We start from the raw sequence: 57,333 nt of genomic DNA on the forward strand, positions 1-57,333 counted from the left end.
CTCCCCCCGCCCGTCCGGCGGGGGGGTGGGGGGGGGGGGTGGCGCCGGTTTCATTTCAATCAATGCACCTCCGCGGGGGGCGGGGCGCTTTGCCGTTCCGCCCCCCCCCCCCCCCCCCCCGCTACTTGTGTCAGCGCACCACTCAGTGCTGGTAGGACCTGCCGTCGGTACGACGCTGGCCGCCGTTGCCACTGCGGCGCGGGCCGTTGCCGCCCCGGCCCTCGTGGCCACGTCCCGGCCGGGTGCTGCCGAACCGGCCGCGACCGCCCTTGTTGCGCGGCTTCGGGGCCGGCAGCTTCACCGGGTACCCGGACGGCTTGTTGCCGCCGGTCAGCTCGGTGACCAGGCCGTCACCCGGACGCGCCCGGACCGGCTCCGTCGCGACACCGGCGGACTCGGCCAGCCGGATCATCCCGCGCCGCTGGTGCGGCAGGACGAGCGTCACGACCGCGCCCTTGCCACCCGCACGCGCCGTACGACCGGCGCGGTGCAGGTAGTCCTTGTGGTCCGCCGCCGGGTCCGCCTGGACAACCAGGCCGACGTCGTCGACGTGGATGCCGCGAGCCGCGACGTCCGTTGCCACCAGCACCGGAACCGAACCGTCCTTGAACTGCTCGAGCGTCCGGTTCCGCGCGCCCTGGGTCAGGCCGCCGTGCAGCGCCGCGGCCATCACGCCGCGGTCCCGCAACTGGGTGGCGACGCGGTCGGCGCCCAGCTTGGTCCGGACGAACACGATGGTCCGGCCGTCACGGCTGGCCAGCTCCGCGGTCAGCGACTGCTTGTGCGCCGGCTCGATCACCAGCAGGTGGTGCTCCATCGTGCTGACGGTCGCCTGGCCGGACTCGGTCGAGTGCGTGACCGGGTCCTTCAGGTACGTCTTCACGATCGTGTCGACGTCGTTGTCCAGCGTCGCCGAGAACAGCAGCCGCTGGCCCTCCGGCGGCGTCATGTCGAGCAGCGTGGTGACCGCCGGCATGAAGCCCATGTCGCACATGTGGTCGGCCTCGTCGAGGACCGCGACCTCCACCGCGCCGAGGTCGGCCGCGCCCTGCTCGCACAGGTCGATCAGCCGGCCCGGGGTGGCGATCAGCAGGTCGACACCGCGCCGCAGCGCGTCGATCTGCTTCGGGTACGGCAGACCGCCGGCGATCAGCTTCAGCGACACGTTCATCACGTGCGCGAGCGGCTCGAGCGCGTCGTGCACCTGCATCGCGAGCTCACGGGTCGGCACCAGGATCATGCCGCGCGGGCGGCGCGACTCGGTCCGGCCGCCGGCCAGCCGCATCAGCGTCGGGAGCCCGAAGCCCAGGGTCTTGCCGGAACCGGTCTGACCGCGGCCGAGCACGTCCTTGCCGGCCAGCGCGTCCGGGATGGTCGCGGCCTGGATCGGGAACGGCGCGGTGATCCCGTCCCGGGCCAGCCGCTGCACCAGCCGCGGCGCGATACCGAGCGCCGCGAACTGATTGTCCTCGGCAACAGTTCCGAGGTCCACCGGCTCCTGCTCCACTACGCGTTCGTCCTTCCGGAAACTCTTGTCGGTCCGCTCGTCGCGGTTGTACCGCGGGCGGTCGTCACGGTTGTACTGCGGGCGGTCGTCCCGCCGGTAGCTCTTCTCGCCGCGCTCGTACGCCGGCTTGTCGTCGCGGTTGAACCGCGGACGGTCACCCTGCGCACGATCACCCTGCGCACGGTCACCCCGGTACGACGAACGGTCGTCACGGTTGAATCGCGGCCGCTCGTCCCGGTCGTACTGCGGCCGGTCGTCACGGTTGAAGCGGGGGCGACTGTCCTGCGCACGGTCGTCGCGCCGGTACGACGGACGCCCGTCGCGATCGTTCCGGTCGAAACGCGGCCGCTCGTCGCGGTCGCCGCGCGAGTACGAGCGCTCGCCCCGGTCGCTCCGCTCGTACCGCGGGCGCTCGTCGCGGTTGTAGCTCGGCCGGTCGCTCGAGTTGTACCGCGGCCGCTCGTCGCGGTTGTACTTCGACCGCTCGTCACGGCTGTAGCTCGACCGCTCGTCGCGGTTGTAGTTCGGGCGGTCGTCACGGTTGTAGCTCGGACGGTCGTCGCGGTTGTAGCGGGGACGGTCGTCGCGGTTGCCGCGGTTGTACTGGCGGTCGTCCCGGCCGTACTGCTTGCGGTCGCCGTTCTCGTAGCGCGGGCGTTCGTCGCGGCCACGCTCGTCGTACCGCTGACCGCGGTCGGGGCGGGGCTGCTCGGAGCGGTAGCCCTTGACCGGCGTGCTGTCGGTGCGCGGCGCTTCGTACGTCGACTCGGCGGCCATCCGCTCGCCGTAGGACTGGTTCTGGTGCTTCTTGTGCCGGGGCTTCTTGACCCGCTCGTCGGCGGAGTCGGAGTCGTGCTGGTGGTGCTGGGTCACGCAAACTCTCTCTCGGATTCACGGACGATTTGCCGGATCGCAGCCGCACGCGAGCGCCGGTCACGAAAACATGACCGGACTGGGCGTACTCAGCAGGAGACGGGCATCGACCTGCGGGTGCTATCGCGTTGCACCCATGTCGCCGGAGTCCTCGGCAGGATGCCGAAACCGACGGGTCGGAGCGCCTGGGAACATCTCTGGTGACGCGACGCGCGCACCGACACCAGAAAAGTATAACCGATCGTCACGGCCCTCCTGACCACGCCGGAACCGCTGCGGCCATCGCGGCAACAGCGACCAGACCACCCACTCGACTGGTGCTCTCGGCGCCGATTCCGAACACTTCAAGCATGGTTGAGTTTTTGGAACGCCGTTCTAGGGTGGCGGTATGGGTGAGGAGAACGTCCCCAGCAAGGAGCACTGGCTCTCGATCGGGGAAATCGCGCATCGGTCCGGGGTGGCGGCGTCGGCATTGCGGTTCTACGAGGACCAGGGGCTGATCGCGTCCCGGCGTACGGCCGGTAACCAGCGCCAGTACCAGCGCAGCACCTTGCGCCGGATCGCGTTCGTCCAGGCCGCCCAGCGGGTCGGTCTCGCGCTCGCCGAGATCAAGCAGGCCCTCGACTCGCTCCCCGAGGACCGGACGCCGACCCGCGCCGACTGGAGCAAGCTCTCGAAGACGTGGCGCAGCCGCCTCGACGAGCGGATCGCCGAGCTCGAGCGCCTCCGCGACGACCTCGACACCTGCATCGGTTGCGGCTGCCTCAGCCTCCAGCGCTGCAACCTCTACAACAAGGAAGACCGCCTCGCCACCCGCGGCCCCGGCGCCCGCCTCCTCAACGTCGGCATCCCCGGCGAGGCATAGTCCCTAGGCCGTGTCTGGCAATTCCGCGCCGTAGCGAGCAGGTGCTCGGCACGGTGCCTCGGTGCGCGGGAGCGAAGGTCTCGATGCGGAGCATCGTGGCCTTTGCTCACGTGCAGCGAGGTGCCGTGCCGAGTGCCGCGCAGTAGGCGGGGAATTGCCAGACACGGCCTAAGCCAGCAACCCCCGCTCCACCACTCCGACGAGCAGCTCGGCGGCCGCGACGGCGTCGTACGCCGGGTCTCGCATCGACTCGGCCACGATCGCGTCGATGCCACCGCCGATCACCAGCGCCGCGGACCGCAGGTCGATCGGGTCGGTGAGCCCGCGGGCGGTCCGCGCCGCGGACACCAGCTCCGCGACAGCCGACCAACGCGCTTTCGAGTCGGACAGCGGCCCGACCGACGTCATCGCCTCGACGAGCATCCGGACATGCCGCGGCCGCTCCCGCAGGTGGCCGACCATCGACCGGATGTACGCCGCCGGTCGGTCCGCCGGCGCCGCGGCGTCCACGGCCTCGGCGACCGTCGCCACCAAGGCTGTCAGCACGTGCTCGTGCGCGGCCTCGACCAGCGCCCGCTTCGACGCGAAGTGATACAGCACACCCGCCTTGGTGATCCCCGCGCTCTCTGCGATCCGCCCGAGCGACGCCGCGGCGTACCCCCGCTCGGACACCAGCGCGATCGTGACGTCCACCAACTGCGCCCGGCGCGCCTCCTCGGTGAACGTCAGATTCCGGCCGCGCGCTGAAGGCATGACCTCAACCTACCGTATGGTCAGATCACTTACCGATCGGTTAGGAGAGCGCGATGGATCGGATCGGACGCTGGAACAGTTCGGGTGGGTACGACGACTACCGCTCCAAGTACGACGCCGCGATGCGCGACCTGCCCACGCCGGCCGCGGTTCTCGATCTGTGCACGGAGTACGGCGTCGTCCGCGCGTACAAGTTCTCCGGCAGCAGCAGCGGCGACCCTCTTGTCCTGCTTCCCGGTACGTCGTCGGGTACGCCGGTGTGGGCCGACAATCTCGAGTCGCTGCTCGCGATCACCGATGTCTACGCGATCGACCTGCTCGGCGAGCCCGGGATGAGCGTCCAGACCAAGCCGATCACGTCGGACGCCGACAAGGCGCACTGGCTGGATCAGGCGTTGGCCGGCCTTCCGGAGAAGCGGTTCAACCTGCTCGGGCTTTCGATCGGCGGCTGGACCGCGGTCAACCTCGCCGTACGCCGGCCGGACCGCATCGCCACCGTCACCACCCTCGACGCCGTCAACGTGTACGACGGGATTCCGCTCGGGACCGTGCTTCGGTCGCTACCGGCCGCGGTGAAGTGGTTGCCGCGATCGTGGCGCGACAGCTTCAACTCCTACACCGCGGGCGGTAAGCCGGTGGAGCACGTGCCGGTCGCCGACATGATCGAGTCCGGCATGAAGAACTACACGATCCGCCAGCCGCAGCCGGGGCGGATCACGCCGGACGAGTTGGCCGGCCTCTCGATGCCGGTGCTCGCGATCATTGCCGGTCGTTCGGTGATGCACGATCCCGCGAAGGCCCGCCGTACCGCTGAGCAGGCGTTGCGGACGAAGACGGTCGCCTTCTACCCGGAGGCGTCGCATGCGATCAACGGCGAGTACCCCGAGCAGATCGCCGAGGACCTGCGGATGTTCCTGACGAAGCCATAACCGGACAGCTATGACCGACATAGAACGGTCGGCTGGATACGCGGGTTAACCCCTGGGTTTGGCGCGATGTGCTGCGGAAATCCGGAGCGCTTGGGAGCATCCGATGGTGGCGATCGGTAATCCGCCCGTCGCTATCCGCCACCGATTCGGAGTGAGGCCCTCCATGTCGCATCGCCGTTTCTTCGCCAGTCTCGCGGGGCTTGCCGCCGCCGCACTGGCCGTTCCCGCGCTGGCAGCGTCCCCCTCGACTGCCGCGCCGGCCCCTGACTCGACCCGCTCGACCGCCGCCACCCGCGCGGCATACGTCGGGTCGCCGCAGGACGAAGCCGCCACCAAGGCGTTCTACGACGCCGTGATGAAGTCCGCGCGCGCCAAGATGGCGCAGCAGGCGAAGTCGGGCCGCAAGGTCACCGCGGTGACCGTCACGTACGCCGTCGACGCGCCGACGTTCGCGTCCCAGATCTCGTCCAGCACGCAGATCTGGAACTCCGCGGTGAGCAACGTGAAGCTCGTCGAGGGCAGCAACTACGACTTCTACTACACCGAGGGCAACGACTCGCGCGGCTCGTACGCCTCGACCGACGGGCACGGCAGCGGGTACGTCTTCATCGACTACACGCAGGCCGAGCAGTACGACAAGACCCGCATCGTCGCGCACGAGACCGGCCACGTACTCGGCCTGCCCGACCACTACTCCGGCCCCTGCTCGGAACTGATGTCCGGCGGCGGCCCCGGCCCGTCCTGCACCAACCCGAACCCTGACGCCACCGAGCGCTCCAAGGTCAACTCGCTCTGGGCCAACGGCAAGACCAGCCTCCCCCAGTCCGCCTTCCACCTCTCCAAGTAACCCCTGAACCTCCGGCCCGGAGCCGCCCGGCAGGGGACGGCTTCCGGGCCGGAGCCCACTTTGTGCACCCAGCGCGCACCCCACCGCCCCGGCAGCGCGGACTGGGTGCACAAAGTGCAGCCGCCTCAGTCGTCCCGGTTGCTCGGGCCGGTTGAAGCGCGGACCACCAGCTCCGGGCGGAAGAGGAACTCGGTGTGCGGGGTGGCGTGGCCGCGGACCTCTTCGAGGAGGGACTGGACCGCGGCTAGGCCCATCGCCTGGACCGGCTGCCGGATCGTGGTCATCGGCGGGTCGGTGAACTCCATCATCGGGGCGTCGTCGTAGCCGACGACGGAGATGTCCCCGGGTACGGCGAGCCCGCGCTGCCGGGCGGCCCGGATGACGCCGAGCGCCATCATGTCGGAGCCGCAGACGACCGCGGTGACCTCGGCGTCCAGCAACTGCCGGCCGGCCGCTTCGCCACCTTCCACCCCGAACATGCTCAGCGCGACCCACGGCTCGAGTTCGTGGTCCGAGAGGCCGAGCTGGGCCTTCATCGAGGTCCGGTAGCCGGCGAGTTTCCGTTGCACGACGATGAACCGCTCCGGCCCGGACGCGAACCCGATCCGCCGGTGGCCGAGGGCAACGAGATGCGAGACCGCCAGCTCCATCGCGGCGTACTCGTCCGAGGACACGAACGGCGCCTCGACCGACGGCAGCCAGCCGTTCACGAACACCACCGGCAGCCGGCGCTCGACCAGCGCTTGGTACCGGTCGTGGTCCGCGCCGGTGTCCGCGTGCAGGCCGGAGACAAAGATGATTCCGGAGACGCCGCGTTCGAGCAGCATCTCGACGTACTCCTCCTCCGTCGCGCCCGACGGGGACTGCGTGCACAGCACCGGGGTGAAGCCGCGTTGCGACAGCGCCGACTCGATCACCTGGGCGAACGCCGGGAAGATCGGGTTGATCAGCTCCGGCATCACCAGCCCGATCAGCCCCGCGGACCGGCGCCGCAACCTGGTCGGCCGTTCGAACCCGAGAACGTCGAGCGCGGTCAGCACGGACTGCCTGGTCTCGTCCGCGACCCCCGGTTTCCCGTTCAGCACCCGGGAGACCGTCGCCTCACTGACCCCCGCCTTGGCCGCGATGTCCGCCAGCCGTGCCCTACCACCAACGCCGCTGCTCACGCCCGGCACTGTACCCAGCCCCGCCTGACATTTCAGCAAGATCCTGCAAGAACTTGCAGCCTGCTCAGAGGTGTCCACAACGTGAACAGAATGGACACGTCACACGCGGTAAGGCTTGTCAGGACGAGCGGGCCGGGCGAGGATAGGCGGACTCCCCCGCCCGGGGGAACCTTTACTCGGATCGTCCGGCACGTTCCTGCCGGTGAAGGGAAACACAGTCATGGCTACTGTTTCGTTCAAGGCGGCGACCCGCATCTACCCGGGTGGCGACACTCCCGCCGTCGACAAGCTCAACCTCGAGATCGAGGACGGCGAGTTCATGGTGCTCGTCGGCCCGTCGGGTTGCGGCAAGTCCACCTCGCTCCGGATGCTCGCGGGCCTCGAAGAGGTCAACGAGGGCGCCATCTACATCGGCGACCGCGACGTCACGCACCGTCCGCCGAAGGAGCGGGACATCGCGATGGTGTTCCAGAACTACGCGCTCTACCCGCACATGTCGGTCGCGGACAACATGGGCTTCGCGCTGAAGATGCAGGGTGTCTCCAAGGAGGACCGGGCCAAGCGCGTCGGCGAGGCCGCCAAGCTGCTCGGCCTGGAGGAGTACCTCGACCGCAAGCCGAAGGCGCTGTCCGGTGGTCAGCGTCAGCGCGTCGCGATGGGCCGCGCGATCGTCCGTAACCCGCAGGTCTTCCTGATGGACGAGCCGCTGTCCAACCTGGACGCGAAGCTGCGGGTCCAGACCCGTACCCAGATCGCCGAGCTGCAGCAGCGCCTCGGGGTCACGACCGTCTACGTCACGCACGACCAGGTCGAGGCCATGACGATGGGCGACCGGGTGGCGGTCCTCAAGGACGGTCTGCTCCAGCAGGTCGACACCCCGCTGAACCTGTACGACAACCCGAAGAACAAGTTCGTCGCGGGCTTCATCGGCTCGCCGGCGATGAACCTGATCACCGCCGACATCGCCGACGGTGGCGCCAAGGTCGGCGACTACGTGATCCCGATCGGCCGCGACGTGCTGGCCAAGGCCGGTAGTGACAAGACCCTGACCGTCGGCGTTCGCCCGGAGGCCTTCAAGGTCGCCGACGAGGGCCTGCCGGTGAAGGTCGCCGTCGTCGAGGAGCTCGGCGCGGACGCGTACCTGTACGGCACCTCGGAGCACAACGGCGAGAGCCAGCAGATCGTGGCCCGCATCGACGCCCGCATGCAGGTCGAGAAGGGCTCGACGGTCCGCCTCGCGGCGGTCCCGGAGAAGCTGCACCTGTTCTCCACCTCCACCGAGGAGCGGCTGACCGCCTGATCCTCAGCAGTAGCTGTTACCGGCCCCGGGTGGTTCGTCCATCCGGGGCCGGTGGCTTTTCCAGCCGGTCGGCGGGGTCCATGTTGGTCTGCTTCAGCAGGTAGTGCGGGCGCTTCTTGGTCTCGTAGTAGATCCGCCCGATGTACTCGCCGATCAGGCCGAGCATCACCATCTGCAGCCCGCCGAGCCCGGTGATCGCGGCGATCAGCGTGACGTACCCCGGCATGTCGACCCCGTGCAGGATCGCGGCCACCAGGACCCAGACGGCGTACCCGGCGGCGACCGCGGTGAGCAGCAGGCCGACGTAGATCGCGGCCCGCAGCGGCTTGTTGTTGAACGACAGCAGCCCGTCGAACCCGTACTCGAGCAGACGCCGGAACGTCCAGCGGCTCTTCCGGTCCGGCGGTGGCTTCACGTTCTCGTACTCGAACAGGATCGACTCGAACCCGATCCAGGCGAACAGGCCCTTCGAGAACCGGTTGTACTCGTTCAGCTCGAGCAGCCCGTCGACCGCGCGCCGGGACAGCAGACGGAAGTCGCCGACTCCGTCCATCAGCTCGACGTCGGCCCACTTGTTGATCAACCAGTAGTACGCCCGCGCGAACAGCGTCCTGGTGGCCGGGTCGCCGGTCCGGTTCCGGCGCGCGATGACCTGGTCGAAACCACGCTCGTACTCGGCGATCATCCGGGCGATCAGCTCCGGCGGGTGCTGCAGGTCCGCGTCCATGATCACCACCGCGTCACCGGTCGCGTACCGCAGACCGGCCAGCATCGCGGCCTCCTTGCCGAAGTTCCGGCTGAAGGAGAGGTAGCGGACCGATTCGTCGGTGGCTGCCAACCCGACGAGCGCCTCGAGCGTCCCATCAGCACTACCGTCGTCGACGTACACGATCTCGTACGGCCGGCCGAGCGCGGTCAGGTCGCTGGTCACGGCCTGATGGAACCGCGTGATGACCTCGACCTCGTTGTAACACGGCACCACCAGACTCAACCGCATCGCTGTCCCCATCCGCCCCGCCTGCCGACCCTGATGCGATTCTTGTCCAGACCAGAACTACCCGCTAGCTTTGGCGACCGAACGAGCGGAACGAAGGGGCGGCCAATGGTTTCCGAGGACGGCGCCGAAGGCGGCGCTGTGGGCGGGCCCGAGAGCCCCGCCGTGCCGCGCGCCGGGGCTGCGGCCGTCCGGCGGCGTTCGGCCTGGCTGCCGGCGCTCGTCGCCGCCGTCGTGGTGGCGGCGGTCTTCGCCGCCTCCGGAATCATCCGCGGTACCTATCCCTTCGGTTCGCTGTCCCGCAGTACCAACGATCTTGGCACCCAGTACATCCCCTTCTTCGCCCACCTGTGGGACGTCCTGCACGGTCAGGCCCAGGGCGATCTGCTGTTCAACTGGCAGAGCGCCTTCGGCGTCGGCTTCCTGGCCGACCTCGGGGTCGATCTGGGCAGCCCATTGTCCCTGCTCGTGGGTCTGTTCCCGCGTGACCAGATCGATCTGGCCGTCTACGTCATCACCACTCTCAAGCTCAGTCTGGCCGCGGCCGCGATGGCCGCCACACTGATGAAGATGCGTCCCGGGCCCCGTTGGGTTGCCGCGATGCTGGGTGTTTCGTACGGCGTCTGCGGCTGGGCGCTCGACGACGGATCGTACGTGCCGATGTGGCTCGACGGCCTGATCGCCCTGCCGATGTTCTTCCTGGTCGCCGAATGGTCACTGCGCCGGACCAACCGGCTGCTCAGTGTGCTGGTCGTCGGCCTGTTCTGGCTGTCCAACTTCTACACCGCCTACATGGCAACGATCGCGGGTGGGATCTACCTGCTCGCCCGGCTGCTCACCAGTGACCTGAGCTGGTCGCTCCGCCTGCGCGCCGTCGTACGGCACGGCGTCTCGTTCGTGCTCGGCATGGCCTTGGTCGCGCCCATCCTGCTACCGATCATCACGGCGAACGACGCCGCAACGCCGTCGCCGTCCGGGATCTTCCACGCCTCCGCGGTGGACCTGTTCCTGTCCCGCCTGCTGCCGCTGTCCGAGGGCGTCGGCCGCACCGCGAGCCTGTACGTCGGTACGGCGGCCCTGCTGCTCGCGCTGACCCTGCCGTTCAACAAGTTCGTCCCGTGGCTGACCAGGACGGTCTGGGTGATCACGACCGTCCTCGTCGCGTTGTCCTTCCGGTGGGCGCCGACGCAGGAGTTCTGGCACGCGTTCGACACCCCGAACGGCAGTCAGTACCGCGAGGCGTTCGTGCTCTGCGGGCTGCTCGTGGCGGCCGCCTGGGTGTCGGTGTCGCACAAACTTCCGGGCCCGATCGCGCTGCTCGGCGGCGGGGCGCTGCTCGCGCTGATCGCCGTCCTGGCCGACGGCAGCCCGTTGCTGACCGACCAATGGCTGACCGTTCTGATCGTCGCCGCCGCGGTGACCTTGGTTGCGTTCGGCACCATTTGGACGCTGCGCCGGATCCCCGGCACCCGCCGGGCCAAGTGGCCGGTCGCCGCCGCGTTCGCCCTGGTTCTCGCGGTTGTCGCGGTCGAGACGACCTGGACCGCGGTCGTCACCGACGAGGCCCGCTCCAAGATCCTCGGCGCCTCGGCCGCGCCCTGGGACGACAAGCAGACCGCGCGGTACGACGCGATCCGGGACGCCGGCGACTGGCCGACGTACCGGACCGAGCCGGGGACGTCGATCACGCCGAACGACCCGATGCTGCTCGGTGGGCAGGGCGCGGGGTTGTACAGCAGCCTGTTGCCGTTCTCAACCAACCAACTGCTGACCGCTCTCGGCTTCGGCTGGTCCGGGTACGGGCGTGCCTCGCGCACCCTGGACAACCCGGTGACCGACGCGATCTTCTCGGTCGGCGCTCGGATGCGGCTGATCAACGACGGCGCACCGCAGATCACCAAGACCCAGGCACCACCGCTCGTCACGATCCACAGCCGGCTGCCCGCGGCCTCGGCCGACACCGACGTCAACGCACCGAACGCGTACACCACGCAGGAGCGGCTGCTCGGGTCCGCGGTGTACGAAGTCCCGGAGTACAAGGGGACGCGGTTCGCGACCGGCGACGTGAAACTGGTCGCGCGGTGTATGCCGGGCAGCTCGGCGTACCTGTTCATGCCGCGGGTCGGCGGACGGGCCCGGCTGGCCGGTGGACAGTGGCACGAGCTGAGCTCGACGCGGCGTCCGGGGATCAACACCAGCAGCGCGATGATCGGGCTCGGCGCGGTCCCGAAGAGCGGTGTTGTGCTGATCGAGGTCAACTTCGGCGACGCCCCGCAAGGCATCCCGCCGCGCAACGCCATCGGGTGCCTCGACGATCAGGCGCTGGCCAAGGCGGTCCGCCGGCTGCGGGCGGGCGGAGCGACCGACGTACAAGCGAGTGGGCATGCGATCCACGCAACGCTGCGGCCTGGGAGCACGGGGTGGGCGGTCGTCGCCGTACCCAAGATCAGCGGCTGGACCTGCTCGGTCGACGGCGGCAAGGCAGCGGTACCGCGCAACTTCGGCGGGCTGATCGCCGTCCCGGTGACGGGTACGGCGAAGCGGGTCGACTGCACGTTCGTCCCACCGGGCCTGCGGCGCGGCCTGGCGATCGGCGCGGCCGCCGCCGCGATCACGCTCGGCCTCGTCCTGATCGGAGCAGCACGACGCCGTCGGCAACGCCCCGCTAGCTGACGCCCCGGCGACAGCCGGTCCGCCCCACGCATCCCTCGCGGACGCCGCTCATCGCGTGGTACCCAGGACACCCCGCGGCGGCCCCGGCCCCCGGCTGCCCACGCGCCCCTTTCAGGGGCTGCCCCCTCAGCTGGTGGGTTGCCGCCCCGGAATCCGAGGCGGCAACCCGTCAGCTGAGGGGGCGACCCCTGAAAGGGGCGCTTGGCGCCCGCTCGCGGGCGCGAGCCGGCCGGGGGACGCTCGACCGCAGATACCCCCACCTGGTATGACCACGGGACTTGCATCCGATACCCCAAGGGGGTACTTTGTCGGTGTGGAGATACCCCGGAGGGGTAGTCGGACGCGAGAAGAGGACCGCCAGATGACCACCGATGACGCGCACGTGCACGGTTACACCGCCGAGAAGAGCAGCCACTTGAAGCGGCTGCGGCGGATCGAGGGGCAGATCCGTGGGCTGCAGCGGATGGTCGAGGAGGACAAGTACTGCATCGACATCCTGACCCAGGTCTCCGCGGCTACGAAGGCGTTGCAGTCGTTCTCGCTGGAGCTGCTCGACGAGCACCTCTCGCACTGCGTGGTCGAGGCCGCGCAGAAGGGTGGCGCCGAGGCCGAGGAGAAGGTCCGCGAGGCGTCCGACGCGATCGCCCGCCTCGTCCGCAGCTGACCTCCGGCCACCGGGCCTCCCGGCTCGCACACCAGCACGGCCTTCCGAACCACCACGGTTCTGCGAAAACACGAGTAAGGAGCACTCATATGACCACCCAGACCTACTCCGTTTCCGGTATGACCTGCGGGCACTGCACCTCCGCCGTCACCGAGGAGATCAGCAAGCTCGTCGGTGTCCAGGACGTGCAGATCGACCTCGTCGCGGGTGGCACCTCGGCGGTGCACGTGACGAGCGAGTCCGCGCTCGACGAGGCCGCCGTCCGCGCGGCCGTCGACGAGGCGGGTTACGAACTGGCGGCGTCGTGAACCGGGCCGCCGCGCTCCGGCTCGGCGCGTTCGCCGGTGCGCTGGCGCTCGCCTTCGGGGCGGCGTACGGCATCGGCTCCGCGGTCGACCCGATCGCGGCGGCCGACGACACCTCCGCGGCCCCTGCCCACGGAGAGGAGATGGGCGGCATGGAGCAGCCCGCGGCGCATGGTGGTCACGACTCCGGCGGGCAACTGCCGGGGCTGGCGGTGTCCGACGCCGGTTACACGTTCGCACCGGCGACGACGTTCTTCACGGCCGAACAGAAGACCGCGTTGCGCTTCACGATTCAGGGACCGGACGGCAAGCCGGTCACGAAGTACACCAAGACACACGAGAAGGACCTGCACCTGATCGCGGTCCGGCGGGATCTGTCCGGGTTCCACCACGTGCACCCGACGATGGCGGCCGACGGCACGTGGAGTATCCCGTTCACGTTCACCGCCGGCGGGACCTGGCGGCTGTACGCCGACTTCCAGCCCGCCGGCCTGGACAAGAACATCACCCTCGGCACGGACGTCAACGTGTCCGGCCTCTACATCCCGGTCCCGCTGAACGACCCGGCCGCTGTCAGCAGCATCGACGGGTACGACGTAACGCTGGCCGGCACGCCCGTCGCGGGCAAGGAGAGCGAGCTGACGTTCACGGTCAGCAAGGACGGCAAGCCGGTGAAGGACCTGCAGCCGTACCTCGGCGCCTTCGGGCACCTGGTCTCGTTGCGCAGCGGCGACCTGGCCTACCTGCACAACCACCCGGCCCAGCACGCCGAGCCGAACATGGTGGGTGGACCAACGATCAAGTTCATGACCACCTTCCCGACCGCGGCGACGTACAGCCTGTTCCTGGATTTCCAGCACGCGGGCGCCGTCCACACCGCCGAGTTCACCGTGAAGGTCGGTTCGACGGGGACCGCGATCGTCCCACCGACCACCCCGCCGAGCCACGAAGAGGAGGCACACGAACATGAGCAACCAGTCCGTTGAGCTGATCATCGGTGGGATGACGTGCGCCTCCTGCGCGGCCCGCGTGGAGAAGAAGCTGAACCGGATGGACGGCGTCGTCGCGACCGTCAACTACGCCACCGAGAAGGCGAAGGTGACGTATCCGGAGGATGTCTCGACCGACGACCTGGTCGCAACGGTCGAGAAGACCGGCTACACGGCCAGCCTGCCGACACCGGCCGTCGAGCAGTCCGCCGAGGAGCCGGACGAGCTGAAACCCCTGCGGGAGCGGCTGATCGCGAGCATCGTGCTCGCGGCGCCGGTGATCGCATTCGGGATGATCCCCGCGCTGCAGTTCAACTTCTGGCAGTGGGCGTCGCTGACGCTGGCGTTCCCGGTGGTGACGTGGGCGGCGTGGCCGTTCCACAAGGCCGCCTGGACGAACCTGCGGCACGGCGCCGCCACGATGGACACGCTGATCTCGCTGGGCGTGGTGAGCGCGTTCCTCTGGTCGCTGTACGCGCTGTTCATCGGCTCGGCGGGTGCGCCCGGCATGAAGATGCCTTTCACGCTGATCCCGTCGCGTGGCGGCGGCGCCGAGGAGATCTACCTCGAGGTCGCGGCCGGCGTGACCACGTTCATCCTGGCCGGCCGGTACTTCGAGGCGCGGGCCAAGCGCCGCTCCGGCGCGGCACTCCGAGCACTCCTGGAGCTCGGCGCGAAGGATGTCGCCGTACTGCGGAACGGGACCGAGACCCGGATCCCGGCCGATCAGCTCGTCGTGGGTGACGAGTTCGTCGTCCGGCCGGGTGAGAAGATCGCCACCGACGGCGTGATCGTGACCGGGAGCAGCGCGGTCGACGCGTCGATGCTGACCGGTGAGTCGGTGCCGGTCGAGGTGGCTCCGGGTGATCCAGTCGTTGGTGCGACCGTCAACGCGGGCGGTCGACTGGTAGTGCGGGCGACGCGGGTCGGTGCGGATACGCAGCTGGCGCAGATGGCGCGGCTGGTCGAGGACGCGCAGAACGGGAAGGCCGCCGTACAGCGGCTGGCCGACAAGGTGTCGGGCATCTTCGTGCCGATCGTGATCGGTCTGGCGCTGGCGACGCTCGGCTTCTGGCTCGGGAACGGTTCACCGGTGGAGGTCGCGTTCACCGCGGCGGTCGCCGTACTGATCATCGCCTGCCCGTGCGCGTTGGGATTGGCCACGCCGACGGCGTTGATGGTCGGGACCGGTCGGGGTGCGCAGCTGGGCATCCTGATCAAGGGGCCGGAGGTGCTGGAGTCCACGCGGCGCGTCGACACCGTCGTACTGGACAAGACGGGCACCGTCACCACGGGCCGGATGGAGCTGGTCGACGTACTGCTGGCGCCTGGTCAGGAACGGGCTGAGGTACTGCGATTGGCGGGCGCGCTCGAGCACTCGAGCGAGCACCCGATCGCCGCGGCGATCGCCCGAGCGGCGGCCGAGGCCGGGAAGTTGCCGGACGTCGAGGACTTCGGAAACGTCGAGGGTCTCGGTGTGCAGGGGATCGTCGACGGGCACGCCGTACTCGTCGGGCGGACCCGGTTGCTGGAGGAGTGGAGTCAGTACCTGCCGGAGGAGCTCGCGCATGCGAAGGAGCACGCCGAGGCCGAGGGCAGTACGGCGGTTGCGGTCGGTTGGGACGGCGAGGCGCGGGCCGTGCTGGTCGTCGCGGACACCGTGAAGCCGACGTCCGTCGAGGCGATCCGTCAGCTTAGAGAGCTGGGACTGCGGCCGGTGCTGCTGACCGGCGACAACGAAGCGGTCGCGACGAAGGTGGCCGGCGAGGTCGGAATCGACGAGGTGATCGCCGAAGTACTGCCGGCCGGCAAGGTCGACGCGGTGAAGAAGCTGCAGGACGAGGGACGGGTCGTCGCGATGGTCGGTGACGGCGTCAACGACGCGGCCGCGCTCGCGCAGGCCGACCTCGGCCTGAGCATGGGCACCGGGACCGACGTGGCGATCGAGGCGAGTGACCTGACGTTGGTCCGTGGCGACCTGCGCGCGGCAGCGGACGCGATCCGCCTGTCCCGCAGCACCCTGCGCACGATCAAGGGCAACCTGTTCTGGGCCTTCGCCTACAACGTGGCCGCTCTGCCGCTGGCCGCCGCGGGCCTTCTGAACCCGATGCTGGCCGGCGCCGCGATGGCGTTCAGCTCGGTCTTCGTGGTCTCGAACAGCCTCCGCCTGAAGCGCTTCCGCGCACTGAGCTGAGGGTATGAGGACCTTGGACAAGGTATTGCTTGTCCAAGGTCCTCAGCCGGTATCTCAGGTCAGCGGATCCAGGCGGTGGCGTCGGCCGGGAGCCTGCCGTCGTCCAGGGGAATACTGGTGAGGAGGACCTCCTCGTGGGGTGGGAGGTCGACCGGGGCGGTGCTCAGGTTGGTGATGCAGGTGAGGTTCTCGCGCTCGAAGACGAGTACGTCGGCGGGCGCGTCGCGCCAGGTGAGCGTGCCGTCGCCGAGCAGACCGCGACGCAGGCGGAGGCCCGTGCGGTAGAGCGTGAGCATCGAGTTCTGGTCGTCCTGCTGGGACTCGGCCGTGAGGTTCTTCCAGTCGGCGGGTTGCGGCAACCACGGCGTACCGCTGCCGAAGCCGAACGGCGGCTCCTGGCCGGACCACGGTAGGGGCACTCGGCAACCATCTCGGCCGCGGTCGGTACCTCCCGAGCGGGCGAAGATCGGGTCCTGCAGTACCTCGTCCGGCAGGTCCTCGACCTCGGGGAGACCGAGCTCCTCGCCCTGGTAGACATACAGGCCGCCTGGCAGAGCCATCGCGAGCAGGGCCGCGGCGCGCGCCCGGCGTTCACCGAGGACCAGATCGGTCGGCATACCGTGCTTGCGATCCTGGTGCGAGAAGGACGTGTCCGGCCGGCCGTACTTCGTTACGGGCCGGGTCACGTCATGGTTCGACAGTACCCAGGTCGGCGGCGCGCCGATCGGGACGTGGGTCGACAGCGTGAGATCGATCGACGCCCGCAACTCCGCGGCCTCCCAGGGGCGGGACAGGAAGTCGAAGTTGAACGCGGTCTGCATCTCGTCCGGCCGCAGGTAGCGCGCGAACCGCTCCTGGTCCGGCATCCACATCTCACCGACGAAGAACCGGCCGTCGTACGCGTCGGAGATCCGCCGCCAGCCGCGGTACACCTCGTGCACCTCGTCGTGATCGGTGTACGACTCCTCGACGCTGTCCAGGTCCTTGAACAGGACGGCCGCGCTGTCGATCCGGATCCCGTCGACGCCACGGTCGAGCCAGAAGCGCAGGATGTCGTGGAACTCCTCCACAACCTCGGGGTTGCGCCAGTTGAAGTCCGGCTGCTCGGGTGCGAACAGGTGCAGGTACCACTCACCGTCCGCGACCTGGGTCCAGGCGGGGCCGTTGAAGATCGACTGCCAATCGTTGGGCGGCCCATCACCACGGCCCGGGCGGAACAGGAACCGTTCGCGCTCGGGTGAGCCCGGCCCGGCCGCGAGCGCCTGGACGAACCAGTCCTGTTGGTCTGACCCATGATTCGGGACGATGTCGATGATCGTCCGGATGCCGAGTGTGTGCGCCTGCGCGATGTACGCCTCGGCGTCGGCGAGGGTGCCGAACGCCGGGTCGATCGCGCGGTAGTCCGCGACGTCGTACCCGCCGTCGGCCATCGGGGACGGGTACCACGGGTTCAGCCAGATCGCGTCGATGCCGAGATCGGCCAGGTACGGCAGCTTCGCCCGCAGCCCGGCGAGATCGCCGACACCGTCGTCGTCACCGTCCGCGAAACTCCGCAGGTACACCTGATAGATCGCAGCGCCCCGCCACCATTCGTCGGCCATCAAATCTCCCTAACCTTTCAGACTTCCGGCGGTGAGCCCCGCCATGATGCTTCGCTGGAACACGAAGAAGACGAGGATCGTGGGCAGGCTGGCGATCACCAGGGAGGCGATCAGGACGTTCTGCGGCATCTGTGCGGACAGCGACGCGATGCCGACACTGATCGACATCTTCTCCGTCTCCGGCAGCACCAGCAGCGGCCAGACGAAGTCCTTCCACACCGTCACCACCGACAGGATCGACACCACGCCGATGATCGGCCGGGACACCGGCAGCACGATCGACCAGAGGATCCGCAGCGGCGAGGCACCGTCGATCTCCGCGGCCTCCAGCAACTCCTTCGGGATCGAGTCGAAGAACCGCTTCAGCAGGAACACGAAGAACCCGTTCGCTGCCGCCGGCAACCAGATCGCCCAGGGCGTGTTCAGCAGGTCCAGGTGGAAGATCGGCAGGTCCTTCGCGACCAGGTACGTCGGCAGCAGGAGCACCATCGGCGGAATCATCAACGTCGCGAGCATCGCCCCGAGCACGAGCTTCCCGAACATCGGGCGCAGCTTCGACAACGCGTACGCGGCGGTGACGTCGACCGCGAGCGTGAACAGCCACGCGCCACCGGCGTACAGGACGGTGTTCTTCAGGAAGACGCCCAGCTGGAGCTGGTCCCAGGCGTCCTTGTAGACCCCGAAGCCGAAGTGTCGCGGGAAGAAGCTCGGCGGGATCTGCGCGAGCTCGTCGGGCGACTTCAGCGCGCCGGTCACCATCCAGTACAGCGGGAACACGAACGCGCCGGTGAAGCCGATCACCGTCACGGCCAGGATCGTCCAGTAGATGATCCGGCCGTGCGGGGTGCGCAGCGCGAGCGGGGACACCAGCGTTCTCATCGGGCGTCCTCCTCGCGTGAGATCCGCAGGTAGATCGTGGAGAAGACCAGCAGCACGATCATCAGCATCAGGCCGAGGGCGGAGCCGCCGCCGAAGTCGCCGAAGTTGAACGCGTACTGGTACATCAGGTAGGCGACCGTGACGGTCGCGTTCTCCGGGCCGCCGCCGGTGAGCAGGTACGGCTCGATGAAGTCCTGCATGGTCGCGACGACCTGCAGGAGCAGCATCACCAGCAGGATCAGCTTGGTCTGCGGGATCGTCACGTGCCAGATCCGGCGGAACAGACCGGCGCCGTCGAGCTCCGCCGACTCGTAGAGATCGCCGGGGATGCCCTGCAAGGCCGCCAGGTAGATGAGCGTGCCGGTGCCGAGGTTCATCCAGGTCGAGACGATCACCAGGCTGATCAGCGCCGTACTCGTGGAGTCCAGCCAGCTGAGCGGCGGGATGTGGACGACGTCGAGCGCCTGGTTGAAGAGGCCGGCGCCTGGGTCGTAGAACCATTTGAACAGCAGTACGGCGACCGCGGGCGGGAGCATCACCGGGAGGTACACGACGAAGCGCAGGTACGCCTTCGCGTGTTTCAGCTCGTTGAGTACGACGGCCAGCACGAACGGGACGGCGTACCCGATCACGAGCGCGAGCCCGCTGAACGCCGCCGTGTTCAGCCACGCGGCGCGGAACGCCGGGTCCGCGATCACGGTCCGGAAATTGTCGAACCCGACCCAGGTCCCCGGGTCGACGAAGTTGTTCTGCTGAAAACTCAGCACCACTTCGCGGATCATCGGGTACCACGAGAACAACGCGAAACAGATCAGCGCCGCACACAAGAACCCGTACGCCGTGACGTTTCGCCCCACCGCCCGTCGCAGCGCACCCGCGGCGTCGGGGGTGGGGTTTTCGTCAGCGCCGGCCACCACCACAGGCCGCCGCCCCGCCCCCACCCCGCCCACTCCCGCCGTCCCCGCGGAGCGGGGGCGGCGGGGGTTTGTGGTTGTGTGGTCGACCATCAGGTGTTCTTCGCGAGGATCTTGTTGGCCTTGGCCTCGGCGTCGTCGAGGAGCTTGTTGATGTCGGCGTCCTTGCGGGTCAGGACAGCGGACATCGCCACGTCGAGGACGGCGTACAGCTCCTGGGCCTTCGGCGGCTCGAGCTTGTTGGTGATGTCGCCCTGCGCGGCGACGTACGGCGTGAAGTTGTCCACCGGCACCGTCGCGTACTGCTTCCGGAGCGCGTTGATCTGGTTGCCGGGAGCACTCGTCCCGTAGAGATCCGGGATCGGCAGCCCGACCGGACGGCCCTGCTGCTTCGACCGCTCGTAGTTGAACTGCCCCTGCCCCGGCGTCAGCTCGTGGAACTCGAGCCACAGCAGACCGGCCTTGATCTTCTCCGGCGACGCCTTCGGGTTGAACATGTACCCGTCGCCACCACTCAGCGACGACTTCCCCTCCGACTCCGGTACGGCGGTCACGCCGTAGTCCTCGAACTTGCCCTTGAAGTCGTTGTTCACCGACTGCACGACGTCCGGCGCACCGATCATCATGCCGAGCTTGCCGCCACCCATCATGCGCATCAGGTCCTCCCACTGCAGCAACTGCTTGCTGCCCATGGAGTTGTCGTCCCAGCGCATCTTCTGCAGGTTCTGCAGTACCGCCTTGCCCTCGTCGCTGTTGAACGCGGCGGTCTTCCCGTCGTCGCTCACCATCGATCCACCACGCGCGTAGAGCTCCGCGGCGAAATGCCACCCGCCGGTGTTCCCGGCCGAGTACTCACCGAATCCGACGTACCCCGGGCCGAGCGCCGCGATCTTCTTGGCGGCCGCACGGACCTCTTCCCAGGTCTTCGGCGGGTTCGCCGGGTCCAGGCCGGCCTGGGTGAACAGCTTCCGGTTGTAGACCAGGCCCATGTTGTAGTTGTTCCGCGGCAGGCCGTAGGTCTTGTCGCCGTCCTTGAAGACGCTCATCACGTCCTTGCGCAGGTCGTTCAGCGGCTTCACGCTGCCGACGTACTGACTGATGTCGGCGGCCTGCTTCTTCGCGATGATCTTCTGGACGTCGGTGTAGTAGACGTAGAAGACGTCCTCCTGCGTCCCGCCGGCGAGCTTCGCCTGGAACGTGTCCGGGTTGATGCAGGGGAAGGCGTCCTTGCCCTGGACCGTGATGCTCGGATGCAGCTTCTGGAACGCGGCGACGTCCGCCTCCCAGGCCTCGCGCTCCTTCGGGTTGCTCTTCGGCGGCTCGCAGCCGACCGTGATCGTCACCGGCCCGTCGGCCGAGCCCCCGGCGGACGACTTCTTCGCGTCGTCCGACCCACAGGACGCGGCCACCAGCCCGAGTCCCGCGACCAGCAGCAGGCTGAGCCCGCGGCGCGTTGTCCTCATTTCCACCCTCTCCCTCGGATCGTGTGGACACCGTAGGGAACTGAACGCAAGGACGCAATACTTCGATCTAAGATTGCAAAAACATGACTTCGAATGGGAGATTGGCTCCCAGAGAGCAAACGACAGCAGCCGCCGACCGAATGGTCAGCGGCTGCTCGGGGGTGCCCAGAACCGGCGAGTCTGGCGAACGTGGGGTGCGTGCCCAGCGTGCGGTGGGCTTGAACAGGTTATTGCCTGTGTAACAGCCCCAGATCCTGTCCACGCCCCCGGCGGACGGCCGGCGGGCGGCCGGCGGGTGGACGGCGGTGGACGGGTGGCGGGGGGCGTGGGACTAGGTGTGGGCTCTTGCTGTGGAGGCGCGGACGACGAGTTCTGGCTCGAAGAGCAGTTCGTCGGCGGGTACGACGGCGCGCTCGATCAGCGCGACCAGGATGTCGACCGCGGCTCGCCCCATCGCGTCGATCGGCTGCCGCACGGTGGTCAGCGGCGGGTCGGTGCAGTTCATCATCGCGGAGTCGTCGTACCCGATCACCGAGACGTCGTCCGGGACGCTCAGGCCGGCCCGGCGAACGGCGCGGATGGCGCCGAGGGCAAGGATGTCGCTGGCGCAGACGATGCCGGTGACGCCCCGGCCGACCAGCCGGGTGGCGGCCGCATGCCCGCCCTCGAGGGAGAACATCGTGTGCTCGACGAGCTCCGGATCCGCCTCCTCCGCAGCCAGGAAGGCGTCCAGTTTCCGGCGTGAGGGGATGTGGTCGCGCGGGCCGAGCACCATCCCGATCCGGCGGTGACCGAGCGCCCGCAGGTGCCCGATCGCCATCTCCGCGGCGACGTGGTCGTCCGACGAGACCTGCGGGAAGCCGAGGTGGTCGACCGCCGCGTTGACCAGTACGGTCGGCAGCTTCCGCTCCTGGATCAGCTCGTAGTGCTGGTGCGGCGCGTCCGCCTGGGCGTAGAAACCGCCGGCGAACACCACACCCGACACCTGCTGCTGCAGAAGCAGGTCGACGTAGTCGGCCTCGGACACGCCGCCGACCGTCCGGGTGCAGAGCAGGGACGTGAAACCTTGCTGCGCGAGCGCGCCCCCGACCACCTCGGCGAACGCCGGGAAGATCGGGTTCTGCAACTCGGGCAGGACCAGGCCGACGAGGCGCGCGCGATCACCGCGGAGCTGCGTGGGCCGCTCGTACCCGAGCACGTCGAGAGCGGTCAGGACGGCTTCCCGGGTCGCCTCGGACACCCCGGGCTTCCCGTTCAGGACCCGGCTCACGGTCGCTTCGCTGACGCCGACCTTCTTGGCCACCTCTGCAAGTCGTCGTGTCATGACGCAAACTCTACGCCTCACAACGCAAGAATTTGCAAGGGCTTGCGTACGCCGTTTCGCGGTGCGGATCAGCTCCCTGCGAGGTCAGGTTGCTGACAGACTGGTGCCCGTGCCCCGATTTGTCGCTACCCGCCCGGACACCGGTCTGCTGTCGCTCCCGTGGGACGTCCCGCTGGAGGACTGGCCCGAGGACCAGCTGGTCGCGCTGCCGCGCGGTATCTCGCGGCACGTGGTCCGGTTCGTCCGGGTCAACGGCAGCGTCTACGCGATCAAGGAGGTCCTCGAGCATCTCGCGCTGCACGAGTACCGCCTGCTCCGCGACCTCGAACGCCTGGAGGCGCCGTCGGTCGAACCGGTCGGCGTGATCACCGACCGGGTGGACCGCAACGGCGAGCCGATCGACTCGATCCTGATCACCCGGCACCTGCAGTTCTCCCTGCCGTACCGCGCGCTGTTCTCCAGCACGCTGCGGCCCGACACCGTGAACCGATTGATCGACGCGCTGGTCGCGCTGATCGTCCGGCTGCACCTGCTCGGTTTCTTCTGGGGTGACTGCTCGCTGTCGAACACCTTGTTCCGGCGAGATGCCGGCGCGTTCGCGGCGTACCTGGTGGACGCCGAGACCGGTGAGCTGCACCAGGACATCTCCGACGGTCAGCGGGCGCACGACCTCTACACCGCGGAGATCAACCTGTTCGGCGAACTGCTCGACCTGCAGGAAGGCGGTCTGCTCGACGAGTCGATCGACCCGCAGGAGACGGTCGAGTCGATCCAGAAGCGGTACGAGGCGCTGTGGGCCGAGCTGACCGCGCCGGAAGAGTTCGCGAACGACGAGATGCACCGGCTGGACTCGCGGATCCGGCGGCTGAACGAGCTCGGCTTCGACGTCGCCGAGATCGACATCATCACCGACTGGGACGGCAGCCAGGTCCGCATCCAGCCGAAGGTCGTCGACGCCGGTCACCACTCGCGGCGGCTGCTCCGACTCACCGGCCTGGACGTCGAGGAGAACCAGGCACGCCGGTTGCTGAACGACCTGGACTCGTTCGCCGCCGCCACCGACCAGCAGAACGAGGACGAGGAGATCGTCGCCCACCAGTGGCTGAGCGAGGTCTTCGAGCCGGTCGTGCAGTCCGTCCCACGCAACCTGCGCCGCAAGCTGGAGCCCGCCGAGGTGTTCCACGAGGTCCTCGAACACCGCTGGTTCCTGTCCGAACAGGCCGGCCACGAGGTCGACACGATGGAAGCGGCCCGCTCGTACGTGAACGACGTACTGTCCGCGAAGCCCGACGAGAAGCTGGCGCTGCCGACACCCGCCGGCCCGGACGCCGACTGACCCGCATCTGACCCGCATCTGACCCGCATCTGGACAGCACCGCGCGGATCCGGGCTCGTCGTGCTTAGGGTTGAAACGTGAAAATCCTGGGGTACGAGACGTTCCTGGTCGCGCCGCGCTGGCAGTTCCTGCGGATCGACACCGACGAAGGCATCAGCGGGTGGGGGGAGCCGATCGTCGAGGGCCGTGCCGAAGCCGTGCAAGGGGCCGTCGCGGCGTTGATGGAGTACCTCGTCGGCACCGATCCGCTGCGGGTCGAGGAGCACTGGCAGGTGATGGCCAAGGGTGGGTTCTACCGTGGTGGGCCGGTTCTCTCGAGCGCGCTGGCCGGGATCGACCAGGCGTTGTGGGACATCAAGGGGCGGTACCACGGCGTACCGGTGCACGAACTGCTCGGCGGGCCGGTGCGTGAGCGGGCCCGGATGTACACCTGGGTGCACGGCCGCGACAACGCGGAGCTGGTCGACCAGGCCCAGGCGAAGGTGGCGAAGGGCTTCACCGCCCTCAAGCTCAACCTGTCCGAGGCGCTGCCGCCGATCCCGTCGGCCGCACAGCTGCGAGCGGCAGCGAGCCGGGTCGAGGCCCTGCGCGGTGCGCTCGGTGACGGCATCGACATCGCCCTCGACCTGCACGGCCGATTCAGTACGACGGCCACTCGCCAGATCCTGCCGCTGCTCGAACCCCTGCTCCCGATGTTCATCGAGGAGCCCGTGCTCCCGGAATTCTCCCGCGACCTGCGGCGGATCACCGAGTCGACCAGCATCCCGATCGCGACCGGCGAACGGCTCTTCTCCCGCTGGGACTTCCGCGACGTCCTGACCACGGGAATCGCCGTCGCCCAGCCCGACATCTCGCACGCGGGCGGCATCTCCGAGGTACGGCGGATCGCCGCGATGGCCGAGATGTACGACGTCAGCGTCGCCCCGCACTGCCCGCTCGGACCGATCACGCTGGCCGCGAGCCTGCAGATCGACTTCGCCATCCCGAACTTCCTGATCCAGGAACAGAGCCTCGGCATCGAGTACGGCGGCGGCAACGCGCTGCTCGACTACCTGGTCGACCCGGAGGTCTTCGCCTTCACCGACGGGCACGTCGCACGCCCGACCGGCCCCGGGCTGGGGATCGAGGTCAACGAGGACGTGGTCCGCGCGGCGGCCGCGGAGCCGCACCGCTGGCGCTCCCCCGTCTTCCGCCACGACGACGGCTCGTTCGCCGAATGGTGAGCGCGAAGACCCCACCGATGGGGTGGAACAGCTGGGACTGCTTCGGTACGACGGTCACCGAGGCCGAAGTACTGGCGAACGCCCAGGTCATGCACGACCAGTTGCTGCACGCCGGCTGGGACACGATCGTCGTGGACATCGCGTGGTACGACCCGACGGCGCGGTCGCACGGGTACAACGACAACGCGCCGGTCGTGCTCGACGAGTACGGGCGGCAACTGCCCGCGCCCAACCGGTTCCCCAACGGGTTCGCGGCGTTGGCGAGCAAGGTGCACGAGCTCGGGCTGAGGTTCGGCCTGCACATCATGCGCGGCATCCCGCGGCGCGCGGTCGAGCTCGATCTTCCGATCCACGGCACGTCGTGGACGGCGAGCGAGGTCGCGGACCGGGACAACGTCTGCGCGTGGAACCCGGACAACTTCGGGCTGAACCACGACCACCCCGGCGCGCAGGCGTACTACGACGCGCAGGTCGCGCAGTTCGCCGAGTGGGGTGTGGACTTCGTCAAGGCGGACGACATGCTGGCGCCGTACCACGAGCGCGAGATCGCGGCGTACGCGCGGGCGATCGAGCGAAGTGGACGGGACATCGTGCTCTCGCTGTCACCCGGCACTCAGCTGTCGACGCATCACCTCGACCATCTGCGGGCCAATGCGCGGATGTGGCGGATCTCCGACGACCTCTGGGACCGATGGGAGGACGTGCACGCACAGTTCGCCCGGCTGGCGCGGTGGGCGCCTTTCCAGCAGGCCGGCGCGTGGGCGGACGCGGACATGCTGCCACTCGGCCACATCGGTATCCGCGCGGAACGTGGTGACGACCGCGCGAGCCGGCTCAGTCTTGACGAGCAGAAGACGTTGCTCACGCTGTGGGTGATGGGCCGCTCGCCGTTGATGATGGGCGGCGACCTCCCCACGTCATCCCCGGAAACCCTTTCGCTGTTGGCGAATCCAGCGCTTTCCGAGGTTCTCACCAGCTCGTACGACGGGCGCGAGGTGATTCGCGAACCGCTGGACGACGGCGAGCTGATCGTCTGGACCGCACGGGGTCGGGACTGCTCGTACGCCGCGATCTTCTGGACTGGGTCGACACCGCGAGAGGTCTCTGTGCCGCTGGAATCCCTTGCCGCGAAGGGCTCCGCGCAGAACCTGTGGGGTGACCCCACGGATGGCGACGTGCCGGCGCACGGTGTGCGCTGGCTGAAGTTCAGTTGAGGGCTCTGACCAGCCATTGAGAGATCGGAGCATCGCCGAGTTCGGCGAGGTCGTGGATCCACCGGGCCTCGGCGATCTCCGGCGAGCGCTGGACTGCGTCGCTGGACGTGGTGGCGGTGAGCGTCGTCAACGTGTCGTGCTTGCCCTCGAGCGTGGTGACGGTGGTGTACACCTCGGCAAAGCTTTCGGGGGTGACGACGAGACCCAGTTCCTCGTGGATCTCCCGCGCGACGGCTTCGGCAGGCGTCTCGCGGGCGGGCTTGTAGCCGCCGCCGGGCAGGCCCCAGCGGCGGGTGTCGGCGTACGAGTGGCGGACGACCAGGAATCGGCCGTCCTCCAGCCGCAGCAGCGCTTTCACGCCGAACGTGGTCGGCTTGCGGATCCGGAACCAGAGCTGTGCGAACGGCGAACCCACCCGGAGCAGGAACGCCCGGAAACGCATCAGCGCGGGGGCATGCGGAGGGCGCCGTCGAGGCGGATGACCTCGCCGTTCAGGAGCTGGTTGTCGAGGACGTGCCGGACCAGGGCGGCGTACTCCGACGGCTTGCCGAGCCGGGACGGGTGCGGCACCTGCTGCTCGAGCACCGTCCGGGTCTCCTCCGGCAGGCCGGCCAGCATCGGCGTCTCCATCGTGCCCGGCGCGATCGTGACGACGCGGATGCCCTTGTCGGCCAGGTCGCGCGCGGCGGTCAGCGTCAGCGCGACGATCCCGCCCTTGCTGGACGCGTACGCCGCCTGCCCGATCTGACCGTCGTACGCCGCGATCGACGCGGTCATCACGACGACGCCCCGGTCACCGTCCGCGGTGGGCTCCGCCGCGATCATCCGCTCGGCCGCGAGCCGGAGCACGTTGAAGGTCCCGATCAGGTTGACCTCGATCACCTGCCGGAACGTTGCCAGCGGCAACGGACCCTTGCGTCCGACGACCCGGCCCGGCGTCGCGACGCCGGCGCAGTTCACCACGACCCGCAAGGTTCCGAGCTCCGCCGCTGCATCGAGCGCGGCGGTCACCGCGGCCTCGTCCGTGACGTCGGTCGGTGCGAACACCACGCGGTCGCCGAGCTCGTCCGCGACGGCCTTACCCGGCGACGACGGCAGGTCCACGATCACGACACCCAGCCCGTCCGCCGCGAGTCGCCGTACCGTCGCTTCTCCGAGACCGGAACCGCCACCGGTGACCAGCGCGACGTCGGACGGGCTGAACTCCATCAAACACTCCTGAGTAGGTCGCGGCTGATCACCAGTCGCTGGATCTGGTTCGTACCTTCGAAGATCTGGGTCACCTTGGCCTCGCGCATGTACCGCTCGGCCGGGAACTCCCGGGTGTAACCGTACCCACCGAGCACCTGGACCGCGTCGGTGGTGACCTTCATCGCCGCGTCCGTGCAGACCAGCTTCGCGATCGCCGCCTCGCGGGTGAACGTCCGGCCGAGATCCCGGCGCCGGGCCGCGTGCAGGTACGTCGCCCGCCCGGACTCGACCGCGGCGGACATGTCGGCCAGCAGGAACTGCACGCCCTGGAAATCGGCGATCGCCTGCCCGAACTGCTGCCGCTCCTTCGCGTACGCCGTCGCGAGATCGAGCGCCGCCTGCGCCAGGCCGGTCGCACACGCCGCGATCCCGAGCCGGCCGGAGTCGAGCGCGGACAGCGCGATCCGCATCCCGTCGCCCTCGGCGCCGATCAGGTTCGCGGCCGGGACCCGGACGTTGTCGTAGTTCACCAGCGTGGTCGTCGAACCGGTCAGCCCCATCTTCCGCTCGGGCGCACCGAAGCTCATCCCCGGCAGCCCGGCCGGCACGTGGAACGCGGAGATGCCGTGCTTGCGGTCGTCGGAGGTCCGGGCGAAGGTCGTGTAGAAGTCGGCGTACGAACCGTGGCTGATCCACGCCTTCGTCCCGTTCAGGACGTAGTCGTCGCCGTCCCGGACCGCCTTCGTGGTCATCGAACTGATGTCGGACCCGGCCTGCGGCTCGGACAGCGCGTAGGCGCCCAGCCACTCCCCGCCGACCATCTCCGGCAACAGCCTGGCCTTCTGCTCCTCGCTACCGAACGTGGCCAGACCGTAGCTCGTCATCGTGTGCACCGAGACCCCGACGCCGACCGACATCCACGCGGACGCGATCTCCTCGAGCATCTGCAGGTACACCTCGTACGGCTGCTCGGCTCCTCCGTACTGGTCCGGGTACGGCAGGCCGAGGAGGCCGGCCTTGCCGAGGGTCCGGAACGCGTCCCGGGGGAACGTCTCGCTCTCCTCCGCGCGGGCGGCGTGCGGAGCGAGCTCGTGCTCACACAGATCACGGACCAGGGCGAGCAAGTCAACGGATTCGTCAGTGGGCAGAAGTCGGTCGACAGCCATCGGGAACCCCCCTCTCACGGCTGACCAAAATGATACTCGGAACGATACTGAAGAACATAGCTGAGTATCGTTCTATGCTGTCTCGATATGACAACAGTCGTTCCGGGGCGGCGGACCCGCCGGCAGTCCGAGCTGCTCGACCGGCTCCTCTCACTGTTCCTCGAGCAGGGCTTCAGCCGGTTCACCCTGGATGACCTGGCGGCCGAGCTGCGCTGCAGCAAGACGACGCTGTACGCGCTGGCGCCGAGCAAGGAACAGCTCGCCGTCGAGGTGGTCAAGCACTACTTCAAGAATGCCACCGCGCAGGTGGAGTCCGCGGTGGACCGGCAGACCCGGCACGACCGCCGAATCGCGGCGTACCTGGGCGCCGTCGCGGACGCCCTGCGGCCGGCCAGCCGGACGTTCCTGGACGACGTGGCCACGTTCGCGCCGGCCCGGTCGGTCTACGAGCGGAACACCCGGATCGCGGCCGAGCGGGTCCGGCAGCTGATCGAGGACGGCATCAACAACAAGACGTTCCGGCAGGTCGACATCGCGTTCGCGGCGGAGATGATCGCGCACACCATGCAGGCCATCCAGCGTGGCGACATCGCCCGGCGGACCGGCCTGAGCGACGCCGAGGCGTACCGCGAACTGGCGTCGTTCGTGCTGCACTCGCTACGCCTCGACTGAACCGCCCGGCCGATTAGGGTGGGTGCCCGTCCTCTTGCTGCCACATCGCGCATCAGAGCCGTACGCCCCGGAAGGCTGATGACCATGAAATCTCTCCGCAGAACCGCGGCCCTGGTGGCGGCCGCCGGTCTCGCACTGGCCGCCGCCGTACCGGCCAGTGCGGATCCGGTGAAGCCGCCCAGGCTGTCCGCCCGTGCGATCACCGAGACGCTGAACGACCAGATCCACACCGCCGGTACGGCGTGGATGACCAAGCCGGACGGCACCGTCGTGGTGTCGTACGACCCGACCGTCACGGGCACGAAGCTGTCCAAGCTGACCGGCCTGACCAAGCAGCTCGGCACGAACGTCAAGCTGGAGAAGCTGCCCGGCAAGCTGCAGAAGTACATCAGCGGCGGCATGGCGACGTACGGCGGCGACTACAAGTGCTCGGTCGGCTTCAACGTGCAGCGGCGCGGTAAGTACTACTTCCTCACCGCCGGTCACTGCGGCGTCGACGCGGCCCGCTGGTACCAGGACCCGAACCACCGGGTCTACACCGGAGCCGTCTGGAACGCCACGTACCCGTACCACGACTACTCGCTGGTCGTGTATCGCACCGACATCAAGACGAAGCCGCCCGGCGGCAGCGTGTACCTGTACAACGGGCGTTCGCAGGACATCACTGTCGCGCGGAACCCCGGCCTGAACCAGCTGGTGTACCGCTCCGGCGCGACCAGCGGCCTGCACAGCGGACGAGTGACCGGACTGAACGCCACGGTGAACTACGGCGACGGGCGTGTGGTCGGTCTGATCCGGACGAGTGTGTGCGCCGAGCCGGGCGACTCGGGCGGTCCGCTGTTCTATCGGCAGTACGCCTTCGGCCTGACCTCCGGCGGCTCCGGCGACTGCACGTCGGGCGGCGTGACGTACTTCCAGCCGGTTGTCCAGGCGCTGAACGCGTACGGGGTCTACATCTACTGAGTGCAGGTTTCCCCTACTCTCCGGATTTACCTGAATACTCAGGGAGAGAATGGGTAGGACTGCTCACGGTTGAAGTCAAGGACGTCCCGCCCCGAAGGCGTCCTGACTCGTGAGGAGGCTGAAACCGTGAACCTGTCATCTTTCCGCCGTACCACCGCTGTCCTGGCCGCGGCCGGGCTCGCAGCCGCCGGACTTCTGGCGACGCAGGCCTCGGCCGCACCGGTCAACCCGTCCACCCTGTCCGCGACCGCGATCACGTCCACGCTCAGCAAGGACGCGACGATCCCCGGTACGGCGTGGCAGACCAATCCCGACGGCCGGATCATCGTCTCGTACGACGACACCGTCAGCGGCGCCAAGCTGTCGAAACTGACCAGCGTCACCAAGCAGTTCGGCGACCGGGTCACGCTGGAGAAGATCTCCGGCAAGCTGACGAAGTACATCGCCGGCGGCGACGCCATCTACGGCGGGCAGTACCGCTGCTCGCTGGGCTTCAACGTGCGCAGCGGCAGCACCTACTACTTCCTGACCGCCGGTCACTGCGGGAACATCGCCTCCAGCTGGTACTCCAACTCCAGCAAGACCACGCTGCTCGGGACGACCTACGGGTCGAGCTTCCCGGGGAACGACTACGCGATCGTGAAGTACAGCACGTCGTACACCAACCACCCCGGAACGGTGGACCTGTACAACGGCAGCACGCAGGACATCACGTCCGCCGGCAACGCGACTGTTGGTCAGGCGGTCAAGCGCAGCGGTAGCACCACCGGTGTGCACAGCGGTTCGGTCACCGCGACGAACGCCACGGTGAACTACGCCGAGGGCACCGTCACCGGCCTGATCCGTACCAACGTCTGCGCCGAGGGCGGCGACTCCGGCGGCGCGCTGTTCGCCGGTTCGGTAGCCCTCGGACTCACCTCCGGCGGCTCCGGCAACTGCTCGTCCGGCGGCACCACCTACTTCCAGCCCGTCACCGAGGCGCTCTCCCGCTACGGCGTGAGCGTCTACTGACCCAGACCTGACGGTGGGGCCGGGGAACGCCTCCCCGGCCCCACATTCGTCTTCTAGCCCCGGCGGCGGGAGATTTCGTAGAGGGTCACGCCGGCGGCGATGCCGGCGTTCAGCGACTCGGTGGCACTCGTCATCGGGATCGAGACGATCAGGTCGCAGTTCTCCCGGACCAGGCGGGCCAGACCCTTTCCCTCGGAGCCGATGACGAGCACGATCGGCTCGGTCGCGGCCTCGAACTCGGGCAGCTCGACGGCGCCGTTCATGTCCAGGCCGATCACCAGCAGGCCGGCGTCCTTGTACGACTTCAGCGCGCGGTTCAGGTTGCCGGCCCGGGCGACCGGGATCCGGGCCGCGGCACCGGCCGAGGTCTTCCACGCCGACGCCGACATCGACGCCGTACGGCGCTCCGGGACAACTACCCCGTGCGCGCCGAAGGCGGCGGCGGAGCGGGTGATCGCGCCGAGGTTGCGCGGGTCCGTGACGCCGTCGAGCGCGACGATCAGCGGCACCTCGCCGGCCTCGTGCGCCCGGTCGAGCAGGTCGTCCGGGTGCGCGTACTCGTACGGCGGGATCTGCAGCGCGACGCCCTGGTGCGAACCGCCGGCGGTGACCCGGTCGAGCTCCGAACGCGGCACCTCGAGCACCGAGACACCGGTCTCGACCGCGACCAGCAGCGCCTCCCGCAGCCGGGCGTCCCGCTCGGTGCCCTCGGCAACGTGCAGGGCCGCGGCCGGTACGCCGGCCCGCAGCGCCTCGACCACCGGGTTGCGCCCGTACACCCACTCGACCGTCGCGTCGCCGTCCTTGCGCGCCGGACGCCGGCCGCGCTGCTCCCGTTCCTTGGCGCGCTCGGCCGCCTTGGCCCGCTTGTGCGCCGGGTGCTTGACCCGGTCGACCGCCTTCGGCGTCGGGCCCTTGCCCTCGAGTCCGCGGCGGACCCGGCCGCCGGAACCGGCCGTCGGGTTGCCCCGCGGCTTCTTCCGGATGGCTCCCTTGCGCTGGCTGCTGCCTGGCACGTCAGTTTCCTTCGTCAGTCGTAGTTGCTGCGGCCAGGGACCAGCGTGGCCCCTGGGGGGTGTCCTCGACGACGACGCCGAGCGCCTTCAGCCGGTCGCGGACGGCGTCGGCGGCGGCGTAGTCCTTGCGTTCCCGGGCGGCCTGCCGCTGCTCCAGCAGCGCCTTCACCAGCCCGTCGACCACCTCGGTCAGCTCGTCGCTGCCGCCGGCCCTCGACACCCACGGCTCGGTCAGCGGGTCCAGGCCCAGCACGCCGAGCATGCCGCGCACCGACGCGAGCGCCTCGCGCAGGTCCGCGGAGTCCCCGTCGGCGACCAGCTTGTTCCCGTCCCGGACGGTGTTGTGCAGTACGGCGACCGCGGCCGGCGTCCCGAGGTCGTCGTTCATCGCGGCGACGAAGTCCGACGGCAGCTCCGCGGCCGGCTCGACGCCGCCGGTCACCTCGGTGGCCCGGTCCACAAACCCTTGGAGGCGCTGGAAGCTCTTCGCGGCCTCGTCGAGCGCCTCGAAGGAGAACTCGACCACCGAGCGGTAGTGCGACTGCACCAGGTAGTACCGCAGCTCGATCGGGCGGACCCGCTCGACGACGTTCCGGACGACGGCGCTGTTGCCCATCGACTTCGACATCTTCTCGCCGGCCGTGGTGACGAGCGCGTTGTGCATCCAGAACCGGGCGAACTTCTGCCCGACCGCGGTCGACTGGGCCAGCTCGTTCTCGTGGTGCGGGAACCGCAGGTCCAGGCCGCCGCCATGGATGTCGAACTCGTCGCCGAGGTACTTGCCCGCCATCGCGGAGCACTCCAGGTGCCAGCCCGGGCGGCCGCGGCCCCACGGGGTCGGCCACGAGGCGGTCCGCGGAGTGCCCTCGACGTACCCCTTCCACAGGGCGAAGTCGCGGGGGTCGCGCTTGCCGCGCGGGTCCGCGTCCTCGGCGGCCTCCATGTCGTCGATCCGCTGGTGCGAGAGGGCGCCGTACTCCGGCCAGGAGCGGACGTCGAAGTACACGTCACCGGAGCCGTCCGGAGCGACGTACGCGTGGCCGCGCTCGATCAGCTGCTCGATCATCTCGAGCATCTCCGGGATGTGCCCGGTGGCCCGCGGCTCGTACGTCGGCGGGCGGCAGCCGAGCACGTCGTACGCCCAGTGCAGCTCACGCTCGAACTCGTAGGCGTGTGCCCACCACGGGACGCCGCGCTCGGCCGACTTCGCGAGGATCTTGTCCTCGATGTCGGTCACGTTCGCGATCACGGTCACCTGGTAGCCGGAGCGCTCCAGCCAGCGGCGCAGGACGTCGAAGACCACTTCCTTGTAGATGTGCCCGACATGCGGGGCACCCTGCACCGTCAGCCCACAGTGGTAGATCCCGACCTTGCCCGGATGGACCGGTACGAAATCCCTCACTGCTGCTGTCGCGGTGTCGTACAAGCGAAGTGTCACCGACCAAGGGTACCGGGAAGTGGCACTCCCTCTTGACAAGATGTCGATGACCAAGGCACAGGAGGACTCTTGTCGTACCAGGGACCGTACGGACCGCCGCCGGGGCAGCAGCAGGGACCACCTCCCCAGGGGCCGCCGCCCCAGTACGGGCCGCCGCCGCAGTACGGGCCGCCGCCGCAGCAGTACTGGGGTCCACCACAGGGTCCCCCGCAGGGGCCGGGGTTCGGGTTCGGGTCGAACGGCTACCCGCCGCCCAAGAAGAAGGGCAAGGCGGCCTTCATCGTCATCCCGATCGCGCTGCTCGGCCTGGCCGTCGTCGGCCTGCTGACCGTCAGCACGATCCTCAAGCACAACGGCGACGACGAGTACACGCAGCCCGAGCCGACGTATACAGAGCCCGCGCCGACGTACACGACCTCCGCGGTGCCGACCTCGAGCACGTCCACGACGGCCCCGACGGTGCCGGCGACCCGGACGACGCAGCCGAAGCCGGTCCCGACCCGGACCACCACCCGGCCGACGCCGACCAAGACCGCCGCGCCGCAGCCGTCGGACAACACCATCGTCACGAAGAACCGGATCTACAAGACCGGCGTGATGAGGACGGTGAACTGCCGCGAGCCGGCCTCCCGCCCGACCAGCCTCCCCAACGCCCGCAAGTACTACGCCGGTGTACTCACCTGCCTGCTGCGCGCCTGGCCGCGCCAGGTGACGGCGGCCGGCGGCCGGTTCACCGCGCCGACGCTGCTCGTGTTCACGGGGTACGCCGAGAGTCCGTGCGGCGGTGGTGGCGGCAACGGGATCTCGTTCTACTGCTCGACGAACAAGACGATCTACATGGACGCCGGCACCGACGTGCAGTTCTGGCGGCAGAACAGCAACATCTCGTACCAGAACCACTGGAAGCGGATGACGATGGCGGACACGGTCGCCCACGAGTTCGGCCATCACGTCCAGTACATGACCGGCATCCTGACCGCCCAGCTGAATCTGCAGTACCAGTCGTCGCAGACCAAGGCGCTGGAGATCAGCCGCCGCAAGGAGCTCCAGGCGAGCTGCTTCGGCAACGTGTTCCTGGGTGCGAACAAGTCCAGCTTCGGGATCACCGGTGACATGAAGTACCAACTGGACTACCTGCACTCGCACCAGGGTGACGAGTACGGAACGCAGCCGGACCACGGCAGTCGCGAAGTACTCCCGCTCTGGACCACGCCCGCCTTCAAGAGCCGGAATCCGGCCTCCTGCAACACGTTCACCGCGCCGGCCAAACTGGTCCGGTAATTGTTCACCTGCACCACAGACGAAATGGTTGATTCTTACCCGGTCCGGGTAAGAATCAACTCCGAGCGCTCTGTCCGCCCCTCATCGCTCTGGAGGAAACCGTGAAGTCCGCCCTTTTCACGGGTGCCGCCGTCACCCTTGGCCTGCTGATGGCCTCGGTCGGCTCCGCCCAAGCAAGTAGCACACCGCACCAGCCCACCACCCAGGCCCGGCAGCACGGCATCGACCGCGCCGGCGACGCCTACATGGGCTGGACACAGAACACCACCACCGCGACGACCACCGCGGCAACGCCGGCCGTGATGGCGCCGGCGGCAACTGTCGAAGGCATCGACGTGTCGAGTCACCAGGGCAACGTCGACTGGGCCGCGCAGTGGAACGCAGGCAAGCGGTTCGCCTACACGAAGGCGACCGAGGGCAACTACTACACGAACCCGTACTTCGCCCAGCAGTACAACGGTTCCTACAACGTCGGCATGATCCGCGGCGCCTACCACTTCGCCACCCCGAACGACTCCAGCGGCGCGAACCAGGCGACGTACTTCCTGGCGCACGGCGGCGGCTGGTCGAAGGACGGCAAGACGCTGCCGGGTGCGCTCGACATCGAGTACAACCCGTACGGCGCGACCTGCTACGGGCTGAGCGCGTCGGCGATGGTCAGCTGGATCCGCGACTTCGCCAACACCTACAAGGCCAAGACCGGCCGTGACGTGCCGATCTACACCAACCTGGACTGGTGGTCGCGCTGCACCGGTAACAGCACCGCCTTCAACTCCACGAACCCGCTGTGGGTGGCGAAGTACGCCTCCTCGCCGGGTACGTTGCCGGGCGGCTGGCCGTTCCACACCATCTGGCAGTACAGCTCGACGCCGATCGACCAAGACCGGTTCAACGGCGACATGTCCCGGCTGCAGGCCCTCGCCAACGGATAAATCTGTTGCGGCGGTCGCTTAGTCTCGATCGGTGAGCTATTCGCTGCCGATCGAGACCGACCGCCTGACCCTGCGCCGCTACGTCGAGACCGACTTCGACGACCTACTGAAACTGCAGTCGAACCCCGATGTCACCCGCTTCCTGCTGTACGACGTGCGTACGCCGGAGCAGGTGCAGGAGGCGCTCGCCGGCCGGATGGCCGACGTGCCGATGGACCGCGACGGTCAAGCGCTCACCGCCGCGGTCATCGTCCGGGACACCGGTCAGCACGTCGGCGAGGTCGTGCTGTTCATGAACAGCGTCGAGCAGCGCACCGGTGAGATCGGGTACGTGTTCCACCCGGAGTTCCACGGCCGCGGGTTCGCCCGCGAGGCGGCGGTGGAGTTGCTGAAGCTCGGCTTCGAGGAGCTCGGCATGCACCGGATCATCGCCCGGCTGGACGCCCGCAACGACGGATCGGTGAACCTGCTGAAGCGCCTCGGCCTGCGCCAGGAGGCGCATTTCGTGCAGAACGAGTACCTCAAGGGCGAGTGGACCGACGAACTGGTCTTCGCGATGCTCAAGACCGAGTGGGACAAGCGTTCGTAATTAATTCCCGCGCCACGCCGACCCGCTGACATCAACTGCCAACGGGCTTACCGTCGAAGAATGATCTCCGCCCGCCCAGTCACTGCCCTGATGCTCGGCGCGGCCGTGCTCACCGCCGGCACGCTGCCGAGTGAAGCTGTCAAGGTCGCCTCCGACCGGCAGATCGCCTACCGCACCTGGACCTCCAGCGCCGACTTCCTGGCCGGCGACCAGTTCGGGACCACCGTCACCGACGGCGCCCTCACCTTCGGCACGTCGACCGGAACCACGTCGTACGTCGATCCGTTCGGGGACGGCACCGCCAGGTCCTACGACCAGACCAGCTGGATCTCCCCGCACGTCAGCACCGGTTTCGGCCTGACCGAGCTGGTCGCGTCCTGGAACGCGTCCACGCCACCCGGCACCTGGGTCGAGGTCTCGATGGCCGGTACGACGAACCTCGGCACGGCCACCAAGTGGTACGTGCTCGGCCGCTGGTCCGGCGGCGACGACACCACCGCCGGCGACATCCACCGCACCTCCGTGCCGAGCCAGGGCGACGCCAACGGATCTGTTGCCGTCGACACCTTCCAGTCCGCGACCGGCCAGTGGCTGGACCGCTGGCAACTCAAGGTCACGCTCTACCGGCTCAGCGGTACGACGCAGTCACCCGTGGTCCGGTCCGTCGGCGCGATGGCCTCCCGGTTGCCGTCCGACAAGAAGGTTGCCGCGAGCCCCCTCGGCGGTGCGGAGGGGACGGTGCTCGACGTACCGACGTACTCGCAGGAGACGCATATCGGGCACTACCCGCAGTGGGACGGCGGTGGCGAGGCCTGGTGCTCGGCGACGTCGACCGCGATGGTTCTGGACTACTACGGCGCGGGGCCGTCGCGCGCCGAGACCGCCTGGGTCGACCCGTCCGATCCTGACCCACAGGTGGACCACTCGGCCCGTTCGGTCTTCGACTACTCCTACGACGGCGCGGGGAACTGGCCGTTCAACACGGCGTACGCCGGGTCGCGCGGAGTGGACGCCTTCGTCACCAGGCTGCGGTCGCTGACCGAGGCGGAGCAGTTCATCAAGGCGGGGATCCCGTTGATCGCCTCACTGTCGTTCAAGAAGGGTGACCTGCCCGGAGCGGGGTACGGGACCAACGGGCACCTGATGGTGATCGTCGGCTTCGACCAGGACGGCAACGTGGTCGTCAACGACCCTGCGTCGCATCTGATCGCGAGTGACGAGCAGGTGCGCACGACGTACGACCGGACCGCATTCGAGAATGCGTGGGTGCCGCACTCGGGCGGGCTGGTCTATGTGCTGCATCCGGAGGGCATGCCGCTGCCTGCGCCGTCCGACCCACAGCACAACTGGTAACCCCCAGAAACGGCAGAGCCCGCGACGCCGGGGCGGCGTGGCGGGCTCTGTCCTGTAAGACCCTCGGAGAGCTCAGCGGGCGAACAGCGCACCCGTCAGGTTCGTGGTGAGGTTGCGGAGCGAGTCCGGCAGGTACTGCAGGTGCCAGCCGCGCGGACCGCGGTACCACGGGAAGCCCTCGTCCGCCTCGTCCGGCGTGGTGTCGGTGGCCACCAGTGCGTCGATCCAGCGCTCCGAGCCGCCGAGGACGACGGCGTACGGCAGGGCGCGGGAGCAGAGCTCGGCGTGCTGGTCGGTCGGCAGTTCGCTGACGTCCATCTCCAGCAGCTCACCGCGGATCGCGGCGACCTGGCCGAGGACGCGACCGGCGGCCGGCGCCTTCGCCGGCATGTAGCGGCCGACGATCAGCAGGCCGACACCGACCAGGGTGATCGCGATGCCGAGCAGACCCCAGGTCGACAGCAGGGCGAGCAGGACGGTGGCGACCACGCCGACCACCGTGGTAGCGATGCCGATCGTTGCCCACAGCGACCGAGTGCGGTCCGGGCGCTCGCTGAACCAGCCGCGCTTGACGACACCGTCGTACAGGGCGTCCTGGACCTGGGCGAGGTTCTCGCGGACCTGCTTTCCGAGCTCGGAGACCAGCACCGAGTCGGCGTCGCCGAAGATCGCCCGGATCAGGACGTTCTCGTAGCGGTGCAGCTCCTCCGACCGGGCGTTCGAGACCCGGCGCAGCTCCCAGTCCGGGCGCGCGTACTCGGTGGAGTGCTCGAGCTCGATGATCGTGATGTGGCCGCGGACGGCCAGGTCGATGATCGTCGCGGTCACGTCGACCGGGTCGATCCGCTCGTCGATCAGCGTCCCCACCTCACCGGGCCGCAGGTCGGACGGCGGGGTGAAGTCGATCCGCGCGTCGGTGCCGAGGCTGAACAGCGACGCCGGTACGACGCGCCGCGGGTCGATCTGGTCCCGGCCGCGCAGCCGGTACAGCACGAGCAGCGCGATCGCACCGAGCAGCAGCACCGCCAGTGCGGTGATCAGCTGCGCCGCGTCGGTGGAGAAGGCCCGCGCGAAGGTGTGCCGGTACTCGACGATCGAGTTCGCGGCGATCTGGCCGGCCGGGAAGCCGACCGCCATCTTCACCGTGTTCCCCGGCGGCAGGTTGGCCTGCTGGAACGTCGGTCCGGACGTCTCACCGATCTGCGCCAGCGTGCACGGGATGTTGCTGTCGATCGGACCCGCGACACAGGAGACGTGCGACACCTCGGGGACGCTGAAGACCACGTTCGCACTCTGGATCGGGAGGCTGATCCCGGTCAGCGGCGCGAACCGGACCTCGGTGCCGTCCAGGGTCTTGGCGACCGCGCCCTTCACCGTGTACGTGAAGTCGAGTTCCGTCGTACCGCTGGTGATGTCCGGGACCGCGATCGACGTCACGTCGCCGTCGGTCTTCAGCTCGGCCTTCTTGTCCTGGCCGCCGGCCTTGACCTGCAGGTCGCCGATCTCCTGGACGTGGTCGATGTCGTCGGGCAGGTGGTCCCGGGTGACGACGAACCGGGTGAAGGTGCCGGACACGTTGCTGAGCTTCCAGGTCTCCGCGACCCGGAGCAGGCCGTCACGCTCGACCCGGACCTGACTGTCGTAGTTGGTGACCACCGGGTCGGCGGCAGCGCTGGTGGCGACTGCGCTCGCGGGGACAGCGGACAGGCCGAGCAGGCCGAGGGCACACAGGGATAGCCCGAGGAGACGTAGACGCATCGCCCAATCACACCGTAGAGAGAGGGTCAGGTTGACACCGGGCACCCTAACGTCTGCCCAGTGTCAGACCACCAACGGGCACCCGGTCGGCGTCCCCCGCGGAAATAAGTTGAGCCTGGGCTCCGGTACCGTCTCGGGTGTGTCAGGCAACCAATGGGGCCCTCCTCCCGGCCCACCGCCCGCCTCCCAGCAGCCGCCTCCGCCGTGGCAGCAAGGACCCGGGTACGGCGGCCAACCGCAGCCCGGCCGCCCGTCGGGACCGCCCCAGGGACCGCCCTTCCAAGGACCTGGCCAGCCGTTCCCGGGACAGCAGTTCCAGGGGCAGCAGTTCCACGGGCCGCAGTTCCAGGGGCCGCAGTTCCAGGGCCAGGGGCAGCGTCCTGGCCGGCCGCAGTTCGGTTGGGGCGCTCCGCCAGGTGGACCGCGGCCGCCGAAGAAGACGGGCCGCGGCGGTGTGATCGTCGCGTTCACGCTGCTCGGCATTCTGGTCGTCGGCGTGATCGGGCTGAAGATCGTGTCCTTCACGCTGAAGCACAACGGCGACCCGTCGTACGCCGAGCCGACCACCACCACGTCGTACAGCCCGACGACGGAGCCGACGACCGGGCCGTCCCCGACCCGGACGACGAGCAGGCCGACAGCGACGCAATCGACCACGCAGGCGCCGCGGCCGACCACGACGCGGTCGACGACGACCGCCACCACCACCAAGCCCAAGACCAACCCCGGTCCGTCCGACAGCGACCTGGTGGTCAAGAACCGGTTGTACAAGGCTGGTGCGATGGCGCCGGTGGGCTGCAAGGAGTCCAAGGCCCGGCAGAGCACCGTGGCCGGCGCCAAGGCCAACTACCGGAACCTGGTGGGCTGCCTGAACAAGGCGTGGGCGCCGCTGGTGGCCAAGGCCGGTGGCCGGTTCCGGGCGCCGACCGTGCTGGTCTTCAGCGGCTCGGTGGCGACGCCCTGCGGCACCCACTACGACACCGCTCCGCCGTTCTTCTGTGGCACGAACGACACCATCTACATGAACCTGACCGAGGACGTCGGCAACTACAACAGGTACTCGGAGTCCTACCAGAAGGTCTGGGCGCGGATGTGGATGCTGCACCAGTTCGCCCACGAGTACGGCCACCACGTGCAGAACAACATGGGGATCCTGCAGGCGTACGCGCGGATCCGGTACGAGCGGCCGACGTACGCGAAGGAACTGGAGGACAGCCGGCGGCTGGAACTGCAGGCGTCGTGCTTCTCGGACATCTTCATCGGCTCGAACAAGCGCACGTACCCGATCACCGGGCAGTCGCTGTTCCAGTGGCGCTGGCTGATCGCCAACACCGTCGACAAGAACCGGGACCACGGTGCGCCGGCCATCCACAAGTACTGGGCGATGCGCGGGTGGGACGCCCGGAACCCGAGCGCGTGCAACACCTTCGCGGCGTCGGCGAGCAAGGTGCAGTGACGGTGGACTGCGCGCCGGGAACAATCTCGTTCGAGACGACTGGCCGGGGTAGCTAGCCTGGTGGGTCCGGATCGCGCAGAGTATGTCGCGCGAGATGTTGCACAGGATGTTCAGGGGGAGGCGGCTTCGGGCCCCCACCAGCGTGGAGATACACCGAGCAAGGTCGTGAGGAGCATCGATGTCGGACAACTGGAACCAGCCCCCGGGGAACGACCCGGCTGAACAACAGCCGTCGTCCCCACCGGAGCCCGGTCCCGGACAGGACCCCGCCGGTCCTGGTACAGGTCAGAACGCCGGTCAGGGTGGTACCGGCGGCAACCAGGGGCCGCACGGTAGCTGGTTCAGTACCCGGGAGGACTCCGGTCCGCGGGCGGAACAGAGTGGCGCGGGGCAGGGAGCCGGCGACGGACCGCAGGCGTCCTGGTGGTCCGGCGACAACGAGGCCAAGCGCGAGTTCCAGAACCCGGCGCAGCCCGAGGAACCCGCGAACAACTGGTTCGACGGCGGCTGGAACCCGGTCCGCCGCGAGCACCCTGACCAGCCCGTCCCCACTCAGAACCCGAACCCGAGCCGGCCCACCGGTCAGCCGGGTTCGCAGCAGTCCGGCCCTGCCCAGTGGGGTTCCAACCAGCCCGGCACACCCCGTTCCGCCCCCAACCAGCCAGGTCCCGCCCAGCAAGGCCGCGGACAGCAAAGCCCAGCACAGCAGGGTCTTTCGCAGCAGGGTCCTGCCCAGTCGGACTCGTGGCAGTCCGCGCCCACACAGTCGGGTCCTGCCCAATCCAGCCCGTGGCAACCAGGCCCGCCCCAGTCCGGTCCCGCACAATCCGGTCCGGGTCAGTCCAGCCCGTGGCAATCGGGCCCCGCCCAGTCCGGTCCGTCGCAGTCCGGTCCGTCGCAGTCCGGGACTGGTCAGTCCAGCCCGTGGCAGTCCGGTCCGGCGCAGCCTGGTCCGAACCAGCAGGGTTCTGGGCAGCAGGCAGGGTCTTGGCAGGGTGGGCCGACGCCTCCTGCGCCTGGGCAGTCCGAGTCGAGCGCCTGGCAGGCCGCGCCGCCAGAGCAGCCTCCGCGCCAGCAGAACGGCCCGCACTCCGAAGGCTCCTACCTCTGGGGCAACACCGGTCAGGGCCAACAGCAACAATCCTCCCCGTGGAGCAACGCCCTCCCGCCGCAGCAACAACAGCAGCAGTCCGGCCGCCACGCCGCCCCGCAGAACGGCCCCGGCCAGCAGAGTGGACCGGGTCAGGGCGGACCGGGTCAGGGCGGACCGGGTCAGCACGGCCCGATGGGTCAGCCGGTCCAGCAGGCGCCGACCTGGCAGTACCCACCGATCCCGATCCCGCAGCCCCCGGGCGGCCGGCGTCGCAAGCAGAAGAAACTGTCTCGTGGCCTGCTGATCGGCCTGGTCGTGCTCGCGGTCCTGGTGGTCGGCTCCGGTGTCACGCTGATCGTCCGCAGCGTCGGCGGCGGCAACGACCCACAGGCGAAGGACAGCCCGTCAGCGCCCGCCTCCGAGTCCCCGTCGCAGTCGGAGAGCCCGTCCGCGTCCCCGTCCACGACCGCCCCGCGCGGTCCGACGGCCGACGAGGTCGTCAAGGGCAGCAAGCTCTACACGGTCGGCCCGGTCTCCGCGGCCGCCTGCAAGGAGCCTCCGTTCGCGCCGGTCACGGTCGCCGCGGCCCAGCAGTACTACGCCCGTCTCCTGCCCTGCCTCAACCACACCTGGTGGCTGGCACTGACGAAGGTCAAGCTGCCGTTCCGCAACCCCAAGGCAGTCGTGTACGTCGGCAAGACGCCGTCCCCGTGCGGTATCCAGCGCAGCGTCCGCGCGGCGTACTGCGGTGCGAACGAGACGATCTACCTGCCGTTCGCGGTCGACAACCGGTACTACAAGTCCAACCCGGTCTACGCGCGGGCGATCATGCTGAACACGTTCGCCCACGAGTACGGGCACCACGTGCAGAAGCTCAGCGGGATCCTGGCCGCGTCGATGACCCGGCAGGCGACCATGACGCCGAACCAGAAGCTCACCGAGAGCCGTCGCCGGGAACTGCAGGCGACCTGTCTCGGCGCCGCCTACCTGGGATCGAACGCGGCCGCTATCCCGATGAGCGGCCCGTTGCTGGTCAACTGGAAGTTCCTGATCTCGCACTCGGGTGACGACTACGCCCGGCCGCGGGTGCACGACCACGGCAACCGGGTCAGCAACTACCAGTGGTCGATCGCCGGCTTCAACAGCAAGCAGCCGAACTCCTGCAACACCTTCACCGCGGCCGACGTCCGGGTCAACTAGACCGCGGTGAGGGCGCTGACCGCCGCCGTCAGCCGAACAGGCGACGGGCGGTGGTCAGCGACCCGCCGAAGGCGGTCACGAAGTTGCTGAGCGACTCCCCGATGTCGGACAGGTGCCAGTTCTCCGGACCGGAGTACCAGCCGATTCCGGCGTCGGGGTCGTCGTCGTCATCGGTCGCCGCGATCTCGAGCGCCCACTTCTCGGTCAGCCCGAGCACAGCGGCGTACGGCAGGCAGCGGGACGCGAACTCGAGCCGGTGGCTCTCCGGCAGGTCGGCCGAGGACTCGTTCGCCAGGTAGTGCTGCAGGCCGGCTACCCGGCCCAGCACCGTGGCGCCGCGAGCGGTCCGCGCCGGTGCGGCCTGACCGACGAGCGCGAGCACCAAACCGGCCGCCATCACGGCGAAACCGACCAGAGCGAACTTGCTGACGATCGCCAGCACCACAGTCAGTACGACGCCTGCGCCGAGCAGCACCAGACCCGCAGTGGTCCAGCGGTTCCGGTCGGCGTCCGGGCGGCTCTTGAACCAGCCCTGCGTGACGACGTCGGCGTACAGCTGCTCTCGGACCAGGTTGAGTCGCGGCCGCAGCGACGGGCCGAGCGCGGAGACCAGGACGGTGTCGCCGTCCGCGAACACCGCGTCCAACAGGGCCTTCTCGTAGGCCAGCAGCTCCGGGCCGCCCGGGTGCAGCCGCCGCAGCTCCCAATCCAGCTTGCCGAAGTGCGTTTCCCGGGGCTGCTCGACGATCGTCAGGTAGTTGCGCACGGCAAGGTCAAGCAGGGTGGCGGTGATGTCGACGACGTCGGCCGACTCGTCGACCACGGTGCCGACCTGGCCGGGCCGGATGCCGTCCGGTGCGGCGAACTGCGGACCGTCGGTGCCGTCGAGCACCGGGCGCTCCGGCCCGCCGTCATGCGTCTTCGCCGCATCCCGGCCGCGGAAGAACCACAGGCCGACCGCGCCGAGCAGCCCGATGCCGAAGATGATCACGGCCAGACCGACGGTGCTCGAGTCGACCGTGAACGCCCGGCCGAGCGACCAGCGGTCCGCGAACTTGGCGTTCGGCTGCACCGTGGCCTGGTCGCTCAGCCCGGTCAGGAACGTCACGCGGCCCCCAGCGGGTACGCCGTTCTGCTGGATCTCCAGCGCCGCCGACTCGGCCAGCTGCGAGGACGTGCACGGCATGCTCGAACCGGTCCGGCCGGCGAAGCAGGTCACCCAGGTCGCGAACGGGACGCTGATACTCAGGTCGGCCTTCGGGATCGACACGCCGAAGCCCTGGACCACCGGCCAGCTGACCTCGCGGCCCTCGATCGAGTCGGCGACCACGTTGTCCACGGTGTAGCTGTAGACGATCTTCGACTGACCGGACACGTTCACCGTCAGCTTGCGGCCGTCGTCGGTGCTCTGGTTCTGGAAGCCCTGGGCGGGCTGCCCGTTCACCGTCGCGGACACGTCCTTCAGGTCGTACGTGCGGTCGCGCTCGGAGTCGGACCGGACCCGCGTGGCCAGCGTGCGGCTGAACGTCGTACCGCCCGCGGTGAGGTCGACGGTCTCCTTGACCTGGAGCGCGCCTTCCTTGGTGAGCGTCGCGTCCGCGGAGTACGCCGTGATCTGGTCGTCGGCCTGGCCGGCCGCCTGCGCGGAAACCGGGCTGAGGGCAACGAACAGGGCGGCGACCGGGGCGGTCAGGGACATCAGCAGGGCAGCCGGGAGGAGGCGGCGCTTCGGTGACATGGGTCGAGAGTAGTCTCGTGCCGGTTCGTGCTGCGAACCCGACCGACCGCGTGACCGACCATCATGGAGGCCAGAGCTGTGAGCAGCCCGTACGGCTACGGCGGCCCGCCGCAGGGCCAACCTCTGGGCCATCAGCAGGGTCAACCACAGGGCCGCCCGCTCGGCCCGCCGCCCGGTGTCCTGCCGCCACCGCAGTCCGCTCCGTGGCCGCCGCAACAGGGCCAGTTCCCGCCGCGCCCGGGCCCGCAGCAAGGTCCCCCGTTCCAGGGCGGCCCGATGCAGGGCCCACCGATGCAGGGCCCACCGATGCAGGGCCCACCGTACGGCGGCCAGTGGGGCCAGCCGTACTACGGCGGCCCGGGCCAGTTCAACGGGTTCCAGCCACCACGCCGGCGTGGCGGACCGCTGCGCCTGATCCTGCTCGGCTTCGTGCTGCTGATCTTCATCGGTGTGTCGGTCGCGGTGCTGGCCACGGTGCTGGGCAGCAGTAGCAGCGAGAACACGGCGGACCCCGAAGTCAGCGGCCCGTCGATCGTCCCGACGCCGTCGACGAACCCGGAGAAGGGCTCGGCCGAGGACTACCTGCTGAACGCGGACGTCTACCGCACCGGTCCGCTGACCGAGGAGAACTGCCCGGCGGCGAACCTCGGTGACGGCAGCCTGGCGGTGCAGAAGGTCTACTACCAGCGCCTCTTCAAGTGCCTGAACGACGCCTGGCGCCCGGTCTTCAAGGAGCTCGGCCAGGACAAGCCGGACCCCGGTCTGGTGGTGTTCGACAAGCCGGTCCAGACTGCCTGTGGCAACTTCCAGCCGTTGTCCGGCCGCGTCCTGGCGTTCTACTGCTACGGCAACCAGGTGATGTACGTCGACGTGAAGCAGATGAACCGCGCGTTCGGCCCGAAGCAGGACCTGGCGTACCTGATGACGATCGCGCACGAGTACGGCCACCACGTGCAGGGCGTCACCGGTCTGTTCTACGCGCGGGCGGCGTACCTCCAGGACCATCCGGACCAGAAGCTGGAGAGCTCCCGTCGGAACGAGCTGCAGGCCTCGTGCTTCGGCGGCGTGTTCAGCAAGGCAGTGGAGAAGTCGTACCCGTTGACGGACCGGCTGGACGAGTTCAAGGAGCAGTCCAGCAACAGCTTCGGTGAGTCGGCGGACACCCCGGAGGACGAGCGGACGCACGGTCTGGCGACCAGCCAGGGCTTCTGGATCCAGAACGGGTTCAACATCGGCGCGAACAAGGCCTGTGACACGTTCGCGGTGTCGGCGGACCTGGTGAAGTGACCGATCTGCCGACGAAGGTCTGAGATGGATGCGATCCGGAAACTCCCGCAGGGGCAGGCCAACCTGGCCCAGGGTGTACCTGACGCCGAGCCGGGCACGCTGTTCGTGCTGACCGTCGGCGGTGGTGTCCGCGTCGACGCCGGACCGCTCCGGACCATTCTGTTCGGACGAAACCGCCCCGAGGTCCACGTGTGCGTCGGCGAGGACGATGCACGGGTCAGCCGAATGCACGGCGCGATCAGCTACCGCTCCGGCCAGTGGTGGGTCGCTGTCACCGGCCGCCTCCCCCTGCGCTCCTCACACAACCAGAAACTCTTCGCAGGCGAGGACCCGACCCCCCTCGCCCCCGGCTACACCCAGCTCTTCGTCCAAGGCTCCGACAACCGCGAACATGTGATGGAGCTCTACGTCGTCGCCTAGTGTCCTCAGGACACTAGCCCTGCCGGCGCCAGGTTGTCGGGGGTTGGTGGTGGGTTCGTTTGAAGGCGACGGTGAAGGCGAAGGGGTCTTCGTAGCCGACCTGGTGGGCGACTGCGGCGATGGTGGCCGTGGTGGTGCGGAGGAGGTCGGCGGCGAGGGTCATGCGCCAGGCGGTCAGGTACGTGAGGGGCGGCTGGCCGACGAGGGCGGTGAAGCGCGCGGCGAAGGTCGCGCGGGACAGGCCGACCTTGGCGGCCAGCTCGGCGACTGACCAGCGGTGTGCGGGGTCCTCGTGGATCAGGCGGAGTGCATCGCCGACTCCGGGAGCCGTGAGCGCGTCGTACCAGGACGGGAGCTTCGCATCGGGGCTCGCACACCACGCGCGGAGTGCGAGAACGAGCACGAAGTCGAGCAGCCTCCGCAGTACGGCGTCCTGCCCCGGCTCCTCGCGCGCAACTTCTGTCGTGAGCATGTCCAGCGCTGGACGAGTCCGCGGTGTAGCGGACACGACGGCCAGCGGCGGCAGTAACGCCAGCACCCGTCGCCCGACCTCACCACGCAGGTCGTACGCACCACGCACCATCGTGGTCGCTCCCGGCAGTCCGTCACCGTACGTCCGCGGCGCCAGCATCTCGCGCCACGCCACCGGCTCACCGTCGACCGTGTACTTCTGCCCATCGCGAATCACGTAGTACGCCGGCGTCTCCGGACCGTCCGCGATCGTGTAGCTGTCCACTCCGGTGATCAACGCGATGTCACCAGCCGCAAGCGTCCGCCGTACGCCGTCGCCCAGTCGAAGGCACGCGCTACCACCGAGCGTCGCGACGACCGACAGCGACGGTACGTCGGCGTACGTCACCGACCACGGCGCGGTGACGACCATCTGCCGGACCACCGCATCCGTCGCCTGCGCGCGCTGCAGCAGATCGCTCAGTACGTCCACCCATCCGAGGCTAGACGATCACAAAGGCATCGAGGACGATCTCCCATGGATTCGTCCAGGTCTGCTCGGGTTTGCTGGACTCCATGCACAACTACCTGGTCCTCGGCGGCACGGGCACCACCGGCCGCCGCGTCGCCGACCAACTCCGTTCATCCGGCCACTCCGTCCGTACGGCGTCCCGCACCGGGAGCGACGTACCGCTGGATCTCGACGACCCCGCAACCTGGCAACCCGCATTGACCGGCATCACCGCCGCCTACCTGATGGAACCCACCGTCCGTCCGGGCGGCCGGCTGGCCCGCTTCACCGAGACGGCCCTGGCCTCCGGGGTACGCCGCCTCGTACTGCTCTCCGCGGCCCGCGCTGCCGACCCCGATCACCCACTGCACTCCGCCGAGCAGCTCATCCGCGATTCCAACGCCGAGTGGACGATCCTGCACCCCAACTGGTTCGCGCAGAACTTCAACGAGGGGCCGTGGCGTTCGGCCGTCCGCAGCGGCACCCTCGCGCTCCCCGCCGGCGAAGGCCGCACCGCGTTCATCGACGCCGACGACATCGCCGCGGTAGCCGCCGACGCATTGACGACCGCTGCCCACCACGGCAGGACCTACGACCTGACCGGACCCGAGGCCATCACCTTCGCCGAAGCCACGGCCCACATCACCGAGGCAAGCGGTCGCCGGATCGAATACGCCGCGCTCGATGCCGCCGAATACACCGAACGGCAAGTAGCACAAGGGGTTCCACGCTTCGGCGCCGAACTCCTCGCCGGCGTCCTGGTGTCGATCGCCAATGGCGAAGCCGGTGCACCGACCGGCGACGTCGAGCAAGCACTCGGCCGTCCCGCCCGCTCCTTCAAGACGTTCGCGCACGCCGCAGACTGGGACATAGCAAACGGTTGATGGCCTGACCCACTTGTTCGTTTCGGGTTATCGAGTTGGTAACCGGGCGGCGTAATATTCGGCCGTGACGTTGCGACGCGGGGACTTGGCGACGGCCGCGCGGACGCTGGTTGATGTGCTGGGGGAAACAGCTACCAAGTACGCCGACGAGCCGGCGCTCGACGACGGCAGCGTCAGCCTGAGCTATCGCGAACTGCTGGACCGGACGACGAACTTCGCGCACCGGCTGACGGCGGCCGGGATCGGCCCGGGCGACCGGGTCGGCGTCCGGATCTCGTCCGGGCACAACGACCTGTACATCGCGATCCTCGGCACCTTGCAGGCGGGCGCGGCGTACGTCCCGGTCGACGCCGACGACCCGGAGGAGCGCGCCGAGCTGGTGTTCGGCGAGGCAGCGGTGGCGGCGACCGTCGGTGACGAACTCGCACTGACGATCACCCGCCCGCAGCAGCCGCCGATCGCCGACAACGAAGCGTCCAACGGCGCCGTCGACTACCCGTACTCCGCCCGCATGGACTCCGCCGGTACGACGGACTCCCCGCGTGGCACGTCCGGCCCGGAGCCCACCGACGACGCGTGGATCATCTTCACCTCGGGCTCGACCGGCGTACCGAAAGGCGTCGCGGTCTCGCACCGCTCGGCCGCGGCATTCGTCGACGCCGAGGCCCGCCTGTTCCTGCGGCACGAGCCGATCGGTCCCGACGACCGCGTGCTGGCGGGTCTGTCGGTCGCGTTCGACGCGTCGTGTGAGGAGATGTGGCTGGCCTGGCGGCACGGCGCTTGCCTGGTGCCGGCGCCGCGCTCGCTGGTCCGCACCGGCATGGACCTCGGTCCGTGGTTGGTTGCCCAGGGCATCACTATCGTCTCGACCGTCCCGACGCTGGCCGCGCTCTGGCCGCCGGACGCGCTCGACCAGGTCCGCCTGCTGATCTTCGGCGGCGAGGCCTGCCCGCCCGAGCTGGCCGAGCGACTCGCCGTCGACGGCCGCGAGGTGTGGAACACCTACGGCCCGACCGAGGCGACGGTCGTCGCCTGCGCGGCGCAGCTCACCGGCGAAGGACCGGTCCGGATCGGCCTTCCGCTGGACGGCTGGGACCTCGCCGTTGTAGATGCCGCAGGCAACGAAGTCGCCACCGGCGAGATCGGTGAGCTGATCATCGGCGGCGTCGGCCTGGCCCGGTACCTGGACCCGGTCAAGGACGCCGAGAAGTTCGCGCCGATGCCGACGCTCGGGTGGGAACGCGCGTACCGCAGTGGCGACCTGGTCAGGTCCGACCCGCTAGGCCTGCTGTTCCAGGGCCGCGCCGACGAGCAGGTCAAACTCGGTGGCCGCCGGATCGAGCTCGGCGAGGTCGACGCCGCCCTCCAGGCCCTCCCGGGTGTGACCGGCGCCGCAGCCGCCGTACGCAACAGCGCCGCGGGTAACCAGCTTCTCGTCGGGTACGTCGTACCGGACGAGCCGGCCGGGTTCGACACCGCGAAGGCCACCGAGCGGCTCCGGGAAGCCCTGCCGGCTGCCCTCGTGCCGCTGCTCGCGATCGTCGACACCCTGCCGACCAGGACGTCCGGCAAGGTCGACCGCAACGCGCTGCCCTGGCCGCTGGCCGGGATGGACAGCGACGCCCCGGCCGCCGAGCTCACTGGCACCGCGGGCTGGCTGGCCGAGCGCTGGACGAAGGTTCTCGGCGCCACGGTCACCGGCGCTGACAACGATTTCTTCCTGCACGGCGGCGGCAGCCTCGCCGCGGCGCAGTTGGTCTCGGCGCTCCGCGAGCGGTACCCAGAGGTCACGGTCGGCGACATCTACGAGTTCCCGCGGCTCGGTGCGCTGGCCGAGCGGCTCGACGACTTCCGCCCGGCCGCCCTGGAGCCGGTCGAGATTCGCGAGATCCGCCCGACGCCACGCGGTACCCAACTGCTGCAGACCGCGCTGACGCTGATCCTGCAGACGGTCGTCGGTGTGCGCTGGCTGGTGTACCTGTTCACGCTGAACAACCTGCTTGCCGAGTTGATCGACCCGCTGCCGTGGGCGCGGACCGTGTCGTGGTGGTGGATCCTCGCCGGCTGGCTGCTCTTGATCAGCCCGGCCGGCCGGATGGGCATCGCCGTCGTCGGCGCCCGCATCCTGCTCCGCGGCCTCAAACCCGGTACGTATCCCCGCGGCGGCACGGTCCACGTCCGGCTGTGGGCCGCCGAGAACCTCGCCGACGCGGCCGGCGCCGCCAACCTCGCGGGCGCACCCTGGATCGCGTACTACGCCCGCGCACTCGGCGCGAAGATCGGCCGCGGCGTCGACCTGCACACGCTCCCGCCGGTCACCGGCCTGCTCACGATGGGCCGTGGTGCCTCGATCGAGCCCGAGGTCGACCTGGCCGGCTACTGGATCGACGGCGACCTGCTGCACGTCGGCTCGATCACCGTCGGCGCCGAGGCGGTCGTCGGCTCCCGCAGTACCCTGCTGCCCGGGACGGAGATCGGCCGGAACGCCGAGATCATGGCCGGTTCCGCGGTCTCCGGCAAGGTCCCCGAGAGCGAGCGCTGGTCCGGCTCTCCGGCGGCCCGGATCGGCCGCGCGCGGCACCCGTGGCCGGAGAATCGTCCGGAGCGGGCCCCCTGGTGGGTGGCGGCGTACGGTGCCCAGTCCGCGCTGATGTCGCTGATCCCGGTCGCCGGCGCCGCGGCAGCCTTCGTCGTCCTCGGTCAGGCGGTGCAGGGCACCGAGACGCTCGGTGACGCCGCGCTGAAGGCGCTGGCCGCGATCCCGCTGATGACGCTGGTCGGCTTCGCGACGATCGCCGTCCTCACGCTGCTCGGCGTACGGCTGCTCGGGATCGGGATCAAGCCCGGCCACTACCCGGTCCGGAGCCGAATCGGGTGGCAGGTGTGGGCGACCGAGCGACTGCTCGACTCGGCCCGCACGCTGTTGTTCCCGCTGTACGCGAGCCTGCTGACGCCGTGGTGGCTACGGGCGCTGGGCGCGAAGATCGGCCGCGACGTCGAGGCGTCGACCGTGCTGCTGCTGCCGAAGATGACCACGGTCGGCGAGGGCGCGTTCCTCGCCGACGACACGATGATCGCGTCGTACGAGCTCGGCGGCGGCTGGCTGCACGTGGCCGGCGCGAAGGTCGGCAAGCGGGCCTTCCTCGGCAACTCCGGGATGACCGCGCCCGGCCGCTCGGTCCCGAAGAACGGCCTGGTCGCCGTGCTCTCCGCGGCCCCGAAGAAGTCCAAGGCCGGTACGTCGTGGCTCGGGGCGCCGCCGGTGAAACTGCGCCGCCAGGCCGTCTCGGGTGACCAGAGCCGGACCTTCAACCCGCCGTTCAAGCTGAAGGTCGCCCGCGCACTGGTCGAGCTGTGCCGGTTCGTGCCCATGATGTGCACGGTGCTGATCGCACTCGGCGTGCTGTTCGCGCTGCAGGCGCTCGACATCTGGCTCGGCCCGGTGCCGACCGTGCTGCTGTCCGGCGCCGTGATCCTGGCCGCCGGCGCGGTCGCCGGCGGGCTCGCCACGATCGCCAAGTGGGCGATCGTCGGCCGCACCCGCGCGGTCGAGTACCCGCTGTGGAGCTCGTTCGTCTGGCGCAACGAGGTCGTCGACAGCTTCGTCGAGCTGGTCGCCGCCCCCTGGTTCGCGAACGCCGCCGCCGGCACGCCGGTGCTCAACCTGTGGCTCAGGTCACTCGGGGCGAAGATCGGCAAGGGTGTCTGGTGCGAAACGTACTGGTTGCCGGAGGCGGATCTGGTCACCCTGGGCGACGGCGCCACGGTGAATCGCGGTTGTGTGCTGCAGACGCACCTTTTTCATGATCGAGTTCTCTCCATGAACACAGTCACCTTCGAACCCGGAGCGACCCTCGGGCCCCACGGAATCGTCCTGCCGGCCGCCGCCGTCGGCGCAGGAGCTACCATCGGGCCGGTGTCGCTCGTGATGCGTGGGGAAGGTGTACCGGCCGGGACGCGCTGGGCAGGTAACCCGATCGGTCCCTGGCAGGGCTGATGGTTGACCCGTATGTGCCCACCCACGGAAACACCGGCTACAAGGTCGAGTCGTACGATCTCGAGCTCGACTACCGGGTCAACAGCAACCGGCTGAGCGGCAAGGCGACGATCACCGCCTTCGCCACCGAGGCGCTGTCCCGGTTCAGCCTCGACCTGAACGGCCTGCGGGTCACGAAGGTATCGGTGAACGGCCGCCGCCCGCGCCGCTACAGTCACCGCTCCGGCAAGCTCTACATCACCGCGGACATCCCGGACGGCGCCGAGTTCTCGGTCGACGTCCAGTACAACGGGAACCCGCGCCCCGAGGACAGCCCGTGGGGCGAGCTCGGCTGGGAAGAGCTCACCGAGGGCGTGATCGTGGCCAGTCAGCCGAGCGGCGCGGCCACCTGGTTCCCGTGCAACGACGAGCCCGGCGACAAGGCGCACTACCGGATCTCGATCACCACCGACTCGCCGTACCAGGTGGTCGCGAACGGGCGGCTGGTGTCGCGCCGGGTGAAGGCGAGCCGCACGACCTGGGTGTTCGACCAGGCCGCGCCGATGGCGACGTACCTCGCGACCGTGCAGATCGGGCGGTACGACGAGGTCGACCTGGCCGCCGCACCGGTGTCGATCCGGGGTGTCCTCCCGACTGCCCAGGTTCGGGCGTTCCGGCACGACTTCGGGCGGCAGCAGGACATGATGAAGCTGTTCTGCCGGCAGTTCGGGCCGTATCCGTTCGGTGGGTACACGGTCGTGGTGACCGACGATCCGCTGGAGATCCCGCTCGAGGCGCAGGGCATCTCGGTGTTCGGCAGCAACCACGTCGACGGCCGGCGCGGATCGGAGCGGCTGGTCGCACACGAGCTCGCGCACCAATGGTTCGGCAACAGCCTGACCCCGGCGAGCTGGCGGCACATCTGGCTCAACGAGGGCTTCGCCTGCTACGCCGAGTGGCTATGGTCGGAGCAGTCCGGTGGCCTCACCGCCGACCAGCAGGCAACGAAGGCCCACACCCGGCTGCGCGGCCTCCAGCAGGACCTGCTGCTCTCGGACCCCGGTCCGGAGCTGATGTTCGACGACCGGCTGTACAAGCGCGGCGCGATCACCTTGCACGTCCTGCGCAGGCATCTCGGTGACGAAACGTTCTTCGAGCTGCTGCGGACCTGGACCAAGAACCATCGCCACGGCTCGGTCACGACCGCCGACTTCATCGCGCTGGCAGCCAGCTTCAGCCCCGACGAGGAGGCGCTCCGGCACCTCTTCGCGTCCTGGCTGGACTCCTACGAGCTCCCGCCCCTGCCCAGGCGGCGCTGATGAAGTACGTGCCGCTGGAGTTCTTCCTCGGAGTCGCGGTGATCCTCGCGATCGCGATCGTCGCCGGGAAGCCACTCCGGCGGCGCGGGTCGCCGCACGGGCCGATGTGGCGCTACATCGCCTTCGGTACGTCGTTGTTCGTGGTCGCCGGTCTGCTCGCCACGTTCCCGCCGCACTCCACCGTGTTCGCCGTACTGGTGATGGTCCTCGGCGTCGCGTTCTTCACCTTCGGCATCGCGATCCTCGGCGGCGGGTACTACGGCTATCTCGGCGCGCTCGCCAGCGGACTGGCCGCCGTACCGTTCTTCATGACGCCGACGCCGGTCGGGCTCGCGCACGTCGGCCAGACGCTCACCTGTACGGTGCGCGACTACCACTCGTACGGCGTCTCGGACTTCACGGTCGACTGCCCGAACGGCCGGCACTACGACTTCACCACCGACCACCTGCATCAGTTCCCAGGCGGCCGGGTGCAGGTGATCGTCGACCCGCACGGCATCCTGCAGGCGCAGTTCGTCGGTCAGGCCCACGAGCAGGTCGATCTGGTCGTGGGCATCCTCTGCCTGCTCGGTGCGGCCGCCATTGTGGTCGCCGCGGCCCTGCACCGGCGCAAGCTCAACGGCCACGTCAAGCAGGTCGTCAATCCCGGGTTCTCCTCGGGACCTTAGTGTCCTGAGCGCGCCACCTCGACCGCGGCTTTGACGAACCGTTCCGTCAGCGGCGTCCTGGTCGCCCACGCGGCGCCGGTCCACCAGGTCGCCGCACGACCGGGCAGCGGGACCAGACGGACCTCGGGCGGCGCGATCCGTTGGGCCGACTCCGGTACGACGGCCGGCCCGGCACCCGCCGCGGTCAGGGCGAGCACGGTCTGCAGGTCGTCGGCCTCCTGGAGTACTTGCGGGTGGCAACCGAGTTCGGCGTACAGGCTGTTGATCTGCGCGCTCAGCCCCGGGCCGCGTCGTGGGGTCAGGCGGATCAGCGGCCGCGCGTCGATCCAGCTGACCAGGTCCCGCGGCAGCCCCTGATCGGCCGGTACGGCGAGCGCCAGGCGGTCCCGCCGTAACCGAAGGTGCTCGAGCCCGGCGGGGACCGGGAGGCGCACGAATCCGATCTGCAGACTGCCGGCCAGGAGCCGCTCGGACTGCACCGACGACGGCAGGTCCGTCAGCGAGATCGTCACTCTCGGCCATCGGTTCCGGAACAGCGCCACCGCCCGGGGCGCCAGCTCGATCCCGGACAGCCCGAACCCGATCGCCAGCGATCCTTCCGCCCCGGACGCGACCTGCGCGGCCCGCCGTTCGAAGGCCTCGGACCGGGCGAGCAACTCCAGAGCGTCAGGAAGCAGCAGCTCCCCGGCCGGGGTCAATCGGGCACCGTTGCGACCCCGGCTGAACAGCACCGCGCCGACCCGGCGCTCCAGCACCTGGATCTGCTTGGTCAGCGCCGGCTGACTGGTCGACAACTCCACCGCCGCGGCACCGAAGTTCCGCAGCCTGGCCACCGTGACGAACGCCCGCAGCAGACGGAGATCCATAACCCCAGGATATGGAAACCCCGACAACTGCTATTGGACGTCATCGATGGGGCAGCGTTTCGATGGAGGTATGACGACCTTCCGCGCAGCCGTTGTCCAGTTCGAGGCCGCTCCTGACCAGCCCGCCGCCAATCTCGCCACCGTCGAACGACTGGCCCGGCAAGCGGTCGCCGACGGCGCCCGGCTGGTGGTGTTCCCGGAGCTGTGCCTGCTCGGCTACTGGCATCTCCGCCGCCACACCCCCGAGCGGCTGCACGAACTCGCCGAGCCGGCCGACGGACCGTTGGTCACCCACATCCTCACCCTCGCCAAGGAACTCGGCGCCGGCCTCGGCGTCGGCTTCCTGGAGAGCGCGGACGGCACCCTCTTCAACTCGTACGCCGTCTGCATGCCCGACGGCCGCGTCCACGTGCACCGCAAGCTGCATGCCTTCGAGCACGAGGCGATCGCGAGCGGATCGTCGTACACGGTGTTCGACACGCCGTGGGGGGTCCGGGCCGGGGTGCTGATCTGCTGGGACAACAACCTCGTCGAGAACGTCCGGATCACCGCGTTGCTGGGCGCAACGGTGCTGATCGCGCCGCACCAGACCGGCGGCACGAACTCCCGCAGTCCGCACGGGATGAAGCCGATCCCGTTGCGGGTCTGGGAGCAGCGCGAGTCCGATCCGCGGGCCGTCGAGGCAGCGTTCAACGGGCCTTCCGGGCGTGGCTGGCTGCTGCGCTGGCTGCCGGCGCGGGCCCACGACAACGGGCTGTTCGTGTTGTTCAGCAACGGTGTCGGGCGCGACGACGACGAACTGCGGACCGGGAACGCGATGATCCTCGACCCGTACGGCAGGATCGTTGCCGAGACGCCCATTCCGGACGAGGCCGTGGTTGTCGCCGACCTCGACCTCGATCTGGTGCCGCTGGCAACGGGCCGCCGCTGGCTCCGCGGCCGCCGCCCCAAGCTCTACGCCCTGCTCACCCAGCCGACGGGCAACGAACTGGACCCACGCGCTGCCCGGTTCTCGACGGAGCCGGTCAGTAGATAAGAGCTGTCGCCAGCGCGACGATGCCTTCGGCGCGGCCGGGGAAGCCGAGTCCGTCGGTGGTGGCGGCGCTGACGGACACCTCGGCGTCGCAGGCGGCGGAGAGCACCTTCTCGGCCTCGGCGCGCCGGGTGCCGATCCGGGGCCGGTTGCAGACGATCTGAACGGTGACGTTGCCGATCTCGAAACCGGCGGCCCGGACTCGCCGCGCGGCCTCGCTCACCAGCGCGGTCCCGGCGGCTCCGGCCCATTCGGGTTCGGCCGTCCCGAAGTTCGACCCGAGATCGCCCAGCTTCGCGGCGGTGAGCAGCGCCGTACAGATGGCATGGGCCGCCGCGTCGCCGTCCGAGTGTCCGGACAGCCCCGCCGGTTCGTCCGGCCAGTGCAGACCCGCCAGCCACATCGGCCGGCCGGCCTCCAGCGGATGGACGTCAATCCCGTTGCCCACCCGGGGAAGCTTCACGAGGTCCGCCTCTCCGCCAGCAACGCCTCGGCCAGCAACAGGTCCTGAGGGCGAGTCACCTTGAACGCGTCCACAGACCCCTCGACGGTCCGCACAGTCACCCCGAGCCGCTCGCACATCATCGCGTCATCGGTCACGCCGGCGTCCGCACCCGCGGCATGCGCCCGTCGCAGCACCTCAGGAGCGAACCCCTGCGGCGTCTGCACCGCGACCAGCGTCGACCGGTCCGGCGTCTCGACCACCTCGCCACCCGGCCCGACCCGCTTGATGGTGTCCGTCACCGGCACCACGGGTACGACGGCCTCGGCGCCGGCCCGCACCGCGTCCACCACCCGCTCGATGGCGTCCGCCGGGACGAACGCCCGGGCCGCGTCGTGCACGAGAATGCAGTCGACGCCGTCCACCGGGACCGCGTCCAGCGCCGCCCGGACCGAGTCGGGGCGTTCGGCCCCGCCCGCGACCACGAGCAGGCGCACGTCACCGACGTACGGCTCGAGTTCCTTGGTCACCGTCTCCTCGGAACCGGGCGGGACGGCGACCACGAAAAAGACGAGGTCGGCGGCGGTCGCTGCCCGCAGTCCACGCA

Annotated in this window: 48 protein-coding genes (1 of these 48 only partly in view); 28 read left to right on the plus strand and 20 right to left on the minus strand. The window is 69.2% G+C overall.

The window, feature by feature from the left end; genetic code table 11:
- Positions 1-142: 142 nt before the first annotated feature.
- Complete coding sequence (locus ACFYRH_RS00005) at positions 143-2,380, minus strand: DEAD/DEAH box helicase (protein ID WP_387765522.1); 2,238 nt, start codon at positions 2,378-2,380, stop codon at positions 143-145.
- A 388-nt stretch (positions 2,381-2,768) separates the two neighbouring features.
- On the opposite strand from ACFYRH_RS00005, the gene soxR reads away from it, so the two are divergent.
- Positions 2,769-3,245, plus strand: a complete 477-nt coding sequence (gene soxR, locus ACFYRH_RS00010) for a redox-sensitive transcriptional activator SoxR (protein ID WP_387765524.1) — start codon at positions 2,769-2,771, stop codon at positions 3,243-3,245.
- 168 nt (positions 3,246-3,413) lie between these two features.
- On the opposite strand, the gene ACFYRH_RS00015 is transcribed toward soxR, so the two are convergent.
- Positions 3,414-3,998 (minus strand): TetR/AcrR family transcriptional regulator, encoded by a 585-nt coding sequence (locus ACFYRH_RS00015; protein WP_387765527.1) that lies wholly within the window; start codon positions 3,996-3,998, stop codon positions 3,414-3,416.
- 53 nt (positions 3,999-4,051) lie between these two features.
- On the opposite strand from ACFYRH_RS00015, the gene ACFYRH_RS00020 reads away from it, so the two are divergent.
- Both ACFYRH_RS00020 and snpA read left to right on the plus strand, forming a co-directional pair.
- Positions 4,052-4,927 carry an alpha/beta fold hydrolase gene (locus ACFYRH_RS00020; protein WP_387765530.1) on the plus strand — a complete coding sequence of 292 codons (876 nt, stop codon included), beginning with the start codon at positions 4,052-4,054 and terminating at the stop codon, positions 4,925-4,927.
- Between the two features lie 163 nt (positions 4,928-5,090).
- Positions 5,091-5,774, plus strand: coding sequence for a snapalysin (snpA, locus tag ACFYRH_RS00025; protein WP_387765533.1), 684 nt, complete (start codon positions 5,091-5,093; stop codon positions 5,772-5,774).
- Positions 5,775-5,899: 125 nt separating this feature from the next.
- Here the strand turns inward: snpA and ACFYRH_RS00030 are convergent, their stop codons facing one another.
- Complete coding sequence (locus ACFYRH_RS00030; protein WP_387765536.1) at positions 5,900-6,940, minus strand: LacI family DNA-binding transcriptional regulator; 1,041 nt, start codon at positions 6,938-6,940, stop codon at positions 5,900-5,902.
- A gap of 220 nt (positions 6,941-7,160) precedes the next feature.
- Here ACFYRH_RS00030 and ACFYRH_RS00035 point away from each other — a divergent pair, with 220 nt between their 5' ends.
- A complete protein-coding gene (locus ACFYRH_RS00035; RefSeq protein WP_387765539.1) occupies positions 7,161-8,240 on the plus strand; it encodes an ABC transporter ATP-binding protein in 1,080 nt (359 codons plus the stop codon).
- Between the two features lie 16 nt (positions 8,241-8,256).
- Here ACFYRH_RS00035 and ACFYRH_RS00040 read toward each other — a convergent pair whose 3' ends face one another.
- Complete coding sequence (locus ACFYRH_RS00040) at positions 8,257-9,237, minus strand: glycosyltransferase family 2 protein (RefSeq protein ID WP_387765542.1); 981 nt, start codon at positions 9,235-9,237, stop codon at positions 8,257-8,259.
- Between the two features lie 105 nt (positions 9,238-9,342).
- Between ACFYRH_RS00040 and ACFYRH_RS00045 the strand changes: the two genes are divergently transcribed.
- From ACFYRH_RS00045 to ACFYRH_RS00065, 5 genes are all read left to right on the plus strand, one after another.
- Positions 9,343-11,907 carry a YfhO family protein gene (locus ACFYRH_RS00045; RefSeq protein WP_387765545.1) on the plus strand — a complete coding sequence of 855 codons (2,565 nt, stop codon included), beginning with the start codon at positions 9,343-9,345 and terminating at the stop codon, positions 11,905-11,907.
- A 361-nt stretch (positions 11,908-12,268) separates the two neighbouring features.
- Positions 12,269-12,571, plus strand: a complete 303-nt coding sequence (locus ACFYRH_RS00050) for a metal-sensitive transcriptional regulator (RefSeq protein ID WP_387765548.1) — start codon at positions 12,269-12,271, stop codon at positions 12,569-12,571.
- An 89-nt stretch (positions 12,572-12,660) separates the two neighbouring features.
- Entirely contained in the window at positions 12,661-12,879 is a 219-nt protein-coding gene (locus tag ACFYRH_RS00055) for a heavy-metal-associated domain-containing protein (RefSeq protein ID WP_387765551.1), read from the plus strand.
- The gene (locus ACFYRH_RS00060) at positions 12,876-13,862 is read left to right on the plus strand and encodes a hypothetical protein (protein WP_387765554.1); all 987 of its coding nucleotides are present in this window, start codon (positions 12,876-12,878) and stop codon (positions 13,860-13,862) included. The genes ACFYRH_RS00055 and ACFYRH_RS00060 overlap by 4 nt, the downstream gene beginning before the upstream one ends.
- Positions 13,843-16,059 carry a heavy metal translocating P-type ATPase gene (locus ACFYRH_RS00065; protein WP_387765557.1) on the plus strand — a complete coding sequence of 739 codons (2,217 nt, stop codon included), beginning with the start codon at positions 13,843-13,845 and terminating at the stop codon, positions 16,057-16,059. The genes ACFYRH_RS00060 and ACFYRH_RS00065 overlap by 20 nt, the downstream gene beginning before the upstream one ends.
- A gap of 59 nt (positions 16,060-16,118) precedes the next feature.
- Here ACFYRH_RS00065 and ACFYRH_RS00070 read toward each other — a convergent pair whose 3' ends face one another.
- From ACFYRH_RS00070 to ACFYRH_RS00090, 5 genes are all read right to left on the minus strand, one after another.
- On the minus strand, positions 16,119-17,660 hold the full coding sequence (locus ACFYRH_RS00070) for an alpha-amylase family glycosyl hydrolase (RefSeq protein WP_387765560.1): 1,542 nt from the start codon (positions 17,658-17,660) through the stop codon (positions 16,119-16,121).
- A gap of 9 nt (positions 17,661-17,669) precedes the next feature.
- A complete protein-coding gene (locus ACFYRH_RS00075; RefSeq protein ID WP_387765563.1) occupies positions 17,670-18,539 on the minus strand; it encodes a carbohydrate ABC transporter permease in 870 nt (289 codons plus the stop codon).
- Entirely contained in the window at positions 18,536-19,396 is an 861-nt protein-coding gene (locus ACFYRH_RS00080) for a carbohydrate ABC transporter permease (protein ID WP_387765566.1), read from the minus strand. Before ACFYRH_RS00080 ends, ACFYRH_RS00075 begins: the two co-directional genes overlap by 4 nt.
- 149 nt (positions 19,397-19,545) lie before the next feature.
- Positions 19,546-20,916 carry an ABC transporter substrate-binding protein gene (locus tag ACFYRH_RS00085; protein ID WP_387765569.1) on the minus strand — a complete coding sequence of 457 codons (1,371 nt, stop codon included), beginning with the start codon at positions 20,914-20,916 and terminating at the stop codon, positions 19,546-19,548.
- A 331-nt stretch (positions 20,917-21,247) separates the two neighbouring features.
- Positions 21,248-22,240: a LacI family DNA-binding transcriptional regulator gene (locus ACFYRH_RS00090; protein WP_387765572.1), complete on the minus strand. Its 993-nt coding sequence runs from the start codon at positions 22,238-22,240 to the stop codon at positions 21,248-21,250.
- Between the two features lie 109 nt (positions 22,241-22,349).
- Here ACFYRH_RS00090 and ACFYRH_RS00095 point away from each other — a divergent pair, with 109 nt between their 5' ends.
- From ACFYRH_RS00095 to ACFYRH_RS00105, 3 genes are all read left to right on the plus strand, one after another.
- Positions 22,350-23,576, plus strand: coding sequence for a DUF4032 domain-containing protein (locus ACFYRH_RS00095; RefSeq protein WP_387765575.1), 1,227 nt, complete (start codon positions 22,350-22,352; stop codon positions 23,574-23,576).
- A gap of 77 nt (positions 23,577-23,653) precedes the next feature.
- Positions 23,654-24,799 (plus strand): galactonate dehydratase, encoded by a 1,146-nt coding sequence (gene dgoD / locus ACFYRH_RS00100; protein ID WP_387765578.1) that lies wholly within the window; start codon positions 23,654-23,656, stop codon positions 24,797-24,799.
- Positions 24,800-24,816: 17 nt separating this feature from the next.
- Positions 24,817-26,013, plus strand: coding sequence for a glycoside hydrolase family 27 protein (locus tag ACFYRH_RS00105; RefSeq protein WP_387765580.1), 1,197 nt, complete (start codon positions 24,817-24,819; stop codon positions 26,011-26,013).
- On the opposite strand, the gene ACFYRH_RS00110 is transcribed toward ACFYRH_RS00105, so the two are convergent.
- The 3 genes from ACFYRH_RS00110 to ACFYRH_RS00120 are packed head-to-tail and all read right to left on the minus strand — an operon-like array spanning position 26,006 to position 28,370.
- Entirely contained in the window at positions 26,006-26,455 is a 450-nt protein-coding gene (locus ACFYRH_RS00110; protein ID WP_387765583.1) for an NUDIX domain-containing protein, read from the minus strand. The genes ACFYRH_RS00105 and ACFYRH_RS00110 overlap by 8 nt on opposite strands.
- Positions 26,455-27,222: an SDR family NAD(P)-dependent oxidoreductase gene (locus ACFYRH_RS00115; RefSeq protein ID WP_387765586.1), complete on the minus strand. Its 768-nt coding sequence runs from the start codon at positions 27,220-27,222 to the stop codon at positions 26,455-26,457. The genes ACFYRH_RS00110 and ACFYRH_RS00115 overlap by 1 nt, the downstream gene beginning before the upstream one ends.
- The gene (locus ACFYRH_RS00120) at positions 27,222-28,370 is read right to left on the minus strand and encodes an acyl-CoA dehydrogenase family protein (protein WP_387765589.1); all 1,149 of its coding nucleotides are present in this window, start codon (positions 28,368-28,370) and stop codon (positions 27,222-27,224) included. The genes ACFYRH_RS00115 and ACFYRH_RS00120 overlap by 1 nt, the downstream gene beginning before the upstream one ends.
- Positions 28,371-28,457: 87 nt before the next feature.
- On the opposite strand from ACFYRH_RS00120, the gene ACFYRH_RS00125 reads away from it, so the two are divergent.
- From ACFYRH_RS00125 to ACFYRH_RS00135, 3 genes are all read left to right on the plus strand, one after another.
- Positions 28,458-29,042, plus strand: coding sequence for a TetR/AcrR family transcriptional regulator (locus ACFYRH_RS00125; RefSeq protein WP_387765592.1), 585 nt, complete (start codon positions 28,458-28,460; stop codon positions 29,040-29,042).
- Between the two features lie 78 nt (positions 29,043-29,120).
- Positions 29,121-30,005, plus strand: coding sequence for a S1 family peptidase (locus ACFYRH_RS00130; protein WP_387765595.1), 885 nt, complete (start codon positions 29,121-29,123; stop codon positions 30,003-30,005).
- A 126-nt stretch (positions 30,006-30,131) separates the two neighbouring features.
- Positions 30,132-31,016, plus strand: coding sequence for a S1 family peptidase (locus tag ACFYRH_RS00135; RefSeq protein WP_387765598.1), 885 nt, complete (start codon positions 30,132-30,134; stop codon positions 31,014-31,016).
- A gap of 53 nt (positions 31,017-31,069) precedes the next feature.
- On the opposite strand, the gene rlmB is transcribed toward ACFYRH_RS00135, so the two are convergent.
- Complete coding sequence (gene rlmB / locus ACFYRH_RS00140) at positions 31,070-32,032, minus strand: 23S rRNA (guanosine(2251)-2'-O)-methyltransferase RlmB (RefSeq protein ID WP_387765601.1); 963 nt, start codon at positions 32,030-32,032, stop codon at positions 31,070-31,072.
- A gap of 1 nt (position 32,033) precedes the next feature.
- Positions 32,034-33,470 carry a cysteine--tRNA ligase gene (cysS, locus tag ACFYRH_RS00145; RefSeq protein ID WP_387765604.1) on the minus strand — a complete coding sequence of 479 codons (1,437 nt, stop codon included), beginning with the start codon at positions 33,468-33,470 and terminating at the stop codon, positions 32,034-32,036.
- Between the two features lie 69 nt (positions 33,471-33,539).
- Here cysS and ACFYRH_RS00150 point away from each other — a divergent pair, with 69 nt between their 5' ends.
- From ACFYRH_RS00150 to ACFYRH_RS00165, 4 genes are all read left to right on the plus strand, one after another.
- Entirely contained in the window at positions 33,540-34,751 is a 1,212-nt protein-coding gene (locus ACFYRH_RS00150) for a neutral zinc metallopeptidase (RefSeq protein WP_387765607.1), read from the plus strand.
- Between the two features lie 101 nt (positions 34,752-34,852).
- The gene (locus ACFYRH_RS00155) at positions 34,853-35,683 is read left to right on the plus strand and encodes a lysozyme (RefSeq protein ID WP_387765610.1); all 831 of its coding nucleotides are present in this window, start codon (positions 34,853-34,855) and stop codon (positions 35,681-35,683) included.
- A 31-nt stretch (positions 35,684-35,714) separates the two neighbouring features.
- The gene (locus ACFYRH_RS00160; RefSeq protein WP_387765612.1) at positions 35,715-36,272 is read left to right on the plus strand and encodes a GNAT family N-acetyltransferase; all 558 of its coding nucleotides are present in this window, start codon (positions 35,715-35,717) and stop codon (positions 36,270-36,272) included.
- A gap of 60 nt (positions 36,273-36,332) precedes the next feature.
- On the plus strand, positions 36,333-37,625 hold the full coding sequence (locus ACFYRH_RS00165; RefSeq protein WP_387765613.1) for a peptidase C39 family protein: 1,293 nt from the start codon (positions 36,333-36,335) through the stop codon (positions 37,623-37,625).
- A 72-nt stretch (positions 37,626-37,697) separates the two neighbouring features.
- Here the strand turns inward: ACFYRH_RS00165 and ACFYRH_RS00170 are convergent, their stop codons facing one another.
- Positions 37,698-39,383, minus strand: coding sequence for a DUF2207 domain-containing protein (locus ACFYRH_RS00170; protein WP_387765615.1), 1,686 nt, complete (start codon positions 39,381-39,383; stop codon positions 37,698-37,700).
- A 139-nt stretch (positions 39,384-39,522) separates the two neighbouring features.
- On the opposite strand from ACFYRH_RS00170, the gene ACFYRH_RS00175 reads away from it, so the two are divergent.
- Together ACFYRH_RS00175 and ACFYRH_RS00180 are read left to right on the plus strand one after the other, a co-directional pair.
- On the plus strand, positions 39,523-40,839 hold the full coding sequence (locus ACFYRH_RS00175) for a neutral zinc metallopeptidase (protein WP_387765617.1): 1,317 nt from the start codon (positions 39,523-39,525) through the stop codon (positions 40,837-40,839).
- 1,285 nt (positions 40,840-42,124) lie between these two features.
- Entirely contained in the window at positions 42,125-43,132 is a 1,008-nt protein-coding gene (locus ACFYRH_RS00180) for a neutral zinc metallopeptidase (RefSeq protein ID WP_387765619.1), read from the plus strand.
- 28 nt (positions 43,133-43,160) lie between these two features.
- On the opposite strand, the gene ACFYRH_RS00185 is transcribed toward ACFYRH_RS00180, so the two are convergent.
- Positions 43,161-44,870, minus strand: coding sequence for a DUF2207 domain-containing protein (locus ACFYRH_RS00185; protein WP_387765621.1), 1,710 nt, complete (start codon positions 44,868-44,870; stop codon positions 43,161-43,163).
- 78 nt (positions 44,871-44,948) lie between these two features.
- Between ACFYRH_RS00185 and ACFYRH_RS00190 the strand changes: the two genes are divergently transcribed.
- Both ACFYRH_RS00190 and ACFYRH_RS00195 read left to right on the plus strand, forming a co-directional pair.
- Positions 44,949-46,157, plus strand: coding sequence for a neutral zinc metallopeptidase (locus ACFYRH_RS00190; RefSeq protein WP_387765623.1), 1,209 nt, complete (start codon positions 44,949-44,951; stop codon positions 46,155-46,157).
- A gap of 24 nt (positions 46,158-46,181) precedes the next feature.
- Entirely contained in the window at positions 46,182-46,577 is a 396-nt protein-coding gene (locus ACFYRH_RS00195) for a hypothetical protein (protein WP_387765625.1), read from the plus strand.
- 13 nt (positions 46,578-46,590) lie between these two features.
- Here the strand turns inward: ACFYRH_RS00195 and ACFYRH_RS00200 are convergent, their stop codons facing one another.
- The gene (locus ACFYRH_RS00200; RefSeq protein ID WP_387765627.1) at positions 46,591-47,520 is read right to left on the minus strand and encodes an AraC family transcriptional regulator; all 930 of its coding nucleotides are present in this window, start codon (positions 47,518-47,520) and stop codon (positions 46,591-46,593) included.
- An 83-nt stretch (positions 47,521-47,603) separates the two neighbouring features.
- Between ACFYRH_RS00200 and ACFYRH_RS00205 the strand changes: the two genes are divergently transcribed.
- From ACFYRH_RS00205 to ACFYRH_RS00220, 4 genes are all read left to right on the plus strand, one after another.
- Positions 47,604-48,422, plus strand: coding sequence for an NAD(P)H-binding protein (locus ACFYRH_RS00205; protein WP_387765629.1), 819 nt, complete (start codon positions 47,604-47,606; stop codon positions 48,420-48,422).
- Positions 48,423-48,486: 64 nt separating this feature from the next.
- A complete protein-coding gene (locus ACFYRH_RS00210; protein ID WP_387765630.1) occupies positions 48,487-52,419 on the plus strand; it encodes a Pls/PosA family non-ribosomal peptide synthetase in 3,933 nt (1,310 codons plus the stop codon).
- The gene (locus ACFYRH_RS00215; protein ID WP_387765632.1) at positions 52,419-53,717 is read left to right on the plus strand and encodes a M1 family metallopeptidase; all 1,299 of its coding nucleotides are present in this window, start codon (positions 52,419-52,421) and stop codon (positions 53,715-53,717) included. The genes ACFYRH_RS00210 and ACFYRH_RS00215 overlap by 1 nt, the downstream gene beginning before the upstream one ends.
- Entirely contained in the window at positions 53,717-54,385 is a 669-nt protein-coding gene (locus tag ACFYRH_RS00220; RefSeq protein ID WP_387765634.1) for a hypothetical protein, read from the plus strand. Before ACFYRH_RS00215 ends, ACFYRH_RS00220 begins: the two co-directional genes overlap by 1 nt.
- On the opposite strand, the gene ACFYRH_RS00225 is transcribed toward ACFYRH_RS00220, so the two are convergent.
- Positions 54,382-55,251, minus strand: a complete 870-nt coding sequence (locus ACFYRH_RS00225) for a LysR family transcriptional regulator (RefSeq protein WP_387765636.1) — start codon at positions 55,249-55,251, stop codon at positions 54,382-54,384. The genes ACFYRH_RS00220 and ACFYRH_RS00225 overlap by 4 nt on opposite strands.
- A gap of 70 nt (positions 55,252-55,321) precedes the next feature.
- Here ACFYRH_RS00225 and ACFYRH_RS00230 point away from each other — a divergent pair, with 70 nt between their 5' ends.
- Positions 55,322-56,287, plus strand: coding sequence for a nitrilase family protein (locus ACFYRH_RS00230; protein WP_387765638.1), 966 nt, complete (start codon positions 55,322-55,324; stop codon positions 56,285-56,287).
- On the opposite strand, the gene ACFYRH_RS00235 is transcribed toward ACFYRH_RS00230, so the two are convergent.
- Both ACFYRH_RS00235 and ispD read right to left on the minus strand, forming a co-directional pair.
- Complete coding sequence (locus tag ACFYRH_RS00235; protein WP_387771644.1) at positions 56,277-56,687, minus strand: 2-C-methyl-D-erythritol 2,4-cyclodiphosphate synthase; 411 nt, start codon at positions 56,685-56,687, stop codon at positions 56,277-56,279. The genes ACFYRH_RS00230 and ACFYRH_RS00235 overlap by 11 nt on opposite strands.
- A gap of 56 nt (positions 56,688-56,743) precedes the next feature.
- On the minus strand, positions 56,744-57,333 hold the 3' portion of the coding sequence (ispD, locus tag ACFYRH_RS00240) for a 2-C-methyl-D-erythritol 4-phosphate cytidylyltransferase (RefSeq protein ID WP_387765640.1). It continues 109 nt past the right edge of the window; the window shows 590 of its 699 coding nt (coding positions 110-699); its start codon lies beyond the right edge, outside the window; the stop codon is at positions 56,744-56,746.

Source organism: Kribbella sp. NPDC004875 (genome assembly GCF_042873375.1).
Classification (GTDB): domain Bacteria; phylum Actinomycetota; class Actinomycetes; order Propionibacteriales; family Kribbellaceae; genus Kribbella.

Excerpts from the sequence above, each read along its gene's own strand:
- ACFYRH_RS00195 (WP_387765625.1), top strand. The coding sequence starts at position 46,182 with ATGGATGCGATCCGGAAACTCCCGCAGGGGCAGGCCAACCTGGCCCAG.
- soxR (WP_387765524.1), top strand. The coding sequence starts at position 2,769 with ATGGGTGAGGAGAACGTCCCCAGCAAGGAGCACTGGCTCTCGATCGGG.
- ACFYRH_RS00035 (WP_387765539.1), top strand. The coding sequence starts at position 7,161 with ATGGCTACTGTTTCGTTCAAGGCGGCGACCCGCATCTACCCGGGTGGC.
- ACFYRH_RS00110 (WP_387765583.1), bottom strand. The coding sequence starts at position 26,455 with ATGCGTTTCCGGGCGTTCCTGCTCCGGGTGGGTTCGCCGTTCGCACAG.
- ACFYRH_RS00090 (WP_387765572.1), bottom strand. The coding sequence starts at position 22,240 with ATGACACGACGACTTGCAGAGGTGGCCAAGAAGGTCGGCGTCAGCGAA.
- ACFYRH_RS00050 (WP_387765548.1), top strand. The coding sequence starts at position 12,269 with ATGACCACCGATGACGCGCACGTGCACGGTTACACCGCCGAGAAGAGC.
- ACFYRH_RS00040 (WP_387765542.1), bottom strand. The coding sequence starts at position 9,237 with ATGCGGTTGAGTCTGGTGGTGCCGTGTTACAACGAGGTCGAGGTCATC.
- ACFYRH_RS00215 (WP_387765632.1), top strand. The coding sequence starts at position 52,419 with ATGGTTGACCCGTATGTGCCCACCCACGGAAACACCGGCTACAAGGTC.
- ACFYRH_RS00045 (WP_387765545.1), top strand. The coding sequence starts at position 9,343 with ATGGTTTCCGAGGACGGCGCCGAAGGCGGCGCTGTGGGCGGGCCCGAG.
- ACFYRH_RS00055 (WP_387765551.1), top strand. The coding sequence starts at position 12,661 with ATGACCACCCAGACCTACTCCGTTTCCGGTATGACCTGCGGGCACTGC.
- ACFYRH_RS00075 (WP_387765563.1), bottom strand. The coding sequence starts at position 18,539 with ATGAGAACGCTGGTGTCCCCGCTCGCGCTGCGCACCCCGCACGGCCGG.
- ACFYRH_RS00180 (WP_387765619.1), top strand. The coding sequence starts at position 42,125 with ATGGGTCAGCCGGTCCAGCAGGCGCCGACCTGGCAGTACCCACCGATC.
- ACFYRH_RS00105 (WP_387765580.1), top strand. The coding sequence starts at position 24,817 with ATGGGGTGGAACAGCTGGGACTGCTTCGGTACGACGGTCACCGAGGCC.
- ACFYRH_RS00205 (WP_387765629.1), top strand. The coding sequence starts at position 47,604 with ATGCACAACTACCTGGTCCTCGGCGGCACGGGCACCACCGGCCGCCGC.
- ACFYRH_RS00120 (WP_387765589.1), bottom strand. The coding sequence starts at position 28,370 with ATGGCTGTCGACCGACTTCTGCCCACTGACGAATCCGTTGACTTGCTC.
- ACFYRH_RS00125 (WP_387765592.1), top strand. The coding sequence starts at position 28,458 with ATGACAACAGTCGTTCCGGGGCGGCGGACCCGCCGGCAGTCCGAGCTG.
- ACFYRH_RS00020 (WP_387765530.1), top strand. The coding sequence starts at position 4,052 with ATGGATCGGATCGGACGCTGGAACAGTTCGGGTGGGTACGACGACTAC.
- ACFYRH_RS00220 (WP_387765634.1), top strand. The coding sequence starts at position 53,717 with ATGAAGTACGTGCCGCTGGAGTTCTTCCTCGGAGTCGCGGTGATCCTC.
- ACFYRH_RS00165 (WP_387765613.1), top strand. The coding sequence starts at position 36,333 with ATGATCTCCGCCCGCCCAGTCACTGCCCTGATGCTCGGCGCGGCCGTG.
- ACFYRH_RS00070 (WP_387765560.1), bottom strand. The coding sequence starts at position 17,660 with ATGGCCGACGAATGGTGGCGGGGCGCTGCGATCTATCAGGTGTACCTG.
- ACFYRH_RS00230 (WP_387765638.1), top strand. The coding sequence starts at position 55,322 with ATGACGACCTTCCGCGCAGCCGTTGTCCAGTTCGAGGCCGCTCCTGAC.
- ACFYRH_RS00115 (WP_387765586.1), bottom strand. The coding sequence starts at position 27,222 with ATGGAGTTCAGCCCGTCCGACGTCGCGCTGGTCACCGGTGGCGGTTCC.
- ACFYRH_RS00015 (WP_387765527.1), bottom strand. The coding sequence starts at position 3,998 with ATGCCTTCAGCGCGCGGCCGGAATCTGACGTTCACCGAGGAGGCGCGC.
- ACFYRH_RS00185 (WP_387765621.1), bottom strand. The coding sequence starts at position 44,870 with ATGTCACCGAAGCGCCGCCTCCTCCCGGCTGCCCTGCTGATGTCCCTG.
- ACFYRH_RS00085 (WP_387765569.1), bottom strand. The coding sequence starts at position 20,916 with ATGAGGACAACGCGCCGCGGGCTCAGCCTGCTGCTGGTCGCGGGACTC.
- snpA (WP_387765533.1), top strand. The coding sequence starts at position 5,091 with ATGTCGCATCGCCGTTTCTTCGCCAGTCTCGCGGGGCTTGCCGCCGCC.
- ACFYRH_RS00225 (WP_387765636.1), bottom strand. The coding sequence starts at position 55,251 with ATGGATCTCCGTCTGCTGCGGGCGTTCGTCACGGTGGCCAGGCTGCGG.
- ACFYRH_RS00170 (WP_387765615.1), bottom strand. The coding sequence starts at position 39,383 with ATGCGTCTACGTCTCCTCGGGCTATCCCTGTGTGCCCTCGGCCTGCTC.
- ACFYRH_RS00130 (WP_387765595.1), top strand. The coding sequence starts at position 29,121 with ATGACCATGAAATCTCTCCGCAGAACCGCGGCCCTGGTGGCGGCCGCC.
- ACFYRH_RS00235 (WP_387771644.1), bottom strand. The coding sequence starts at position 56,687 with ATGTGGCTGGCGGGTCTGCACTGGCCGGACGAACCGGCGGGGCTGTCC.
- ACFYRH_RS00065 (WP_387765557.1), top strand. The coding sequence starts at position 13,843 with ATGAGCAACCAGTCCGTTGAGCTGATCATCGGTGGGATGACGTGCGCC.